Origin of the sequence: Gordonia araii NBRC 100433, assembly GCF_000241265.1 — a bacterium.
GTDB lineage: Bacteria > Actinomycetota > Actinomycetes > Mycobacteriales > Mycobacteriaceae > Gordonia > Gordonia araii.
Window position 1 is genome coordinate 1 of sequence record NZ_BAEE01000089.1, and the last position, 52,215, is coordinate 52,215.

Here is a 52,215-nt window from a genome sequence, read left to right on the forward strand (position 1 = left end):
CGACGAGCGGCTCGTCGACGGCAACGGAGTCGCCGACCTGCTTGAGCCAGTTGGTGACGGTGCCCTCGGTCACTGACTCGCCCAGTGCGGGCATGACCACGTCGGTGCCGCTCGCCGCTCCGCTCGGCGCAACAGCGGGCTCAGGCGCGGCAGCGGGTTCTGGCGCGGCTGCGGGCTCCGGCTCGGGCGCAGCGGCGGCCGCGGGCTCCGGAGTCGGTTCGGGTGCGGGAGCAGCGGGTTCGGCTGCGGGCGCGGGCGCCTCGGGAGCCGATTCGCCTGCCTCGCCGATGACCGCGAGTTCGCCGCCGACTTCGACGACATCGTCCTCGGCCGCCACGATCTTGACCAGTACTCCGGCGGCCGGTGAGGGGATCTCGGTGTCGACCTTGTCGGTGGAGACTTCCAGCAGAGGTTCGTCGACTTCGACGGTGTCCCCCTCCGCCTTCAGCCACCGGGTAACGGTTCCCTCGGTGACGCTCTCACCCAACGCGGGCATCTGGACGGAGAAGGCCATTGCTGTTGACTCCTCGATAGTCGGTTGTGGCAGGTCTGGCGCGATTGTGGGCGCCGGTCGGCCTGGTGCGGACGGGGATGGTCGCCGCTTCGCTCCAACCCTACAGGCGAAGCCTCAGCCGTTCGCGGCGATGTCCTGTATCACTCGGACCAACGTCCGCACCGGCGTGCCAGTGCCGCCCTTGGGCTGGTATCCCCAGGGGCTGCCGGAGTTGAAGGCGGGGCCGGCGATATCGATGTGCGCCCAGGCCTGGTCGGCCGGGACGAACTCTTTGAGGTAGGCCGCGGCGGCCAGCATGCCGCCGTTGCGGTGCGGAGTCACGTTGGCCATGTCGGCCACGCGCGAGTTCAGATCGGCCCGCAGCTCGGCCGGGATCGGCATGGCCCAGGCGTTCTCGCCGACTTGCCGCGACAGCGCCGCCACGCGGTCGCGGAAGTCGCGTGTCCCCATCACCCCCGGGGTGCGGGTACCGAGCGCGACCATCTGCGCGCCCGTCAGGGTCGCGGTGTCGATGAGGTAGTCCGGCCCGTCCTCCAGGGCGCGCACGATGGCGTCGGCCAGGATCAGCCGCCCCTCCGCGTCGGTGTTGAGAACCTCGATGGTCGTGCCGCCGTACTGGGTCAGGACGTCGCCCGGCCGCTGTGCCGTGCTCGACGGCATGTTCTCGGCCATCGGCACGGTGGCGGTGACCGAGGCGTCGACGTCGAGCCGGGCCGCGGCGATGACCGCGGCGATGACGGCCGCTGCGCCGCCCATGTCCATGGTCATCAAGTCCATGCCGGCCGCAGGCTTGATGGAGATGCCGCCGGTGTCGAACGTGATGCCCTTGCCGACGAGCGCGACCGATTTCGCGTCCTTGCGTCCGGTGTGGGTCAGGCGCACCAGGCGGGGTTTACGCGAACTGCCCTTGCCGACACCGATGATGCCGCCATAGCCCTGCTTCTCCAGCGCGGCGTCATCGAGAACCTCGACGGTCAGCCCGAACTTCTTGCCCAGCGCGGCGGCGCGGGCGGCGAACTCTTCGGGGTACAGATGGCTGGGCGGGGTGTTGACGAAGTCGCGGGCGATCGCGACCGAGTCGGCGACCGCCACCGCCTGGGCGAGTTCTGCCTTCGCCTCGGAGTTCTTCGCCTCGACCAGCACGTGGATCTTGGCCGGAACCGCCGGCTCGTCGGACTTCTTCTTGTCGTCCTTCTTGGGTTTGTCGGGAGTGGAGCGGAACAGTTCGAATCGGTATGCGCCGAGAAACAGGCCTTCGACGACCGGACCGATGCCGAGTGATCCGAGTGTGGTGGCGACCGTCGCGTGGCCGCTCAGTTCGCGCGCTGCGATGCCCGCCGCCTGTCGCAGCGATTCGTCGGCGGCGCTGGCCGGGTCCGTCTCGCCGGCCTCGTCCTCGTCGTCGAGGTTGCCCAGGCCGACGGCGACCACGACGTCGACGTCGAGTCCGGCCGGCGCGGGAACCCTGGTGATCTCCCCGTGCTTGCCGGTGGCGCCGAGTGCGACGAACGCGGACTCCAGGGTCTCGGCGACGGCGTCGTCGACGATCCCGTCGCCCACGATAAGGTTCGGCGCATCGCCGTCTGACTGGCTGAGACCGATCAGCAGCGCACTGTCGGCGCGGGCGATCGCGGTAGCGAGGTCGAATTCCGGGCCGCGGACCCGGTCGGCGGTGTCAGAGTTCTTCACGCCCACCAACTCTGCCACAGATCCGCGCGGCGCTCGGGCTACGCTTTGCCCATGTCCGCGACCAATGACCTCCTCCAAGGACCCCTCACCGAACAGCATCGAGAACTGGGTGCGACCTTCGCCGAGTTCGGCGGCTGGAACATGCCCGTGTCCTACTCCGGCACGGTTGCCGAACACGCCGCCGTGCGCCAAGCGGTGGGGCTGTTCGACGTCAGCCACCTGGGTAAGGCGCTCGTACGAGGCCCCGGCGCGGCCGATTTCTGCAACGCCACGCTGACCAACGATCTGCGCAAGATCGCCCCGGGCAAAGCGCAGTACACGATGTGCTGCAACGACTCCGGCGGGGTGGTGGACGACCTCATCGCCTATCTCGTATCCGACGAGGAGGTCTTCCTGGTACCCAACGCGGCGAACACGGCAGCGGTCGTCGCCGCGTTGTCGGCGGTCGCGCCCGACGAGGTCCACATCACCGATCAGCACCGCGACTACGGCGTTCTCGCCGTGCAGGGTCCGCGGTCGGCCGAGGTGCTCGCCGCCCTCGGCCTGCCCACCGACATGGAGTACATGGCGTTCGTCGATGCGGTCGCCACCATCGACGGGGCGCCCTGCCCGCTGCGCGTGTGCCGGACCGGCTACACCGGGGAGCACGGCTACGAGGTGCTGCCCGCATGGGCGGAGACCCCGGCGGTCTTCGCGGCGCTGCTGCGGGAGGTGACCGCGCGCGAGGGGCTACCCGCCGGGCTCGGCGCCCGCGACACGTTGCGCACCGAGATGGGTTACGCGCTGCACGGACACGAGCTGAGTCCCGAGATCACCCCCAACCAGGCGCGGACCGGCTGGGCCGTCGGGTGGGAGAAGCCGGCGTTCTTCGGGCGCGACGCGCTGACCGCCGAGAAGGAGCAGGGACCCGCCCGCCGGCTCTACGGCCTGCGCGCCACCGGACGCGGCATCCCGCGCGCCGATTGCGCGGTGCTCAGCGGTCCCGACGGGGAGGCGATCGGCATCTGCACATCCGGGACCTTCTCGCCGACCGCTCAGGTGGGGATCGCCCTGGCGCTCCTCGACACCGCGTCCGGGGTGAAGAAGGGGGACACGGTCGTCGTCGATGTCCGCGGGCGCGGGTTGCCCTGCGAGGTGGTCCTGCCGCCATTCGTCGAGTCGCACGTCTGAGCGGTCGAAAACCTCTTGGTCCTGACCGGTAGGATTGACGCTATGACCTTGGACTTCACCCGCACGCTGCATCCGCATGCCGTGCCGGAGTCCCGTCGTGCCGAGATCCACGAGGCACCGGGCTTTGGCAAGTACTTCACCGACCACATGGTGGTCGTGGACTACGACGCGGAGCGGGGCTGGCACAACGCCGCGGTGAAGCCGTACGGGCCCATCGCACTGGATCCGTCCGCGATGGTCCTGCACTACGGGCAGGAGATCTTCGAAGGGCTCAAGGCCTACCGCCAGCCCGACGGTTCGATCGCGGCTTTCCGGCCCACCGCCAACGCGGAACGACTCCAGCGCTCGGCCGCGCGGCTGGCGATGCCCCCGCTGCCCACCGAGGACTTCATCAACTCGCTGCGCGAGCTTCTCGCCGTCGACCACGCCTGGGTTCCCGCCGCGGGCGGGGAGGCCTCGCTCTACATCCGCCCGTTCATGTTCGCCTCGCAGGCCGGTCTCGGCGTCAACTCGCCGTCGAGCGAGTACCGCTACGCGGTGATCGCGTCGCCGGCCGGGCCGTACTTCTCCGGCGGCATCAAGCCGGTCAGCGTGTGGTTGTCCCGCGAGTACGTGCGGGCCGCACCGGGCGGAACAGGCTTCGCCAAGTGCGGCGGCAACTACGCGGCCGCGTTCGTCGCGCAGCAGCAGGCGACCGAGAACGGCTGCGATCAGGTCGTCTGGCTCGATGCCGTGGAGCGCCGCTACATCGAGGAAATGGGCGGGATGAACCTGTTCTTCGTTTTCGGATCGGGTGCTGATGCGCGGCTGGTGACACCCGAACTCACCGGGTCGCTGCTCCCTGGCATCACCCGTGACGCCCTCCTGCAGCTGGCCACCGATGCCGGATTCGCCGTGGACGAACGGCGCATCTCCATCGAAGAACTCGAAACCGGCGTCGAGGACGGCGCGATCACCGAGGTCTTCGCCTGCGGCACGGCGGCCGTCATCACCCCGGTCGGACGCGTGCGCGGGGAGAACGAGGACTACCAGATCGCCGACGGCGAACCGGGCGACGTCACCATGGCGTTGCGCGACACGCTGACCGGAATCCAGCGCGGAACGTTCGCCGACACCCACGGGTGGATGACCGAGCTGTATCCCGCCCCGGTGGCGACCCTCGCCTGACGCTACGGAACCGTCACCAAAGCGAGCAGCGCGACGGCAGCCGACAATTCGATCGCGGCGCCGAGGATGTCGCCGGTGATTCCCGCCGCGCGGCGCGCGCAGTGAGCGGTGAACGCCCACGAGACGATCACCACCAGGGCGACGGCGACGAATCCACGCGTTCCGAGCGGAATCGCCGCAAGCGCCGCGACTCCGACCCAGACGACAATCCACCACTTCTGCGTCCCGGCCACCAACGCGCCGAAGCCGCTCACGGCGGCTGCGCCCAACCGCCAGCGGCAGCCGACGACGGCGGCCACCCGGCTGACCCCGACGGCGAAGGCGATGTCGTACCAGTGCGCGTCGGCGGCGAGGGTCCCGATACAGACGGTGCCGATGCTGCAAACCGCGAGCAGGGCCAACACCCCGAAGGGGCCGACACCGCCGTCGCGCATCACTTCGCGGACGCGTTCGGGCGGCCCGTAGCAACCGAGGCCGTCGGCGGTATCGGCGAGGCCGTCGAGGTGCATGCCGCGCGTGAGCAATGCCAGCATCGCGACGACGAGAACGCCAACCAGCAGTTCGGGGGCGCGCGTCTGCGACAGGCCGAGGGCCAGTGCGGCGGCGAGCGCGCCGAGTGCCGCCCCGATCACCGGAGTGGCGCGCAACACCGCTGCGCCCGCGCGACGGTCCATCGTGGTGTTCGGCGTCCCGACCGGGGCGACGGTGAGCCAGGACGCCGCCAGACGCAGTGCGCCCAGCGGCCCGATCCGGCTCTCAGCCGTCACTGACACCGGCCTCGTCGAACGTCGCCATCGTCCCGAGAAGATCGGTCGCGGCGGTGACGAGCGGCAGTGCGGCCAGCGCGCCGCTGGCCTCGCCCAGGCGCATGTCCAGGTCGAGCAGCGGGGTGAGGCCGAGGCGGCGCAGCGCGAGCTTGTGCGCGGGCTCGGCCGAGACGTGTCCGGCCACCCACCACTCGCTCGCCCCGGGCGCGAGTTCGTCGGCGACGAGCGCGGCGGCCGTGATGACGACACCGTCGAGGATCACCGGGGTGCGCCGCACCGCGGCTTGCGCGAGGAAACCGGCCATGGCGGCGAAGTCGGCGCCGCCGACGGCAGCCACCAGCGACAGCGGGTCGTCGATGACCTTGCGCCCGCGCCACATGCCGTCGCGGATCGCGGCCGTCTTGCGAATCCATCCGGCGTCGTCGATCCCGGTGCCGCGGCCGACGACGACGACCGGTTCCTCGTGCGTGAACAGCCCGACCACGATGGACGCGGGTGTGGTGTTCCCGATTCCCATGTCCCCGGCGATCAGCAGGTCGACGCCGGAATCGACCAGCTCGTCGACCACCGCGCGTCCCGCGGCGACGCCCTGGCGGGCCTGGGCGAGGGTGATCGCGTCGGTCACGCGCAAATCGTTGCTGCCCCGGCAGACCTTGTGGCGCGAGACTTCCGGCGCGGTGTCGGCGGCGACGGAGATGTCCTCGACGCGCACCGACGCTCCGGCCCGGCGGGCGAGCACGTTGACCGCTGCCCCGCCGGCCAGGAAGTTCGCGACCATCTGCGCGGTGACCGCCTGCGGGAAGGCGGAGACGCTTCCGCCGTCGGAGTCGGGTGCCGCGACCCCGTGGTCGCCGGCGAAGACGACGACGGTGGGACTGGCGATCGGACGCGGCGGACTGGTGCCCTGGCAGGCGGCGACCCAGATGCCGACCTCCTCGAGGCGGCCGAGCGATCCCGGCGGCTTCGTCAACCGCAGCTGGCGGTCGCGCGCGGCCGCCGCGGCAGCGGGATCGGGCGGGGTGACCGCGGGGAACAGCTCCGCGTCGGTCGGATCGATCGCGGCGCCGGCGTCTGTTTCGGTCGAGGCCGGTCCGACCGCGGCGAGCGGGGCGACGGGTGCGGCGCGGTGGCTCCCGGCGTCCGCCGTCCGGTTCTCGAGGTCAAGGGCGCGGCCCGCGACCGTGAGCACTACGCGGTCGGCGACTGTTGCGACCGTGCTGTTCGCGCGGCCCATCAGATCCTGGAAACGGCGGCCCGCCGTCGTGGCCGGAACCACCGACATGCCGACCTCGGGCGACACGACGACCACGTCGGCCCGGTGCTCGGCGATCGCGGCGCACAGCTCGGCGAGCGCCCCGTCGAGACGGCGGGCCTGCTGCTCGGGATCGGCGTCGTCATCCCAGTCGAGCTGAGCCGCCACCCAGTTGCCGAGGTCGTCGACGAGGACGGGTACCTCCGGCTGTTGACGCAGCGCGGCGGTCACGTCGGGCGATTCGACCGTCTCGTATCGCTCTTGGCGACGCTCCCGGTGTGCGGCGATCCGCGCGGTCCACTCGGCGTCGGTTGAGAGCGTCGGCCCGGTAGCCAGGTACCGCACCGAGGGAAACCCCGCCACGAGTTGTTCCGCGTACTCCGACTTGCCCGACCGGACGCCGCCGAGGACCAGGGTGCGCATATGCGGTCAGACCGCTTCGCCGCGCTCGACCTGCGGTTTCGGAACCCGTAGCCGGCGCATCTGCAGGGCGCGCGATCCGGCGTACCAGCCGAGCTTGAAACCGCCGTCGGTGGACTCGGGGTATCGCTCCGCGACGCGTTTGTTGACCATTTTCGCCACGTACACGGTGTCGGTGACCACCAGGATCACGAAGATCAGCAGCGCGATGGTGACGAGCCCGCCGTACTGGGGGAGCGCATAGACAGCCACGATGATCACCAGTGCCATCGGCGTGAACACTCCGGCGAAGTTGCGGCGCGAGTCCACCAGGTTGCGGGCGTACCGTCGCACCGGGCCCTGGTCGCGCGGAAGCAGGTAGTCCTCGTCGCCGGCCAGCCGTCGTTCACGCACCTCGTTGCGCAGTTCGCGCTGCTTGGCGCGGGCCTCCGACCGCTCCTCCTTGGACATCGTCGCGCGCATGTCTTTGCGACGCGCTCGCGCTTCAGCCCGGGTCATCGGCGGCGGGGGAACCGGGCCGCGCTTCTTCGCCGCGTCCCGGCGTTTCGGCGTCGGGCGTCCCTTGCCTTCGGTTCTCGCCGCTTTACCGGTGTCCTCGGGAGTCGTTGTCGTCGGGGTGTCGTCGACGGCGGTCTCGGATTCGGCGTCCTCATCGGCGCTGCGCTGCCACGGCATTCTCACCCTTGCGAGCCTAGGCGATCACCGCGGCGGCGAAGGTCCGGCCCTGCCTATACTGCGCGAATCCGCGTCGAGAACGGCAGAATCGGGAGAGTCATGACAGTGCGCGTCGTCGTCGCCCCGGACGGGATCGGATCGACGCTGGCCGCCGCCGAGGCGGCCCGGGCGATCGCGCGCGGGTGGCTGTCGGCGAGGCCCTCCGACGATGTCGTCGTGAAACCCCAATCCGACGGCGGCCCCGGATTCATCGAATGCCTCGACGGGGTGGGGCAGGTGCGCACTGCCGCCGTCGACGGTCCGTTGCCGTCCGCGGCCCCGGTGACGGCGCGGTGGCGATTCGACGACGGCACCGCGTACCTCGAAACGGCGCAGGCGTGCGGCCTGCACCTGGTCGCCGACCCGAGTCCGCGCACCGCGCTGGACGCGAGTACGGCAGGGGTCGGCCAGCTGATCGCGGCGGTGCTGGCCGACGGCGACGTGACGCGGCTCGTCGTCGGGCTGGGCGGATCGTCGACCACCGACGGCGGGGAGGGGATGCTGGCGGTGTTGGGCGGGCCGGCCGCGGCCGCCGAGATGCTGCGCGGCGTGCGGATCGTCGTGGCGACGGACGTGGACAACCCGCTCGTCGGGCCGCGGGGTGCCGCCGAGGTGTTCGCCCCGCAAAAGGGTGCCGACCGGCCGACCGTCGACGTGCTCGCGACACGCTTGACCGACGTCGCCACCAGGCTCGACGCGTTCGCCGGACTCCCGGTCAGCAGCCAACCCGGCGCAGGCGCGGCCGGGGGACTGGGCGCGGCACTGATCGCCCTCGGCGGGCTCCGCGAATCCGGCGCCGACCTGGTTGCCGAGGCCACCGGACTGTCCGTCGCGACGCGGGGAGCGGCGGTGGTGATCACCGGGGAAGGGCGCCTCGACGCCCAGACCGCCGCCGGGAAAGTGGTGGCGCGCGTCGCCGCGGCCGCCGATCCGGGCAGCACGGTGATCGCGCTGGTCGGGGAGTGCGCACTGGTCACTCCCGGGGCGGTCGACGATCTCGGCATCGACCGCGTGCACAGCCTGGTCGACCACGCCGGCGACCGTGCGCGTGCGCTGACGCAAGCCGAGCCGCTGCTGGTATCTCTCGCCGCGCGGGTGGCCGAACGGTATTCGGCGGAGGAACACGAGACCCGGGAATAGACCGGGATGGAGTACCGTTGGTTAGAGCGACCCGACCCCAAGGGAGTTACCCATGACCGTTTCGCATGACAGCGACACCACAACCGCGACCGGCGTCGTCCTGACGGATTCGGCCGCGGCCAAGGCCAAGGCCCTGCTCGACCAGGAGGGCCGTGACGACCTCGCGCTGCGCATCGCCGTGCAGCCCGGCGGCTGTGCCGGTCTGCGCTACCAGCTCTTCTTCGACGACCGTTCCCTCGACGGTGACGTCATCTCCGACTTCGGCGGCGTCAAGCTGGCTGTTGACCGGATGAGCGCGCCGTACGTACAGGGCGCCACCATCGACTTCGTCGACTCGATCGAGAAGCAGGGTTTCACCATCGATAACCCGAACGCCACGGGCAGCTGTGCCTGCGGCGACTCGTTCAACTAAACAGCGACCTACCGGCTCGACGGGCGGTGAACGGCTAATCGCCGTTCACCGCCCGTTTCGGCTTGCGTTGGTGATTGGGTAGCGTTGCCGACGTGTCTATTGCAGTGTGCGGGTCGCTGGCGACCGATCATCTGATGAAATTCCCCGGCAAGTTCGCCGACCAATTGCTCGCCGATCAGCTCGAGCATCTGTCGCTGAGCTTCCTCGTCGAAGACTTGGTGGTGCGCCGCGGAGGCGTCGGGGGCAACATCGCCTACGCGATCGGCGAGCTGGGCGGCGCGCCGAAGCTGGTGGCGGCCGCCGGATCGGACTTCGACGAATACCGCCGCTGGCTCACCGACCACGGCGTCGACTGCGCGGGCGTGCGCGTCTTCGACACGGCCCACACCGCCCGATTCATGTGCACCACCGACGAGACGATGGCCCAGCTCGCCAGCTTCTATGCCGGTGCCATGACACGGGCTCGCGAGATCGACCTGATCGCGGTCCTCGACGAGATCGGTCGGCCCGATCTCGTCCTGATCGGGGCCGACGATCCCGAGGCCATGATCAATCACACCCGGGCCTGCCGCGACGCGGGCATCGACTTCGCCGCCGACCCGTCGCAGCAGCTGGCCCGCCTCGACGGCGAAACGGCGCGCGGACTCATCGTCGGCGCCAAATACCTGTTCACCAACGAGTACGAGTGGGGCCTGCTCAAGCAGAAGACCGGGCTGTCGGAGGCCGAGATCGCCAACCTCGCCGGCGTGCGCATCACCACGCTGGGGGCCGGCGGCAGCCAGATCGTCGTCGACGGTGAGACCATCACGGTGCCGGTCGTGCCCGTGGTGAACGCGGTCGACCCGACCGGCGTCGGCGACGGGTTCCGGGCCGGCTTCCTCACCGGGCTTGCCGGTGGACTCTCGTACGAGCGCTCGGCGCAGCTCGGCTCGATGGTGGCCGTGCTGGTGCTTGAGTGCGACTCCACCCAGGGCTGGTCCTGGGACGCGGCGCAGGCCGCCAAGCGCCTCGACGACGCCTACGGCAGCGAAGCCGCCGCCGAGATCGTCGCCGTCTTCGCCTAATCGCCGACCGTGCCCAGATTCGCGCCGAGCGTGCCCGGATTCGCGCCGAGCGTGCCCGGATTCGCGCCGAGCGTGCCCTAGAGGCGTACCGGATACGTGTGGTCCTCGATGACCGGCACGATGGTCTTCTCGACGAAGATCCCGTGCCAGACCATGAAGATCAGCACGTTCCACAGGCGGCGGCTGTTGTCGACGGCGCCCTCGCGGTGCTCGTTGAGCATGTGCAGCACGAATTCTTTGTTGACCAGGTGGTCGGTCTGCGAGTCGGCGATGATCTGATGCGCCCAGTCGTACATCTCGGTGCCGGCCAGCCAGTGGCGGATGGGCACCGGGAAGCCGAGCTTCTTCCGGTGCAGCACATGCGGCGGGATGATCTCCTCGATCGCCTTGCGCAGTGCGTACTTGGTGGTGCCGTGGGCGATCTTCTCGTCGACCGGCAGCGCCGACGCCACTCGCCACACCTCGTTGTCGAGGAAGGGCACGCGCAGTTCCAGCGAGTTGGCCATCGTCATCTTGTCGGCCTTGACGAGGATGTCGCCGCGCAGCCAGGTGAACAGGTCGAGGTGCTGCATCCGGGCCACCGGGTCCCAGCCGACCGACTCGGCATAGATCGGGGCCGTGACATCGGTGTGGGTCCACTCGGGCCGGTAGTCGCGCAGCACCTGCCGCAGTCGCGCGTCGTCGAAGCTCCGGGCGTTGCCGTAGTAGCGGTCCTCCAGCGACATCGAGCCGCGGTGCAGCAGGCTCTTGCCGCGCGTGCCCTCGGGGATCCGGTCGCTGATGCGGCCGGCCGCCCGTCGGGCGAAACCGGGAAGCTTGTTGAAGCCGCGCAGCGAGAGCGGTTCCTTGTAGATCGTGTAGCCGCCGAACAGCTCGTCGGCGCCCTCCCCGGACAGGACGACCTTGACGTGCTTGCGGGCTTCCTTCGCCAGGAAGTAAAGGGGGACCAGTGCGGGGTCGGCGACCGGGTCATCGAGATACCAGACGATCTCCGGGATGGCGTCGACGAATTCTTGCGGGCTCACCACCTTGATCTCGTGGCGCACACCGATCGCCTCGGCGGTCTCGGCGGCGACGTCGATCTCCGAGTAGCCGTCGCGTTCGAAGCCGGTGGTGATGGTGATGAGGTCGGGGTTGTGCTGGCGGGCCAGGGCCGCGACGAGCGTCGAGTCGATACCACCCGACAGGAAGGACCCGACGGTGACGTCGGCGCGCATGTGCTTGGCGACCGAGTCGCGCAGGACGTCGGTGATCTCGCCGTAGCGCGTCGTCGCGGTGAACGGCCGCACGTCGAAGCGCGGGTTGAAGTAGCGGGTGACCGCCGGGGCCTGGCCGGGGGACAGGGTGGCGTAGCAGCCGGATTCGAGGCGGCCGACGTTCGTGTGCAGCGTCTCCGGCTCGGGCACGTACTGCAGCTCGATGTAGTGCTCAAGGGCGCGGTGGTCGAGCTCGGCGTCGAGATCGAGACGGTCGAGGAGTTCTAGGACGCTCTTCTTCTCGCTGCCGAAAGCCGTCCCGCGCGGGCCGGTCGCGAGGAACAGCGGCTTGATTCCGAACGGGTCGCGGGCCAGGAACAGCGATCGCAGCTCGGTGTCCCAGATGGCGAACGCAAACATGCCACGTAGCCGCTGGACGGCCTCGGGTCCCCAGTAGTGGAATGCCGCGACGATGGTCTCGGAGTCGCCCTCGGTGTGCATGGGGGCGTCGAACTCCTCGCGGAGCTGTTCGCGCAACTCGAGGTAGTTGTAGATCTCGCCGTTGAACACCAGTGCGTAACGCTCCGGGTTCTCCGACGTGCCCCAGCGCAGCGGTTGGTGCGAGTGCTCGATGTCGATGATCGACAGCCGGTTGAACCCGAAAACCAAATCGTCGTCGTGCCAGGTCCCCGCCTCGTCGGGGCCGCGGTGCCGCATGCAGTGCGATGCGTTGGCCACCAGGTCTACGGCGTCGTCCGCCGTCGCGTCGGAGGTCAGCAGACCCAGCAATCCACACACGGTGTTCTCGCCCCACTTTCTCCAGCGGGCCCAAGCTCCCGCCAATCAAACGTCTCGTCGAGTATGCCGTAGCGATGGGCCGGTCTCCGACTCGCCCAGATCACTGGCCCCAATCGAAACTGTTTGGGCGGGTTGGTCTACGCTGCGTAGTACTAGATGCAAGAATTGTCTTGCAGTCATGTTGCGTGGAATTTGGGCGCACGCGGGCCTCGTGTCCGCGCCACGTCCGGGTGAGCAGGAAGGCATGAAATTGACACACGGTGAACGGTCTGCGGCGGGTGCCGCCTCGGCCGCATCGCGCAAGGTCAAGCGGGTCGCCCTGGTGGTTGCGCTGGGCCTCGCCACGCTGGTCATGACCGGCTGTGGGCCGCGCGAAACCCTGCGTTTCGGCTGGCCCACCGGCGTCACCCCGGAAGCCAAGGCCATGGGAACCCTGTGGACTTGGTCGGTGATCGCGTCGCTGATCGTCGGCTTCCTGGTCTGGATGGCCATTTTCTGGGTCATCACGTTCCACCGGCACCGTGCTGGCGAGGATTCCTTCCCGCGTCAGACCGCCTACAACATGCCCGTCGAGCTCACGCTCATCACACTGCCGTTCCTGGCCATCGCGGTGCTGTTCTACTTCACCGTCGTCGTCGAGAACAAGGTCGAGTCCAAGGCCGACAATCCCGATGTCGTCGTCGACGTCACCGGCTACCAGTGGAACTGGAAGTTCGGCTACGACCGGATCAAGCAGAACGACGGCTCGTACAAGACCTACGCGATCGAGAAGGGTCCGTTCGAACTGCAGAAAGAGCGGGAGCAGGTGCACGGCCACGAGAAGCTCCTGCCGGCCGGCGGTCGTGACGACAACATCCGCGATTACCTGCGTTACTCGAGCATCGAGACGCTCGGCACGCCGAACGAGATCCCGATCCTCGTGCTCCCGGTGGGCAAGCGCATCGAATTCAACCTGGCGGCCGCTGACGTCATCCACTCCTTCTGGGTGCCGGAGTTCCTGTACAAGCGCGACGTCCTGCCGTTCCCGAAGCAGAACCACAGCGATCCCCGTTTCCAGATCGAGAAGATCGAGCGCCCGGGTGCGTTCGTCGGGCGCTGCGCCGAGATGTGCGGCACCTATCACGCGATGATGAACTTCGAGATCCGCGCTGTGAGCGCGCAGGACTTCAGCCGCTACATCGCCCTGCGTGAGAATGAGAAGCTGAGCACGGCAGAGGCCCTCGCCGCCATTTGCGAGGTGCCGACGTCGGTGACCACGGTGCCCTTCGAGACGCGTCGCAAGACTGGTGGCGACACCCCGAAGGACATCGGTAACCCCTTCAACACCAAACTGCCCAACTGCACGACCCGAGCGATGGGGGCTTCCTAAATGAAGGTCGAAGCGCGACTCTTTGAACTGCTGACCGCGTTCTTCTTCCTCGGGGCGATCGTCTACACGGTCTTCACCGGACTGTCCTCCAAGGGCGTCGAGTGGGCCGGTGCGACGGCGTTCTTCTTCTCCGGTGGCCTGACGCTCATCGTCGGTACCTACTTCCGATTCGTCGCCCGCCGCGTCGAGATCCGCCCGGAGGACTACGAGGAGGCCGAAATCGAGGACGGCGCTGGCGAACTGGGCTTCTTCAGCCCGCACAGCTGGTGGCCGATTCTGATCTCGGCCGGCGCCGCGCTGTTCGCCGTCGGGTTCGCGACGCGGAACTTCTGGTTCTCGATTTTCGCTGCCGTCATGATCACCATTACGGCCGCCGGGCTGGTCTTCGAGTACCACTGGGGTCCCGAGAAGCACTAGATCGCGAGGAGCAAAGCGGGAGTACTGATTCTCCGGGGCGCCAGTACGAAAGCTCGCTAGGGACGAAAGCTCGCTAGGGCCGCCGCATCCGACAGGATGAGGCGGCCCTTTCGCATTCGCCGACCGTGCCCACATTCCCGCCGACCGTGCCCAGCCTCGCGCCGATCGTGCCCATATCTGGCTGAAATTCTGTGGTGTCGCCCTCGGGCGCGAGGGTACCTTCGTCGAATGCCGCACGCACTGATAGAGGTCCGACGCAACTGGTCGGTCGACGAGGAGATCGCCATCATCGACGCCGTTCACGAGGCACTCGTGACAGCGTTTCGAATCCCGGAGGGGGACAAACACATTCGTTTGATCGCTCACGAGCCGCACCGATTTGCACATCCGCCCAAACTCCCCGATCCGGAGTACCTGACGATGGTGCACATCGACTGCTTCGAAGGCAGGTCCGTTGACGCTAAACGTTTGCTCTACCGCGAAATCGTTGAACGCCTGGCCCCGCTGGGCATCCCGGGGAGCCATGTGTCGATCACAGTTCGCGACATCCCGACGTCGAATTGGGGCATCAGGGGCGGAGTAGCGGCATGTGATGTCGACCTGGGGTTCGACGTGACAGTGTGACGGAGCCCCGGCCACGGTCGGCCAGGAAACCTGGGCACGGTCGACGGAAAGCCGGGCACGGTCGACGGAAAGCCGGGCACGGTCGACGGAAAGCCGGGCACGGTCGACGGAAAGCCGGGCACGGTCGACGGAAAGCCGGGCACGGTCGACGGAAAGCCGGGCACGGTCGGCGGGAAGCTGGGCACGGTCGGCGGAAATGTGGGCACGGTCGGCGGAAATGTGGGCACGGTCGGCGAGACATGAGAAAGGCCGCCAGGATCGCTCCTGGCGGCCTTTCTCATGTCTTCTTACGGGGAGGGCGCCCACGCGCAGCGGAGGTGGCATCCCCGGGTAGGTCCGAAACGTCGGACGCCCGGTCCCGGCGGGGGCTACTCCAACGGGTTGCCGTTCTGAGCCTGCAGCTCGCGCAGCGCCTTGTGCTCGGCGACGTGCTGCTTGTGCTCGAGGTCGGCGTTGAGTTCCTGCTCCTCGGGCGGGTCGGCGAACAACAGTCCACCGGTTCCCGGGGAGCCCGCGGCACCGAGTTTGTTCATCTTCTTCGGAATCGCGGCGCCCTGGTAGGGGAGCGGGATCGGGTGACCATGGTCGTCGACCGGGCCGAGCGGCTGGTGCACCTCGATGTACTCGCCCTGCGGGAGGCGCTTGATGATGCCGGTCTCGATGCCGTGCTCGAGCACCGCTCGGTCGCTGCGCTGCAGCGAGAGCGCCCAGCGGTAGGCGATGAAGTAGGCCAGCGGCGGTACGACGAGCAGACCGATGCGTCCCATCCACGTCGTCGCGTTCAGCGAGATGTGGAACTTCAGCGCGATGATGTCGTTCATACAGGACAACGTCATGATCACGTAGAAGGAGACGGCCATGGCGCCGATGCCGGTGCGGACCGGCACGTCGCGGGGGCGCTGCAGCAGATTGTGGTGCGCGTCGTCGCCGGTGAGGCGCTTCTCGATCCACGGATAGGCGAACATGCCGGTGAACATGACGCCGATCAGGACGACGACCCAGAAGATCGCCGGGATCGTGTAGTTGCCCAGATAGAGCTCCCACGGCGGCATCAGACGCGCCAAACCGTCGGTCCACTGCATATAGATGTCCGGCTGCGAGCCCGCCGACACTTGCGCCGGGTTGTAGGGGCCGATCGTCCACACCGGGTTGATCTGGAACGCGCCGGCCATCACCGACAGCAGGCCGAAGACGATCGCGAAGAAAGCGCCGGCCTTCGCGGCGAACACCGGGAGGATCCGCACACCCACGACGTTGCGTTCGGTCCGGCCGGGGCCGGGGAACTGCGTGTGCTTCTGGTACCAGACCAGCGCCAGGTGTGCGCCGATCAGCGCCAGGATGATCGCCGGGAACAGCAGGATGTGCAGCACGTACAGGCGCGGGATGATGATGTCGCCGGGGAAATCGCCACCGAACAGCGCCCAGTGAATCCAGGTGCCGACCAGCGGGATGCCCAGGACGATGCCGCTCATCGCGGCGCGGACGCCGGTGCCCGAGAGCAGGTCGTCGGGGAGCGAGTAGCCGAAGAAGCCCTCGAACATGGCCAGCAGCAGCAGGAAGCAGCCGATGATCCAGTTGGCCTCGCGCGGCCGGCGGAACGCGCCGGTGAAGAAGATCCGCAGCATGTGGATGATGATCGATGCGGCGAACAGCAGTGCGGCCCAGTGGTGGATCTGGCGGACGAAGAGGCCACCGCGCACCTCGAAGGAGATGTCGAGCGTCGTCTCGTACGCGCGGCTCATCATGACGCCGTTCAGCGGCTGGTAATCGCCGTGATAGGTGACGTGGGCCATCGACGGGTCGAAGAAGAGCGTCAGGTACACGCCGGACAGCAGCAGGATGATGAAGGAGTAGAGCGCGACCTCACCCAGCAGGAAGGACCAGTGGGTGGGGAACACCTTGTTGATCTGCCGGCGCAGGCCCGCAGCAAGGTGGTAGCGCGAATCGACTTCCTCTGCCTGGTTTCCTAGACGTTCGCCGATGGTTGTCATGATTTCCGCTCCCAGAAGGCCGGTCCGACGGGCTCGATGAAGTCACCCGCAGCGACCATGTAACCCTGATTGTTCACCGTCAGTGGCAGCTGCGCCAGTGCGCGGGCGGCCGGTCCGAAGATCGGCTTGGCGTACTCCAGCGCGTCGAACTGCGACTGGTGGCACGGGCACAGGATTCGGTTGGTCTGCTGTTCGTACAGCGAGGTCGGGCAGCCGAGGTGGCTGCAGACCTTGGTGTACGCGTAGTAGTCGCCGTAGTTGAAGCTTTCCTGGCCCTTGCGCTTGACGACCTTCGCGGCGTCTTCGGGGCGCAGGCGGATGAGCATCACCGGGTTGCGCACCGCGCGCAGCCCCTGCAGCAGCTTGTGGCGCGATTCTTCGGTCTCGCCGTGGCCGTCCGACGGGCGCCACGGGAAGACGGTCTCCATGCCGCCGGCGTCGAGATCCTCCGGACGCACCAGCGCGACCTGGTAGGGGTTGCCGGTGTCGCGGCGGAGGAAGATCGTCTCGTTCGGGTTCTCCGGCTGGTTGTAGATCGGCGACCAGCCGCTGTGCCACAGCGGCGCTTTCTCACGCAGCGCCCACGGGTTCTTGACGAACCCGCCGAGCGCGGCGACGAGACCGGTCAGCGCGAAGGCGCCGAGACCGAAGGCGGCCGACCCGACGATCATCTTGCGCCGCGGGATGGTGGAGGTCTCCAGCGCGTCGCCCAGCAGGGCGGCGGTGGTCTTCTTGTCCACTTCGGTCGAACCGCCGTCGTGGCGGTCCTGGACGGCGATCTCGGCGGGAATGAACCGCTTGGTGATCTGCACGACGCCGATGCCGATCGACAGGATCGAGAGTCCGAAGGTGATACCGAGCAGCGGGGTGTTGAACGAGTACAGCCAGTAGTTCGGCTGGCCGGGCATCACGAACTGCCAGTGGTTCAGCAGGAAGACGATCAGACATGCGATTGCCGAGAGGCCGGCGAGCGTGAACCAGAACGCCACGGCTCGGGCCGCGCGCTTCTCGGCGCGGGTCCCGGGGACCGGGAATCGCGGCTCGCGGTGCAGAATCTCGACGCCGTCGAGATTCGTACCGAGCTTCACCAGCTCCTCGCGGTCCATCTCGGCGAGTTCCTCGTTGGAAGGAGTGTTACCCGTTGCGCTCATGACCGCGATCCCATCCACATTGCGAAGCCGACAACCATCCCGATGCCGACAACCCACATGACCATGCCCTCGCTGACGGGCCCGAAGCCGCCGAGGCCGAGGCCGCCGGGCTGGGTCGACTCCGATGAGTACTTGATGAACCCGATAATGTCTTTCTTCTCCTCGACGGAGAGCTGGCGGTTGCTGAACTTCGGCATGTTCTGCGGGCCGGTCAGCATCGCCGTGTAGATCTCCTGCTCGTTCGGCGGGTCGAGGTTCGGTGCGAACTTGCCGGAGGACAGCGCGCCGCCGCGACCGGTGAAGTTGTGACAGGACGCGCAGTTGAGGCGGAACAGCTCGCTGCCGCGGCCGAGGTTCTTTCCGCGCAGCGACTCCTGGGCGACGACGGGGATGCCCTTGTCATCGACCTTCACCGTGCCGTCCGCGTTGCGCTCGTAGTAGACCTGCGGGCCGCCGGAAACGGACTGGACGTACTTGCCCAGCTGGGTGATCTGAGCCTCGGTGAACTTGGCCGGCTTTCGGGCCGCCTGGGCTTCGTTGCGGGCCGCGGGCATACGCCCGGACGCGACCTGGAAGTAGACCGCCGCGTCGCCGACGCCGATGAGCGACGGACCGCGGTCGGCGACACCCTGCAGGTTGGCGCCGTGGCAGCTGATGCACGAGGTTGCGTAGAGCTGCTTGCCCGCATCGATCATCGCCTGCGACTGGGTGTTCGGGTCAGCGACGGCGACCTGCGCCTTCGGGGTGAGAAGCGCGGTGATCACGCCGGCGGAGAGGAGGCCGACCAGCAACAGGATCGTTCCCGAGGCACGCCGGCGAAGTTTGCGGCGGCCCTTGGCCGCGCGGGCCGAGGCGGCGGCGGTCGGGGCTGGATCGTCGTTGGTGAGATCCGACGGTCGCGGTGGAGATGTACTCATCTGTGACTCTCTACTAAGCGGACTGACCGGGCTGGAAGCTTGGTGGGCTAGCGGATGAAGTAGATCGTGACGAACAGGGCGATCCACACGATGTCGACGAAGTGCCAGTAGTAGGACACGACGATCGCCGCGGTGGCCTGTGCCGGGGTGAACTTGGACAGCCACGTTCGGACCAGCAGGAAGATGAAGGCGACGAGACCGCCGATGACGTGCAGGCCGTGGAATCCGGTGGCCATGTAGAAGACCGAGCCGTAGGCACTAGAGGAAAGTGTGGTTCCGTGGTTGACGAGGTGGATGTACTCGTAGGCCTGGCCGGCGACGAAGAAGGCGCCCATGAGGAACGTCACGATGTACCAGCGGCGAAGTCCGAAGACGTCGCCGCGCTCGGCGGCGAACACGCCCATCTGGCAGGTCACTGACGAGAGGATCAGGACGGTCGTCACCGGTACGGCGAGCCAGAGGTTGAGTTCGGTCGGCGGCGACGGCCACTGGCCGGGGGCCGCATTGGCCCGCGCGACGAAGTACATCGCGAACAAGCCGGCGAAGAACATGAGCTCACTGGAAAGCCATACGATCGTGCCGACGCTGACCATGTTGGGACGGTTCAGCGAGTGCACCCGAGCCGTGATGGCCGTTGACGGGGTACCTGCAGCGCTAGTCACATCAAGAAGTATGACGGTTCGTAGTAAAGCGTGACCACCGGGGTCGCCAAATTGGTCCAACTATTTGTGGCGGCGCAGGTAGATCGGTATCGGACCTGGACGGCTCGGCGTGTCACGGCGACCGATCGGCGCCGTGATCGGCTCCGCTTCACTCGTTTAGGGTGGACCCGTGAGCAGCAAGCAGCCGGAGATGAGTTGGCCACTGGTTCTGGGTCTGGTGACCGAGAACCGCGACCTCACCGCCGAGCAGGCGAGGTGGGCGATGAACGAGATCATGGCCGATGCCGCGACGAGCGCGCAGATCGCCGGTTTCGGTCTCGCGGTGAAGATGAAGGGCGCGGCCCCGCGGGAACTCGACGGGCTCGCCGACGCGATGCTTGAGCACGCGACGAGGGTCAGGATCGATCGCGATGCCGTCGACATCGTCGGTACCGGCGGTGATCGGTCGCACACCGTGAACATTTCGACGATGACCGCGATCGTGGTGGCGGCGGCCGGCGTCGCGGTCGTCAAGCACGGCAACCGGGCCGCGTCGTCGAAGAGCGGCGGCGCCGACGTCCTGGAGGCGCTGGGCGTTTCGATCAACCTGGGCGCCGCGGATGTCGCACGCTGCGTCGACGAAGTGGGCATCGGCTTCTGCTTCGCCCCCGTGTTTCACCCGGCGTTCCGTTTCACCGGTCCGCCGCGCAAGGAGTTGGGCGTCCCGACCGTGTTCAACGTCTTGGGGCCGCTGACCAATCCGGCCCAGCCGCGGGCCGGCCTGATCGGATGCGCCTTCGCCGACCTTGCACCGGTGCTCGCGCAAACGTTCGCCAACCGCGGATCCTCGGTGCTGGTGGTGCGCGGCGACGACGGTCTCGACGAATTGACGACGACGAGCACGTCCACGGTGTGGCAGGTCGCCGATTCCACGGTGGTCCAGCATCACATCGATCCGGAGTCCGATCTCGGGCTCGCCCGCGTCGAACTGTCGGCATTGCAGGGCGGCGATGCCGAGGACAACGCCGTGGTGGCGCGTGACCTGTTCGCCGGTGCGCGCGGACCGGTGCGCGACGCGGTGCTGCTGAACGTGGCGGCCGCGCTCGTCGCCGCTGAGCAGACGAGCCCGATGACGCGTGACGGACTCGTCACGGCCTTGGCGGCGGCGTTGACGCGCGCCGCCGAGGTCATCGACTCCGGTGCCGCCGCGGACCTGCTGGCGCGGTGGGCGCGGTTCAGCTCGGAACTGGCCGCGGAGAAGTAGCCGACAGACAGGTCGACGCCGCGTAACTACTCGCCGACGGAAAAGCCCGCCTCGGTCTCCTTGCTCGCATAGCTGCGGAAGGCGATGTGGGTCGTCGTGTGGGTGACGCCCTGCAGCCGATTGATCCGATTGGTCACGACCTCGGCGATCGCGTCGTGGTCGCGGACCCGGATCTTCGCGATGACGTCGACGTCGCCGGCGCACGAGTAGACCTCGGTGACCCCGTCGATGTCGGCCACCGCCTGCGCGGTCTCCGGAATCGAGTGGACGTCGGCGCTGATCAATACGAATGCGGTGAGCATGGCTCCAGCCTAGTGGCCCGCGCCGGCGTGCCGGGCCGACCGCGCAGTCGCGCGCCACCGTTCCCAACCGCATGCGCTGTGCCGTGGCAAGGCGAAACCTCCGGTCGTGTCGACGATGCGCGAATCCGGTGCGGTCACCCATCGGTAGACGAGGGACGCCTCCTCGGCGGGAGCGCCGCGCAGCGGGTCGTCGTCGGGGACGATCGTCTGCGCCGCGGCGACCACGGCGTCGACGACGGGCATCGGCGGCGTGCCGCGTACGGCGGTCCCGGCACCGGCGAGGCGACCGTGCCGCACGACCGAGAACCGCCAGCCCTCGGCCGAATCGGGTCGGGCGACGACGATCTGCTCGATCGCGCAGAGCGCGCGCAGACGCTGGGTCCGTTCGAGCGCCGACACCGTTTCGGCCAGTTGGTCACGACGACGCGCGGCCGTCTCGAAGTGTTCGGACGCGGCGGCCGAGGTCACCGCGTCGCACAGCTCGCGCAACGCGGCGTCGGAGCGACCGCTCAGAACGTCGAGTGCGGTCTGGACTCGCGGCAGGTAGGCAGACACCGACTCGGGTCGTTCGGTGGCCGCGGCGCAGTCGCCGACGGCGGCGCGCGGGGCGCACCAGTGGTAGTCGGCGCGACCGCCGAGTCGCGTGGTGCACGAGCGGAGTCCGGCGGCGCGGGTCAGCGCCTCGCTCACGAGTTGTGCGGTCGCGCGGCGTGGGATCGGGCCGATCGACGTCGGAGTGGCCGTGACATCGGCCGGTTCGGGTCGGGGGTGGCGGCGAACGACGAACCTGGGGAAACGCTCTTCGGTGAGGCATACCCACCAGCCGCGGCGGGGCTGGGTCGATCTCCGGTTGTAGGCGGGGTTGTGCGCCGCCAGCAGGCGCAGTTCGCGCACGCCGGCCTCAAGGTCGTGGGCGCACACGACATGGTCGACCCGGGTGGCGAGAGCGACCATCTCGGCGATGCGGGGTCGGGAGTCGCCGGCGAAGTAGGACCGCACGCGGCGCCGCAGGTCGACCGCGGTTCCGACGTACAGCACTTCGTCAGAGGGGCCCCGGAAGAGGTAGACCCCCGGGGCGCGGGGAAGGTCGCGCGCCAGTCCGCGTTTCGCGCGCTGGGCGGGAGTCGCGCGCGGCAGGAAGTCCAGCAGCTCGGCGAACGTTCCGACTCCCCGGTTGCCGATCCGTTCGAGCAGGCCGTGCAGCACGTCGACGGTCGCGCGGGCGTCGTCGAGGGCACGGTGCGTCGGCGTCGTCGACGCGCGGAACAGGATGGCGAGATCGGCGAGACGCACCGACGGCGCTTCCTCGCGCGTCAGGACCCGGCGGGCCAGTGCGACGGTGCACAGGGTCGCCGGGAAATGCCAGTCCAGGCCGAGACGTCGTGCGGCGGCCGAGAGGAACCCGAGATCGAAGCGCGAGTTGTGCGCGACCAAGACGCAGCCGCGTGCGAACTCGAGGAAAGACGCCAGCACCTCACCGATGCGCGGGGCGGTCGAGACCATCGTCTCGGTGATGCCGGTCAAGGCCACGATCTCGTCCGGAATGGCCCGGTCCGGGTCGACCAGAGTCGCGAACTCGCCCACCACCTCGCCCCCGCAGACCTTCACCGCGCCGATCTCGGTGATCGCGTCGCGCTCGGCGCTCCCTCCCGTCGTCTCCAGATCGAGGACGACGAAGGGCGTCGTCGCCAGCGATTGCTCGATCCCGCCACGCACCGTCGCGGCCATCTCCGCCAGATCGGCGGCGGCCGGAAGGCGGCGGTGCGAACCCGGACCGCGCGGGGCCGGATGAGCGCGCGGCATACCGACGTCGGGAAGCCCGGAGTCGGTCAGGTCGAGCTGCTCGGTTCCGGTGGGGTCGGCGGTGCGCATGTGCCGAACGCTAGTTCGATCCACTGACATCGGGGACGCCCCGATGCGTCTGCGGAGCCGTTGTCAGGGGTCGTCGTTAGCTTCGTTTGTGGGTTCGCGTTCGCCGCCGAACGGTGAACACGCCGAAAACACCGAGTGAACGATGAATGAGACGGAGATCACATGAGGATCGACTGCGAGAGCTGCCCCGGCCGGCCGGCCGCATGCGGCGACTGCATGATGAACGTGCTGATGGCAGACGTCGCACCCCCCGAGCAGCAGGGGTCCGAGCGTATGCCCACCATCGGGGAACAGCGCGCTGACCTGCTAGTTGCTATTTCAAACATGCGGGCAGCCGGACTGGTCACACAGGCTGAGGCCAGAGCGGCCGCAGGGCGGATAGCACCACGTCACGGTGAGGGGGGCAACCGATTTCTCTCTATCGTTCGGGCCGGGTAAAGTCTGTCGCTGGCTCGTAGCCTCGACGAGTTTTGCGAGAACGTTGGACATTCGCCCGGCGTTTTCGTAACCTTTTCGAGACATTGCGGAACGTCCCGCTTCAAGAGAAGTGGTCCGTGAGAGTCAACCGCTGAGTCACCCCGCAGGGGGTGAGCCGGGGACCCAACTGGGGCCGCAAGGCCTCGCCTGGGGTGAATCGCCGCGCCTGAAGCAGCTCGTCAGGCAACGCGTAGGGCATCTTCCAGCCCGAACCCGACAGCTAACCCGGTAAGCGCAGGGAGACAAAAGGAGAACTTTCTCGTGGCCAAACATCGTTTGGAACAGCCCAGCCGCGGCACCAAAGCGGCGAAGGGTGCGGTCATCACCGGCGCCATCGCAATGGGCTCGATCGCTGCAGGAAGCGCCGCCGCATCGCCGGTCGCCGTGCCGCACCTGGGCAATATCGAACTTGGAGCCCTCGGAGACCACCTCAACCAGCACCGGCATGAGGCGGCCCCCAAGGCCAAGAAGGGCACCCTGAAGGTCAAGAAGGCACACGCCCCCAGCAAGAACAAGCAGGCTGCCAAGCCGGCACCGGAGGCCAAGGTCCAGGTGCCCAACGTCGGCACCTTCGCCATCCCGGGCATCTCGCAGAACCAGATCCCCAAGGACTTCCAGCCGAACGGCAAGGCTGCTCCCGGCCCGGAGCGCCACTCGGTAGCCGACAAGGCCGTCGTCAATGCCAAGAGCAAGATCGGTTCGCCGTACTCCTACGGCTCGGCCGGCCCGAACGCCTTCGACTGCTCCGGCCTGGTCTACTGGTCCTACAAGAACGCCGGGAAGACCGTCCCGCGCGACAGCTACGGCCAGATGAGCGGCGGCAAGGCCGTTGCTTACAAGGACGCCAAGCCCGGCGACATCCTGATCTTCAACGGCGGCAGCCACTCGGGCATCTACGTCGGCAATGGCGAGTTCGTGCACTCCCAGACCTACGGCGTGCCCGTCAACAAGCAGAAGGTCAAGACCTGGGCGCTGACCAGCGTCCGCCGCTACTGAGGGCTCGGCCAGCTTTGAGGTGGGCGGATGTCTCGGGTGCCTCCGAGGCGTCCGCCCGCACTCGTCTCTTGGAGTCGGAAGAAGAATGAGAATCGTGAGATCCGCGAGTTCTGGCAGGCGACGCGCCGCAGCGGCCGCCATGTCCGTCACGATGGTGTCGGCGTTTGTGCTGGCCACCGTCCCGGCGACGAGTTCGGATGCCGCGCCGGCGCGCAACGCCCGGCAGTTGGTCGCCGACTACAAGAAGCTCAACGTGGAAGCCGAGCGCTCCGCCGAGGCGATGCACAACGCCACGATGGAGTACAACAAGCAGCGCGCGATCGTCGCCACCTCCCGCAAGCGGGCAGCCGTGGCTCAGAAGAAGCTCGATTCGACGGCGGCCGAGCAGCAGCGCCTGCAAGGGCGCGTCAACGGAGTGTTGCGGGCCAGCTACAAGGGCGCCCGCATCAACCGGCTGTATTCGCTGCTGGTCAGCGATTCGCCGCAACAGATGCTCGACCAGATGTCGGCCCTCGACATCGTCTCGCACGACGCCACGCGCAACCTGAACAACCTCGCCCGGGTGCGAGCGTCGGCGGTGAAGACCAAGGACGACTCGATCAAGGCCACCGCTGCGGCGAACGCAGCGATAGCCAAGGTGGAGAAGACGCGCGCCGATCTCCAGTCCAAGCGGGCGAATCTGGCGCTGCAGGCGGTCCAGATCCGTGCCGTGTACCAGTCGATGACCGGTCAGCAACTCGCCGAGCTGCGCGGACCGAAGTTCGATTTCGATCCCAACCTGGTGCCCAAGGGCACGTCGGCCGCGTTGGTCGCGGTGCAGGCGGCACTGTCGCGAGTCGGGGACCCCTACGTGTGGGGAGCCACCGGGCCGAACCAGTTCGATTGCTCCGGCCTGATGGTGTGGGCGTACCGGCAGGCGGGCAAGGGGTTGCCGCGGTCGAGCCAGGCGCAGATGGGCGCCGGGGTACCGGTCAGCCGTGATCAGCTGCAGCCCGGCGACCTGATCATCTACTACGCGGACGCGCATCACGTCGGTATGTACGTCGGCGACGGCTACGTGATCCACGCGTCGACATTCGGCATCCCGGTCAAGGTCGTCCCGGTCGACGGTGCTGGCCCGTACCTGGCTGCGCGCCGAGTTTAGCCCTGAGTGGCTGTGGCATCGCGATGGCGGTACGGGGTTGCCGTGCTGCTCAGCACCGCTCTCCTCGCCGCATGCGGTGATTCCACGCCGTCGGGCACCGGGGTCAGCGAAGCCGCCAGCACCACCGCCGACGTGTTCGAACAGCAGCGGACCGACGGTGTGACGAGGCTCCTCGACCGACTCGACAAGGCATTGCTGCACGGTCGTCCGGCGGACCTCGACGCGTTGCTCGACGATGCCGCACCGAGAGACTTCCGCCGCGGGCTGCGGGTGATGCAAGCCAATCTCAGCGCAGCTGCCCCGTCCGACGCATCGACGCCGGACAGACGAAAGCAGTTGCGGTACAAGACTTTCGAGCATTACATCGGCGCGGCGGAGGCTGAGGAGCTGGTTCCCGACGCCGTGGCGGACCGGTTGGCGGAGCAGGGCAGCAGCGACAATTGGGTCTCGCCGGTGCGGCTGCGTTTCGCGCTGGGTGGTGCCACGTTGCCCGGTTTGGACGAGCCCGAGGTCGAGATCGACGCCCCGCTGGTCGTCGCGCGGTACGACGACGAATGGAAGCTCGTCGGGGACATGCGTCTGCTTCGCCGCCCCGCCAGTGGTGTCGGGTTGTGGAGTTTCCCCGACGCCCGCGCGGTGGCCGCGCCAACCGCAGGGGGAGAGTCGGTCGTCGCTTCCTATCCCGGGGTCGATGACCTCGCTAGTCGGGTGGCGGCGCTGCTGCCCAACGCGGTGCGGGCGGTGACGGCGTTCTGGGGCGACCGGTGGCCCCAGCGCGCCCTCGTGGTGGCCACCGCGACCGGGCAGCAGTTCGCCGCCTTGGCGGCGAGCCCCGGGGCCGACGTCTCGGCCGCGGCCGGCGCGACCGTCTACACCACTCTTGACGTGCCGAACCGCACGGTGACCGGACAGCGGATCGTGCTCACCCCCAAGGCCGCCGCGCTGTCGACGCCGCTTCTCGACGTCGTCCTGCGCCACGAACTGAGCCACGTCGCCGTGCGCCTGGCCACCGCTGCCGACGTCCCGCAGTGGCTCGCCGAAGGCGTCGCCGAGTACGTCGGACGCAAAGGCACCTCCACCCGCTTCGCCGATGCCGCCCCCGACCTGGCGGTGTCGGTGCGCACCGGGAACGGACCGGTCTGGCCCGCCGACGAGGAATTCCGCGTCGACTCGGAGCGGGCCGCGCTGGCCTACCAGGCCGCGTGGTCGATCGCGGCCTTCGTCGCCGATCGCTTCTCCGACGACATCCTGCGCAAGCTGTACCTCGGTGTGGCGGGCGCCGCCGACGAGTCCGCGGCGTCCACGGCCTTTCGCGACACCATCGGCATGCCACAGCCCGAGCTGGAACGCCAGTGGCGGGCCTGGGTCCAGAAGCAGTCCGGCGGATGACCAGTGCCGCGCCGATCGGGCGCACCCTGCTCATCACCAACGACTTCCCCCCGCGCCCGGGGGGTATCCAGTCCTATCTGCAGAACCTCGTCGATCGGCTGCCGCCGGAACAGGTGGTCGTCTACGCGCCGCGCTGGCGCGGGCGCTCGCACATCGAGTTCGACGAGCGGGTTCCCTACACCGTGGTCCGGCATCCGACGACGCTGATGCTGCCGACGCCGCTGGTCGCCCGCCGCGCCGCGAAGCTGGTGCGCGAACACGATATCGAGAACGTCTGGTTCGGGGCGGCCGCCCCGCTGGCCTTGCTGGCCCCGGTGGTGCGGCGGGCCGGGGCGCGCCGGATCCTCGCTTCCACCCACGGGCACGAGGTGGGGTGGTCGATGCTTCCCGGCGCTCGTCGGGTGCTGCGGGTGATCGGCGAGGAGACCGACACCGTGACTTTCGTGAGCAAGTACACGCGTGGTCGGTTCGCGTCGGCATTCGGACCGAACGCGGCACTGGAATACCTCCCGTGCGGGGTCGACGTCGAACGCTTCGCGCCCGACGCCGCGGCACGGGCCGTCATCCGGGAGCGCCACGGGCTCGGTGAGCGACCCGTCGTCGTCTGCCTGTCGCGCCTGGTCCCGCGCAAGGGGCAGGACATGCTGATCCGCGCCCTGCCGACGATCCGGGAAGCGGTGCCCGGCGCGGCGCTGCTGATCGTCGGGGGCGGACCCTACGCCAAGACCCTGCAGGAACTGGCGGCCGCGACCCCCGACGGGGAACACGTGATCTTCACCGGTTCGGTGCCCGCGGAGGAGATCCCGGCCTATCACAACGCCGCCGACGTTTTCGCGATGCCGTCACGGACCCGAGGCGGAGGGCTCGACGTCGAAGGGCTGGGGATCGTCTACCTCGAGGCGTCCGCGTGCGGTGTCCCTGTCGTCGCCGGCGACTCCGGCGGAGCGCCTGAGACGGTGATCGCCGCGCGCACCGGCCTCGTCGTCAGCGGACGGTCGGTGCCGCAGGTCGCCGAGGCCGTTGTGACGATTCTGTCGGATCCGGCGCGGGCCCGCCGGATGGGCGCCGCCGGTCGTGAGTTCGTCGAACAGCAGTGGCAGTGGCCGCAGATCGCGGCTCGGCTGGTGCGCCTGCTCACGTCCTGACCCGGCGCCGCGGGTCAGCGGAACAAGCCGGGCTCAGCCGGCGTAGATCGCCGCGATGTCGTCGGCGAACTTCTCGGTCACCACGTTGCGTTTGACCTTGAGAGTCGGGGTCATCTCACCCGTTTCCTCGGTGAAGTCGACGGGAAGGATCCGGAACTTCTTGATCGCCTCGGCGTGCGAGACGGTGGTGTTCGCCTGATCGATCGCCGACTGGATCTCCGCCCGCAGGTCCGCATTGTCGACCAGGTCGGCGAGGGGGACATCGGCCGCGATCGAGTTGCGGGACTTCCAGCCGTCGACGGCATCGGCGTCGAGTGTGACCAGCGCGCCGATGAAGGGTTGCTTGTCACCGACGACGAGCGCTTGCGACACGAGCGGGTGGGAACGGATGGCGTCCTCTAGACCGGCCGGCGACACGTTCTTGCCGCCCGCGGTCACCAGGATCTCCTTCTTGCGCCCGGTGATCGAGAGGAAGCCGTCGCGGTCGACCTTCCCGATGTCGCCGGTGTGGAACCATCCGTCGGTGATCGCCTCGTCCGTGGCCTCGGGGTTCTTCCAGTAGCCGGTGAACACGACGCCGCCGGAGAGGAGGATCTCGCCGTCGTCGGCGATCCGCACGGCGTTACCGGCCAGCGGCCGCCCGACGGTACCGACCTTGACCGCACCCGGGGTGTTGACGGCGAAGGCGGCGGTCGTCTCGGTGAGGCCGTAGCCCTCGTAGACGGGGATTCCGACGCCGGAGAAGAAGTGACCGAGGCGCGCGCCCAGGGGAGCACCGCCGGAGATGGCCAGCTCGCAGTCGCCGCCGAGGGCGGCGCGCAACTTCGAATAGACCAGCTTGTCGAAGACGGTGTGGCGCAGGCGCAGCGCCAATCCGACCGAACCCTGCTCCTTCGCCGCGTTGTAGTCGATGGCGGTCGAGGCGGCGGCGTCGAAGATCTTTCCCTTGCCGTCGTCGTGAGCGTTCTGGCGGGCCGTGTTGTAGACCTTCTCGAAGACGCGCGGTACCGAGAGAATCAGGCTGGGCCGGAACACGGCGAACTCGGGCACCAGGTTGGGGATGTCGTTGAAGAATCCGACGGCAACGCCGCCCCGGATCGCGATCAGGGTGATCGCGTGGGCGAACACGTGCGCCATCGGCAAGAACATCAGGAGCCGGCGCCCCGGTCGGAGGAACTGCTTCAGACCGCCCGAGAGCACTGCCTCGACCTCGCTGAGGAGGTTTGAATGGGTGAGCATGCACCCCTTCGGGCGTCCCGTGGTGCCCGACGTGTAGATCAGCACGGCCGGATCGTCGGCCCGGAGCGCCTGCCGGCGTGCGGTCACCTCGTCGTCGGAGATCTTCGCGCCCGCCGCGACGAGCTCGTCGATCACTCCGGGGGCTCCGTCCCCGGGAGCGATGAGCCAGCGGTGCGCAAGACGTCCGGCCGCGTCGGTTCCGTCGATGGTGGCGGCGTGCGCCGGAGTTTCGGCGATGATGCCGACGGGCTCGGAGTCGCTGCAGATCCAGTCGATCTGCGGTCCGGACGAGGTCTCGTAGATGGGGACGGTGACCGCCCCCGCGGCCCAGATCGCGAAGTCCAGCAGAATCCACTCGGTGCGCGTCGCGCTCAGCAGCGCGACCCGGTCGCCGGGCTTGATGCCCTGCGCGATGAACCCTTTCGCGATGGCCGTGACCCGCTCGGCCACCTCGCGCGCGGTGACGGGCTGCCACTGCCCGTCCAGTTTGTCCAGGATCACCGGTTGGTCTGGTGCGCGGGCTGCGAGGTCGAAGACGATGTCGGTGCAGTTCGCGGAGTCGGCAATGGTGAACGGCGCCGGAACGGAGTACTCGGAGGGCAAGGGGCGACCTTTCGCGCGTCGGGAGCAGCGCCCTTCATCGTATCGAGGCGGGTCATCGCTCCCGGCGTCCGGGCATATGTGAAGCTATGTGGGTGACGAGCATTCAGGTGGCCGATGAGACCTTTGTCGCCGCCGCGCCGGACTTGGCGCGCGAGGCGCTCGGCGATCGAGCCAGGTGGGCGCGGTGGTGGCCGGACTTGTCACTCGCCGTCGTCGAAGACCGAGGCGCCCAGGGATTGCGGTGGACGGTGTCGGGACCGGTCGACGGCACGATGGAAGTGTGGTGCGAGCCGGTGATGGACGGGTTCGTCCTGCACTACTTCTTGCACGGCGAGCCGACGGGACGGCTGCCGCGACGGCCCCGCGCCCTCTACGATGAACTGGCCGAGATGAATCGGCGCCGTCGCGTGGCAGGCAAGGTCATGGCCTTCGAGATCAAGTGGCGGTTGGAGCAACACCGGCAACCGGGTGATCCGGCGGCTCCGGCGGAGACGGCGACAGGAGGATTGCGTGGCTGACCACACTGCGCAATCCATCGTGGTCAACGCCGAGCCGGAAGCGGTCATGGCCGTGATCGCCGATTTCGACCACTACCCCCAGTGGGTGTCGGCGGCGCGCGAGGTGCGCGTCGTCGAGACGGGTCCCGACGGCAAACCGAGCCGCGTTCGCTTCGAGCTCGACGCCGGGGTTCTCAAGGACACCTACGTCCTCGACTACGACTGGGCCGACGACGGGCTGTCGGTGAGCTGGGAGCTGGTCAGCAGCGACCTGCAGCGCGCCCAGCGCGGTCGTTACAGCGTGGTCGGGCAGGCAGCGGGATCGACCAAGGTCTCCTACGAGTTGATGGTCGACCTCAAGGTCCCGATCATCGGCCAGCTCAAACGTCGTGCGGAGAAGGCGATCATCACCTCGGCGCTGCACGAACTCAAGAAGCGGGTCGAAGACTGATCGACCTGACCCCCATTCAGCTCGTCCTCGGTCCGGGCGGGACCGGGGTATCCGTCGTTGCCGCAGCCGGCGCGGTCGACAAGCGTCGCCGTGACCCGCGCTCGGCCGGGCTGCTCGACGCCGGTCCGCGCGGGACGCTCCTGATCACGCTCGACCGCAACTCGCCGACTCCGGAGATGGTGGGCGTCTACCCATCGCCGGGACAAGCGGTGCCGATCAGCGCCGACGCCAGTCTGCTGGCACTGGACCCGTTGGGAGTCCTGGAACCGGCGTGGGCGCAGTTCGCCGCTGCGGTGAGCGGACTCGGCTCCGGCCCGACCCTCCCGGTGCTGTCGGTGCTCGGCTCGGTGGCGCCGGGAGAACTGACGTCGTTGCCAGGCTTCGAGGAGTTGCTCCTCTGGCGGCGCATCCGCGACGAGGCGACGAGCGGGCAGTGGAGCGCGGTGGTGGTCGACTGCTCCGGGCTCGGCGATCCGTTCCGGCTGCTTCGCGCGCCGGCCGCGCTGAGCCAATCGTTGAACCGGTTGTGGCCGCGCCACCGCCGTCTCGCCGCCGCCGCCGAGCGGCCGATGCTGGCGCGGGTCAGTGCCGCGGTCGATGAGATGGACCGCGATTGCCGCGATGTGCTGGACCTGCTCAGCGATCCGCATACGACGGCCGCGCACGTCGTCGTCGACTCGGGTTTGCGAGGCGAACGGCTGCTGCCGCGATTCGCCGAGCTGGCCGCGTTGACGGCACTCCCGTTACGTTCGATCATCGCCAACGACGGCGCCACGCAGCATCCGCGGGAATCGTTCTCCGCGGTCGCCTCGGCCGTGGCGGAAAGGCTCGGCGTCGATACCCTCACGGTGGCCGCGGCCGATGAGCCCATCGACCGCGTCGTCCGTCTGCGCCGCCTCGGGGTGACGTTCGACTCGCCCAACGGCGCGCCGTCGGGGACGGGGGCGGCCCGCGTGGAACGGGTGTCGGGCTCCGGCGTCGACGCCGTGTACGAGATGCGCTGGAACCAGCCGCTCGCCGATCCGTCGCGGTTGGGACTCGGTCGAGCCGGTGACGATTTGCTGGTCACGATCGGCGGGTTCCGCTATCCGGTGCGGCTGCCGTCGGTGCTGCGCCGTTGCTCGGTGATCGGTGCGGATTGGGACGACGACGAACTGTGCATCAGATTCACCCCCGATCCCGCCGTGTGGCCGACGCGCCCGACGGCTTAGGCCGACGCATCCGACGGCCATTCACGCGAGTGGGCACCTCACCTACGCCGAGTGGGCAGCTGACCTACGCCGAGTGGGCACCTGACTTGCGCCGAGTGGGCACCTCGCGCTCTTCGCATGAGCCGGCGGCGGTTCTGGTCAATAGCCCACTTACGACAGGACGCGCCCAGTCGGCGGGGTCGAGGTGCCCAGTCGGCGGGGGTGAGGTGCCCACTCGGCGGGGGTGAGGTGCCCACTGGGCGTAGGTGAGGTGCCCACTGGGCGGGGGTGAGGTGCCCACTCGGCGGGGTTGTTCGCGCACACGGGATCTCGTCGTCGCGGGAGGGGTTTCTTCGGTTCGTCTTCGGTTTGTCGAGTCGCCCACGCTCTCGCACTCGCGGCGCCGCCGTCGGGTAGCGTTTTACCCCATGGAAGCGCCAGATGGTGCCGGCCCGACCGGCAGCGGTGAGGGTTCGGCGGATGCCGTGATGGACGCGGTGCGCGAATTGGTGGCGGGGCTGACCACGCAGATCGACAGCCTTGCGAGTCTCTTCGCACCGGGCGGGCCGTCTGGCGGTCTCGCGGAAGGCCTCGCCGCAGAGGTATCCGGCGACCTGTCGACGCTGTTCGCCGAGGCAGGGGAGTTGCTGGCACGCCTGCTGGCGACGCTGATCGCGATCCTGGAGGCGATCGTCAAGGCGCTGCGCTCCACCTCCTCGGATGCCGCGCCATCTGCCCCTGCGGCCTATCAGGAGATCGCGGTGGCCATCGGCCAGGCCCGGCAGTGATGAGCGCGGCGCGCGAATGAGCGAGCTCACGATCGGCATCGACATCGGCGGCACCAGCGTTCGGGCCGCAGTGGTCGACGACCGCGGTCAGATGCTCGACACCCTGCGCGCCGTCACCCCGGCGACGGTCGAGGCGCTCGAACACTGCCTCGACCGTCTCGTCGGCGAGTTGAGCGCACGCTGGTCCATATCGGCGGTCGGCTTGGCGATCGCCGGGTTCTTGACCCGCGACCGCTCGACCGTCCGTTTCGCGCCGCACCTTCCGTGGCGCGAGGCGCGCGTCGCCGAGGAGATGTCACGACGGATCGGAATACCGGTCTTCGCCGAACACGACGCGAACGCGGCAGCGGTGGCCGAGTGGCGCTTCGGCGCGGCCGGCCACGGCCACAACTCGTTCGTGCTGGCCATCGGAACCGGAATCGGTGCCGGGCTGGTCCTCGACGGGCGCCTGTATCGAGGCAGCCACGGCGTCGCGCCGGAACTGGGCCACCTGGTCATCGTGCCGGACGGCCGACCCTGTCCGTGCGGCAAACGCGGTTGCTGGGAGCGGTACTGCAGCGGCACCGCACTGGTCGACACCGTCGTCGAACTGCTGGCCAACGGCGAGTGGCGGCGTTCGCCCCTGGCCGAAGAACTCGCCGCGGACCCCGGCTCGGTCACCGGTCGCCGCATCGCGGCCGCGGCCAACGAGGGCGATCCGCTCGCCCTCTCGGCATTCGCCTCCTTCGCGACCTCGCTGGGCCAGGGCTTGGCGATGATCGCCGACGTCTTCGATCCCGACCTCATCGTCATCGCCGGCGGCGTCGGCCGCGCATCGGGCCTGTATCTCGACGACGCGCGCGAGCAGTACGCATCGCTGCTCACCGGAGCCGGACACCGCACCCTGGCCCGGATCAGAGGCACCCAGCTGGGCGAATCGGCCGGCATGATCGGCGCCGCCGAGGTCGCGCGCACCGAACTGGCACAGCGCGACGACGGCCGGTTGGCCCGGGCGACCTTGGGCGACTGACGTCGTTGCCCGCGACGGTTCGCACAGGGGTACTCTCAGCGCATGTGGTTTTGGCTCTTCAAGTACATCCTGATGGGTCCGTTCCTGCGCATGATCGGCCGGCCGAAGGTCACCGGGCTGGAGAATCTTCCCGCCGACGGCCCGGCCATTCTCGCGAGCAATCACCTCGCCGTCGTCGACAGTTTCTACCTGCCGCTGGTGATCCCGCGGCGGATGTACTTCCTCGCCAAGGCGGAGTACTTCACCGGCACCGGGTTCAAGGGCGCTTTCCAGCGGTGGTTCTTCGGCTCGACCGGCCAGATTCCGATCGACCGTTCCGGCGCCGACGCGGCGGCCGGGGCGCTGGTGGCGGCGACGCGCCAGTTGGACAAGGGCGATCTGATGGGGATGTACCCGGAGGGCACCCGATCACCCGACGGGCGGCTGTACAAGGGAAAGACGGGCCTGGCCCGCCTCGCGCTGGAGACCGGTGTCCCGGTGATCCCGGTGGCCATGGTCGGCACCGACAAACTCAACCCGCCCGGAACGATCCTGCCTCGGCCGGCACATATCGAGGTGCACATCGGGAAGCCGTTGGATTTCGCGCGGTTCGAGGGCATGGGCGGCAACCGCTTCATCGAGCGCGCGGTGACCGACGAGATCATGTACGAGCTGATGCAGCTGTCCGGTCAGCAGTACGTCGACCTGTACGCCGCGGACCTCAAGGACAGTGGCGCGACGCCGGAGGACCTGCTGCGCGACTCGGCCGGTGACTCGGCCAGCGGCACGTCCGCGGCGTAGCCGGTAGCGCGCGGCCGAGTCGCCGCCAGCCAGACCATGGTGACCAGCGCCAGCGCGGGCCACACCGCGCCGCCGACGGCCGTCACCGCGGGGGCCACGCTCACCTCGAACTGATCGGCCAGGCGAAGCAGCCAGGGAACGCCGATGGCTCCGACAGCGATCCATCCCGCCAGAACGGCGCGTGACCAGCGACGTTCGGTTCCCGGTCCGTGCGCCAGCCAGATGGCCAGCGGCACCAGCCAGACCCAGTGATGGACCCACGAGATGGGTGACACGAGCAGTCCGAGCAGCTGGACGACCAGCAGCACCGCCAGCCAATCGCCGTCGACCGAGCGCCAGGCAACGACGGCGAGCACCAGCGCGACCGCGACGGCCGCCAGCCACACCCAACCGCTTCCGACGTCGTGTCCGGTCATACGCGACAGCGCACCGCGCAGACTCTGATTCATCACGAGCTCCGGTTCGCCGATCCGGTCGGCGTCGCCGAGCAGGTCGTCGAAGTAGGTGCGCGTGACGCCGGGGAAGAAGATCAGGCAGCCGGCCACGGTGGCCGCGAAACCGGCGGCGGCGGCGACCGCCCCGAGGGGACGGCGAACGGCGAGATACCAGAGCCCGCTGATCGCCGGCGTGAGCTTGATCCCGGCCATGAGGCCGATCAGCGCGCCGCCGGCGACCAACCCCATGCGCGTTCGTGCGATCGTCACCGCGAACAGGGCGCCGAGCATCAGAAAGACGTTGATCTGCCCGTAGTCGAGAGTGACGCGGACCGGCTCGCACCATAGACCGGCGGCTGTCCAGGTCGCGGCGAGGGGATAGCAGGAACCGGTGCGGCCGCACAGCCGCAACGTCAGGACGACGCTCGCGTACAGCGCGGCGATCGTGGCGAATTGCCAGCCGATCGCGACCACGTCCCACGGCAACAGGGACAGGGGGTAGAACACGACGGCGGCGAACGGCGGATAGGTGAACGGCAGGGGTGTCGCGGTGGGGCCGTCGTACGCGTAGGAGTAGAGCGAACCGTCCGCGATCCCGGCGGCACCGTCGCGGTAGACGTGCAGGTCGACGAAGTTGGCGCCGTTGGTGCTCAGCAGGACCCACAGGAGCCGTCCGACAATCGACGCCGTCAGGAACACGGTCGCCCACATAGACCTGGAGCGCACGGCTTCAAAGCGTACACCGCCGTCAGCGCGGACCGGGGTGTGGCGAATACTGATCGGCATGCGGTTCTTCTACGACACCGAATTCATCGAGGACGGGCGCACCATCGACCTGGTGTCGATCGGCGTGGCCGCCGCCGACGGCCGCGAGTACTACGCCGTGTCCACCGAGTTCGACCCGGAACGCGCCGGTGACTGGGTCCGCGCCAACGTCCTGCCCAAGCTTCCGTCGCCGGCGTCGAAGGCGTGGCGTTCCCGGCGCCAGATCCGCGACGAGCTGCTGGAGTTCCTCACCGCGGGGGGAGAGCCGGTCGAACTGTGGGCGTGGACCGGCGCCTACGACCACGTGGCGCTCTGCCAACTGTGGGGGCCGATGACGGCGCTGCCGCGGGAGATCCCGCGCTTCACCAGGGAACTGAGGCAGGTGTGGGAGGACGCCGGCCGGCCGTCGCTGCCCAGCCTGCCCGACGACGCCCACGACGCACTCGCCGACGCGCGTCACAACCTCGCCAAGTGGAACCGGATCGTCGGCGCACCGGACGCGGATCCCGGGGCTCGCGGCGGTCCACTACGCTGATGGCGTGGTGAACTGGACTGTCGACGTGCCGATCGACGAACTGCCCGAACTGCCCCCGCTCCCCGGGGACCTGCAGCGACGATTCGAGGAAGCGATCTCGCGGCCCGCGCTTCAGCAACCGAGCTGGCCGGCCGACGAGGCCGCCCGGATGCGCACGGTCCTCGAAAGCGTGCCGCCGATCTGCATGCCCGCCGAGGTCGAGACGCTGTCGGACCGCCTCGCGAAGGTCGCGCTCGGCGAAGCCTTCCTGCTCCAGGGCGGCGACTGCGCGGAGACTTTCGCCGACAACACCGAACCGCACATCAAGGGCAACATCCGCACATTGCTGCAGATGGCCGTCGTATTGACCTACGGCGCCAGCATGCCGGTCGTGAAGGTCGCCAGGATCGCCGGGCAGTACGCGAAGCCGCGCTCGTCGGACACCGACGCGCTCGGACTGCTCTCGTACCGCGGCGACATGGTCAACGGCTTCCCGCCCGACGCCGCCGGACGCGCACACGACCCCTCGCGCCTCGTGCGCGCCTACGCCAACGCCGCGGCGGCGATGAACCTGGTGCGGGCGCTGACCGGTTCCGAGGCCCGCCTGCACAAGGTGCACGACTGGAATCGGGAGTTCGTGCGGACGTCGCCCGCCGGTGCCCGTTACGAGGCGCTGGCGTCCGAGATCGATCGCGGCCTGAACTTCATGGACGCGTGCGGCGTACACGATTCCAGTTTGGAGTCCGCCGAGATCTTCGCCTCCCACGAGGCACTGGTCCTCGATTACGAACGGGCGATGCTCCGCCTGGCGCAGGCCCCCGACTCCGAGACCGAACAGGTGCTCTACGACCTGTCCGCGCATTTCCTGTGGATCGGGGAGCGTACCCGCCAGCTCGACGGCGCCCACATCGCCTTCGCCGAGCTGATCAACAACCCGATCGGTGTGAAGATCGGCCCGACGACGACCCCGGAACAGGCCGTCGAGTACGTCGAACGACTCGATCCGCATCGCAAGCCGGGACGCCTGACACTCGTCGCGCGGATGGGCAACGCCAAGGTCAGAGAAGTGCTCCCGGCGATCGTCTCGGCCGTCGAGGCCACCGATCACAAGGTGATCTGGCAGTGCGACCCGATGCACGGCAACACCCACGAGGCGTCCACCGGGTACAAGACGCGGCACTTCGACCGGATCGTCGACGAGGTGCAGGGCTTCTTCGAGGTTCACCGCGCGTTGGGCAGTCACCCGGGTGGTGTGCACATCGAGCTCACCGGCGAGGACGTCACCGAGTGTCTCGGCGGTGCCCAGGAGATCTCCGACGACGATCTCGCGGGCCGATACGAAACGGCCTGCGACCCGCGCCTCAACACCCAGCAGTCGTTGGAGTTGGCCTTCCTCGTCGCGGAGATGCTGCGGGGCTGAGCCGACGGGCTATCCGCCCTAGATGCCCATCAGCAGGTTGGCGCCGATCCACCAGCCGCCGACCCCCAGCACGGCGATGACCACGGCATACAGCGCGAGCCACACGGCGGCGGCCGTCCGCGATCGCGGTTCGGCCCCGGTCTGGAAAGGCCCGTCGTCGAATTCGTCCTCGTCGACGTCCCACTCGTCCTGACGGTCGGCGCTGTGAAGAGCGCGGGCCCCGCCGGGTTTGCCGAACAGGTCGTCGAGATCGTCTCCCGGTTCGTCGAACAGGGGATCGGCGAGCATCGCGGTTCCGTCGGGTCCGACCGGACCGGGCGCGGCGTGCTCGCGGCGCAGGCGCGCCTCGGTGGCGCGCTCGGCCGAGCGGACGGGAGCCGGGACGGTGAACGCGGGGAGGTCCAGTTCGCGCGCCGCGTCGGCGAGAGCGGTCGCCATCTCGAAGCCGTTCGCGTAGCGGTCGCCCGGATCGCGTTCGGTGGCGCGCAGCACGATGTCGTCGAGCTGTGCGGGCACCCCGTCGACGACGTCGCCGGGAGCCGGAACGTCGTACGTCAGGCGGGCATAGGCGAGGCCGAGGGGGGTGTCGCCGTGAAACGGGGTGCGTCCGGTGAGCAGTTCGAACATCACCACCCCCGCCGAATAGACGTCGGAACGAGCGTCGGCCCGGGTGGATTCGACCTGCTCGGGGGAGAGGTAGGCGGCGGTGCCCAGAATCACGCTGGCCGAGGTGATTCCGGCCTCGGCGACCGCGCGCACCAAACCGAAGTCGGCGATCTTCACGTCGCCGTCGTCGGAGATCAAGATGTTCTCGGGCTTCACATCGCGGTGCACGAGCCCCGCCGAGTGGGCGGTGCCGAGCCCGCCGAGGACCGGGTGCAGGACCGCCGACACCGCGTGCGGGGGCATCGGACCGCGTTCGCGCAGCAGCTCGCGCAGGCTGCCTCCTTCGACGAGCTCCATCACGAGGAACACCACGGGGTCGTCGATGCCCTGGTCGTACACGGAGACCAGGCCGGGATGCTTGAGGCCGGCGACCGCGCGTGCTTCGAACTCGAACCGCGACAGGAACACCGGATCGTCGCGGTAGGCGGCGTCCATCACTTTCACCGCGACCCGGCGGTGCAGCCGCTCGTCGCGCCCGAGGTAGACCGCACTCATGCCTCCGCGCGCGATGAGTGCGTCGATGCGGTAGCGCCGGTCGACGAGCGAGCCGATGAGCGGGTCGCGCGACGTCGACGCCGGGGGCGGTGAGCCGGGTTTCACCTTTGCGAATCTACCGGGCTGACCGTCGTGCACCGCGGAGGCGGAGCCGATCCGGTCTGGGTACGCTTAGACGCGTGAGTTCGTTGCCGTTGTCTGACGATTGTCTGCCCGCCGACGCCGAGGCGTTGCCCCTGAGTGAGGTCGCCGGCCGGCTCGGGGTTTCGGCGAACAGGGTCAGGACCCTCATCCGTGACCATCACCTCCTCGCGGTGAGCCGCGGGGGTGAGCCGCTGGTTCCAGCGCTGTTCCTCGACGATCACGGAATCGCGAAGCATTTCACCGGTCTCGTCGAAGTGCTCTTCGACGGCGGGTTCACCCGCGACGAGGCGATGCGCTGGCTGTTCACCGAGATCGACGACCTCGGGATGTACCCGGCGGCAGCCCTGCACACACATTCGGCGCGCGAGGTGATCCGCCGGGCCCAGGCCGCGGCGTTCTAGTGTCGGCCGGCTGCTCCGCTCACGCCGGAGCCGGCGTCATCCGCGGCTCGTCGAAACCGAAGCCTTTGGTCGACTCGTCGTGGTGGGTGTAGGCCATGGCGATGTCGTGGTAGCGCTTGGCGAACGCCGACACGGCGTCGATGACCTGGTCGATGCCGGGCGGGCCGTTGCGGTACACGACGCGCCGCACCATCCGCGTCCCCGGAACACGGTCGCGGAGTCCGGCCGCGCGGGCGTTCAGCATCGCCATCCGCTCGAAGAGTTCGCCGTGAATCCGGTAGGGCACGTCGAATTCCGGTGCCCCTTCGACGAAGTCGCGGACCTCGTCGAGGCCGAATACCGGGACGAGCGGGGCGATCGCGCCGCTCGCGAACACCTTGCAACCGGCCGTCACGAGCAGTGACCGCGCGATCCCCGGCCACCAGGACAGGTAGGTGTCGGCGAGGGCGTCGACCGGCTGCCGAACGGTGTGCATCAACTCCTCCCGCCACCCGGACGGATCGCCGCCGCGGGAGAAGATGTAGTCGAGCGAACGGATCATCTCCTCCCCGTCGCGCGCGCGGAGGCGCTCCGGCGCCCCGATGAGGTGGCCCAGCCATCCCGCGTACATCGCGATGTCGTCGAGATCGCGCGCGGAGAGCTTGCGGCCGAGTCGGTGGTCGACGAGACGGGTGAGCAGGGGTCCGTTGCCGAAGGCGAGCAACGACGTCGCCGCGATCGGCTCGCCGTAGCGGAGATAGTGGTCGTCGCCCCAGGCGCGGCGCAGCCCCCGGCTGGCCAGGGCGTGCATGAGGCGCACCCGGATGATGGTCCGGAAGACCTCCGAGCCCGGATCGTAGATGTCGGGCTTGGTGGCCAACGCGAACATTCGGAAGGTTTCGGCGTAGCGCCGCACCGAGTCCCGCTTGAATCGCCCGGTCGCCCCGGTGGCGGCGGAGATGTCACTGGTCATCGCCGTTTCGAACAACGCCCATCCGACGACGAGGCGTTGCGCCGAGAGTGAGGCGGTGGAGATGAGGATCCGCCCCCGGTCGGCGGACTTCTGGTCGAACCACGCCGGTCGGTCGGTGATGCGGCCGAAGAACTCGACCAGCTCGGCCCGTGGATCGTCGACGGTGTCGATGCCGTGGGCGAGGGCTTGTTCGAACAGCGGTCGCATCGTCTTGGAGCCTTCGCGGTCGAACAGGTCGACGACCGGGATCGAATGCTCGTCCGCCTGCCAGAACATGTCGTCGCGGACTCGCGTGAAGTCGGATTCCTCGATCGTCGGCTCGATGTCGCGCCACGGGCCGAAGAGGTATTCGCGGCTGGGCAGCCATCGGCGTGCGAACTGGTCGCGTCCCGGCGGGATCGGCCGAAGCGGCCTGTCCTCGTGGTCGCGGCGGTTGAAGTCGAAGTCGGCGAGTGTCGGCACTGCCTCATGAAGTGTGGCCATAGTCACATCTTGCACAAATGCAACGAATAGCGCAAGATTGTTGCAATCATGCAAACGGCGACGATCCTTCCCTTCCCGCAACTCATCGAGCGGCTTCCCGCGCTGCCGCCGCCGCGGCTCGATCCGCTGCTCGATGCGACGGTCGTCTGCCTGGCCCGTCATGGCCTGTCGAAGACGTCGGTGAGCGATATCGCGCGCGAGATGGGGGTCGCGCCGAGCACCGTCTACCGCAATGTCGGTTCCGTCGACAACGCGGTGTTGCTGGTCATCGCCCGGGACGGTCACCGATTGATCCAGCGCATACCCGAGGTCATCGCCGACGTCGAAGGGCCCCGGGTGATCACGGTCTTTCTCGCCGAGGCGATCCGCCGATGCCGCGACCACCCGGTCGTCGGCAAGATCCTGCGCGACGAGGCGGAGTGGGTTGGCAAGCTGGCGACCCGCAGGCTCGACAGCCTGTTGCAGGAGTCGGCCGACGTCGCCGCGCCCCTGCTGGCCGCGGCCATGGCCGCCGGCGTCGTTCGCGAGCAGGATCCCATGACGCTGGCGCACTGGATCGTGCGCATCTGGTCCACCTGCATCTTCTCGCCGCCGCCTGGCGATCTGACCGAGGCACTGGACTTCCTGCTGCTTCCCGTGCTGCAGCCGTAGTCCGAGCGACGGCCGGATCTTGTTCGGCGAGACTCAGAACAAGGCCGCGGCCGCGTGCCGGAGGCGCGTGCGGACCCCGACGACCGCCCGGTCGGAGAACACCTCGTAGTGATTCTCGGCGAGAACGCGCAGGATGTCGGCATAGGAGCGGGCGGCCGCCCGAATCGCCGGCCTGGTGCGCCCGGGCAGTGCGTCGATCGCCGGCGAGGCTCGGTGATACCAATCCCGGTTCACCGCCGCCAGGTGGGCCAGCGCTCGGCGCAGTTGGGGAGTCGTCTCGCCGCGCGCCCGACAGGCGCGCAGGTGCGCCTCGTCGACGCCGAACGCGGCCAAGTCGTCGGCGGGCAGATAGATCCGGTCGCGGTCGAGATCCTCGGCGACGTCGCGCAGGAAATTGGTCAGCTGGAACGCCTCGCCGAGCATGGCCGCGCCCGTCGCCGTGACGGGATCGTCGGGATCGGCGCCGAGCACCCGCACCAGCATCAGGCCGATGACGGCCGCCGAACCGCGGGTGTACTCGCGCAGATGCGCCATGTCGAGGTACCGCGGGGTGAACTCCGGCGCCGACGGGAGGTCCATGCGCATGGACCGTTCGAAGTCGGTGAAGTAGGCCGGGTCGATGTCGAAGATGGCGACCGAATCGGCAACCGCCGCAAGGAGATCCGTGGTCTCGGCGCTCGAATGGACGGGCATCCCGCGCAGGGCTGCGTCCAGCCCGGCGAACAGTTCGTCGAGACGGGCGACGGGACTGCTCTCGCCGACTTGCCGCACGTCCACGATGTCGTCGGCGACGCGGGCGAAACCGTAGAGCGCGTGTACCGCCCGGCGATTGCGGCGGGGGAGCAGGGTGGCGGCGAGATGATAGGTGCGGCCGTGCCGCGCGGACAGTCGCGCCGCGATCCGGTAGCCGCGCTCGGGATCGGCGCTCATCGCACCGGCGGGTCGGGAATGCCCGCCAGGCGGCGCAGGCGCAGCGGGTCGGGGCGCAGGAGCGCGATCGCGGCCAACGCCCCGAGCGCGAACGCCAGCAGCAGCTCGAGCGGTTTGTACAACAGGATCGAGTCGTCGGGCTGGAACACGATCAGCTGCACCGTCGAGGCGAACACGACGACGGCGCGCACCCAGCCGGGCAGGGTGAACGCAACCGCCAGGCACAGCACCCACGTGTAGTACCAGGGCAGCGTCGACGGCTCCAGCAGGAGCACGGCGAGCATCGCCAACACCATCCCGGCCATCGCACTCCGCTCCGACTGGCGGAAGCGGATCCACATCGCGACGAGCAGGACCGCGAGGACGACGGCGCCGACCGCGCGCGTGTAGACCAGTACGGCCTGCAGGTTCCAGGCCTGCCACGGTGCCGCGATCCACGTCACGAGATGGCCGACCAGGGTCGGGATCGACAGCCAGTTGATGATGCGGCCGGCCCAGGTCAGGCCGGTCAGCCAGCCGATGCCGAGCCCGCTGCAGGCGGAGATCAGCGCGAAGACCGCCAGCGGGATCGTCGCCGTGGCGGCGAACACCGCGGCCACCCTGCCCCTCGTCAACGGCTGCCCGGGATCCGTCTCATCGGCTCGGTCGCGCAGGTGCGCCAGCCATATCCAGAAGACGAAGGGAATCGCGATCGCCGCCGTGATCTTGATCGTCGCCGCCAGGCCGAGCACGGCGAGCCCGGTCACGTGCCACCACGAACATCCCCCTCGCTTCGCTCGACCGGTCACCGCGAGCGCGACGCCGGCGACCAGCACCCCCATCATCAGCAGTTCGACGTGGGCGCCCGCCACGAGGTGGATCAGAATCATCGGATTCAGCACCGCCAGCCACAGCCCCTGCTGCGGCGAGGCGCCGAAATGCCGCGCCAGCCGGGGGATCGCCCACAGGCTGAGCAGCAGGCCGGGAATCAGGACCGCCCGCATGAGCTGAACGCCGAGGATGACATTGCCGTCGGCAAGAGCGACGACCCCTCGGCCGAGCCACATGAAAGTGGGTCCGTAGGGGGCGGTCGTCGCCGCCCAGACCTGGGCCATCGAGTCGAGCATCGGACCCGGCTGGTGCACCGGGCCGTCGGAGTACGGGTTGAAGCCCGCGCGGAACACCTCCGCCTGCGCGAGGTAGGCGTAGACATCGCGGCTGTAGACCGGCACGGTCATCGTCAGCGGTGCCGCCCAGGCGAGCACCGCCGCCCGCATCTGCCGCACTCCGATGCCGTCACCGGCGGCAACGATACGGCCGATCCTCACCCAGCAGAACACGAGCAGCGCGACGCCGGTCCAGAACAGCACCGCGGCAAGCGTCTTGCCGTGTCCGTAGGTGATCCACGCCCACCCGGCATCCTGTGCCGCCGTGTTGACCCGCGGGATATCGGCGACGCCGAACGCGCCGAGGGCCACCAGGACGGACCCGAGCATGCCGACGGGGAACTCCCACCGCCGCCACCACGAGAGAACCCTTTCGCGGCGCCCGACCGTCGCAAGATCGCCTTCGCCGCGCTCGACCGTCACGGTGCGATCGTAGTCGGCGCGGGTCACCACGACCCGCGACCGGGCATCGGGGCGATCCGGTCGGCGGCCAGGCGACCGGAGACGAGGACCGGCGGGATGCCCACCCCGGGAACGGTGTCGGCGCCGGCCAAGACCAGGTTCGGTCTGCGCCGGTCCAGGTTCGGTGTGCGCAGCGGTCCCGTTTGAGCGACCGTGTGCGCGGCGGCGAACGGTGTGCCGGCCGCATACCCCCGCTGCGCCCACGTGGCCGGGGTGTCGACGCGTAGCACTTCGGCGGTGTCGACGCCGGGGTAGCCGCGCTCGGCCAGCACCCTGAGCTCCCGGCCGACGTAGTCGGCGGCGAGTTCGGCCCAGGGCAGATCGGCGGATTCGGTGTTGGGGCAGGGCCACAGCACCGACACCGATTCGCGGCCACCGGAGCGGAAACCCTCGGGGGAGGTGATGGCCGGGCGGGTGATGAGGACGGAAGGGTCGCTCATCAGGCGCCCGCCCCCTCGTCGGCGCGGCGCGATCTCGGCGAAGGTCGTCTCCCACGCCTCCCCGAAGTCGATGGTGTGGTGGTGTCCGGGCCACCGCGCCGTCGCCGCTTCGTCGACGACGAGATGGGCGACGACCGCACTCGGGGAGTAGCGGATCCGGCGCGATGACCGGCCGCGCGATCCGTCGCCGCCTAGCAGCCGGCGCACCGTCGCCGCACCGCAGGCCGCGACCACGGCGTCGGCGGGCAACACGTCGGTTCCGCCGTCGGCGTCGGCGATGCGGACCCCGGTGATCCGCCGGCCGGTCCGTTCGAAGCCGGTCGCCCTGGTGGCCATCCGCAGATCACCGCCGGATTCGGCGAAAGCCTCGGCAAGGACCTGCGGCAGCCGGCCCATGCCCGGCGCCGGATAGGAGACGCCGCGGCCGATGTCCATGTGAGCGATGACGGCGTAGATCGCTGCTGCCCGGGCGGGTGGCACCCCGGCATAGAGCGCCTGGAACGAGTAGACCCGTTGCAGCCGTTCGTCTTTCACGAAGCGGTCGATGGCTCCGGTCAGGCCGCGGACGGCACCGTGACGGATGAGCCCGCCGGTGGCCGCGCGCATGTCGCCGCGCAGATAGTCGGCGACGCGATCGTGATTGCGGTCGATGAAGTGCGGAAACTCGATGTCGTAGAGGCCTTCCAGCCAGCCGCTGAGTCGTTCGACACCGTCGGCGGCCTCGGTACCGAAGGCGTCGGCCACCGCGGCGATCCGCGCATCGCGATCGCGGGCGACGCCGAGCACGGTGCCGTCGGCGAACCGCGCGGCGTAGGCCGGGTCCACCGGGCGCAGCGACAGCCGGGCCGCCGCCTCGTCTCGGTCGACGCCGACCGCGCGAAGCGCGTCGAAGGCCAGCTCGGGCATGGTGAGGATCGTGGCGCCGGTGTCGAATCGATGGGTGCTGCCGTCCTGCGCGTGTAGCGTCTCGGTGCGGACGAGGCCGCCGGGCCGTTGCCCGGCTTCGACGACCGTGACCGTGCGCCCGGTGCCGCGCAGATGCAGCGCGGCCGACAATCCGGCCAGTCCGGCACCGATGACGACGACCCGGTCCGTCGGACCGGTGACGCGTCGCGACTCGCCCACGGCGCTACGCTGCCCGGTGCGTGATGCGGTGGGCCAGGTCGGCGAGCGATTCCCGCGCCTGCGGAGACGTCGGCAACGACTCGATCCCCGCGAGCGCGTGCGACAGCGCGCTGTCGATGCGGTTCTCCACAGCCGCCTGCGCGCCGGACTCGGTGAGGATCGCCCTCGCCCGGGCGAGGGACGCGTCGTCGAGGTCGGTGCCGAGCGACGCGCGCAGCGCCGCCGCCTGCTCGTCGGTGACCCTGGCGAACCCCTCGGCGACCAGTACGGTGCGCTTTCCGGTGATCAGATCGTCACCGGACGGCTTGCCGGTGACCGCCGGGTCGCCGTAGACGCCGAGGAGGTCGTCGCGCAGCTGGAACGCCAAGCCGAGATTGAGCCCGATGGCGCGCAGCTCACCGACGAGGTCGTCGCCTGCGCCGCCCAGCACCGCGCCCAGCTGCAGGGGGCGAGCGACCGTGTATCCGGCGGTTTTGTACGCGATCACCCGCTCGGCGGCCGCGAGGGATTCGTCGCGGGACGCCTCGTTGGCGATGTCGAGCAGCTGGCCCGAGAGCACTTCGGTGCGCATGGTCGACCAGACCGGTGCGACGCGTGCGGGCAGCGGCGCCGCGAGATCGTCGGCCCAGGCCAGCGCCAGATCGCCGATGAGGATCGCCATCGACTCGCCGAACCGGCCGGCGTCGCCGAGCCAGCGCCCCTCCCGGTGGCGGTCGGCGAAGACCCGGTGCACCGTCGGGTTGCCGCGCCGGGTGGCCGAAGCGTCGATGATGTCGTCGTGGACCAGGGCACAGGCCTGGACGAGTTCGAGTGCGGCGCCGAGATCGATCATCGCCTCGTCGGTGTCGTCGGCCGGGTGATCCCCGGCTCCCGACGTCGCGTGCGCCACCTCCCGGCCGGCGTGGGCGAACAGCGGTCGCACCCGCTTACCGCCGCCGAGGACGAAGGCGGCGAGCGCATCGGTCGCTTCGACGACGGCCGGTCCGATCGGCTCAGCATCGGAGCGGGCTGTCTCGAACAGCTCGGCCAGGCGAGCCTCGACGGCGGTGGCCAGGGCCGCGGGTGATCCGCTCACTTGGCCGGGGCGCCGGGACGCGGCGTCGTATCGGCACGATGCTCGCGACGGGCGTACCAGACCACGAGGCCGACGGCCAGCAGACAGCAAACAGCGACGAACAACGACCAGCTCGGCAGCGCCGCGCTGGCGGGGTCCGGGTAGCGGGCGTCGGCGCTGAGATCGCTGGTCTTTCCGGCCGGAACCACCCAGGAGACCGAGTCATCGCTGGTCTGGGTGCCATTGGTGCCGCCGACCTCGCCGGCGAAGGTGACGGAGAAGAAGACCGTGTCGCGGCCCTCGACCAAGTCGGTGAGGTCGGCGGTACCGGTCAAACGGACCGCGTCTCCGGTCCGTTTGGTGGAGATGTCCATGGCGGCGTTGGCCCCGGTGAACGATGCCGCGACGATGTCACCCAGCTGGCTGAACTGTCCGGCGGTCAGCGAGGTGTACACCGCTCGGGTGCCGACCTTGGTCGGGCCGCGCTGCGGGGCGGGCTGGGCGTCGGGGGCATCCTCGCGCTGCATGGTCACGGTGCCGTCGTTCGAGATCGTGCCCGTGAAGTCGGAGATCGAGATGTGAGCGCTCATCGATTGCGGAATGTCCAGGCGCGGAGGCCCGGTGGGGTTCTCCGGCGTGGTCGCGACGATGATCTCGCCGGAAAAACGGTCGCCGACCGTCACCGACCGGGTCAGACACCCGGACAGCAGCGGGATCAGCACGAGAGCGGCGCCCACCAGTGCGATGAGCCGTGGAGCGGCTCGCCGCGGCGGTGGCACGGTCAGCGGGGAGTTCGACACGCGATCAATCGTGCCAGATCGCCGCGCCGGTAGCGGCCGACCCCGCCCGGCGCGTCCGGCCTCAAGACCCGGCTTGGGGTTTGGCGGCGTCGGCGGCCAGGGCCGCCGACTCGGTGACGGAGACGAAGTGCAGCTCGCCGGCATCGGTGAACTCGGCGCTGATCTCGCCGGCGAGACCGCCTTCGAGCGCCTTGTCGCCGACCAGGTCGGCCTTGAGCTGGCCCGAGCCCTCCGCGAAGTCGAGGTCGGCGAGGTCGACCCAGACGATGTTGGGGCGGGTGGTCGACTCGAAGACATAGCGGCGGTTCGTCAGGTCGGTGACCGTCTGCCACAGCGTCTGCGAGGCGTCCGGCTTGCCCGGTTCCGGGTTGCGGAAGGGCTGGGCGGCGTTGCGCATGATGCTGAGCATTGCGGCGATGGCCTGAACCTGCGTGGTCGGCTGCGGCTGGTGGTGGACGTAGTACGACGCGCGGGCGAACCGGTCCCGAGCGTCGCAGGTGCCGGGCAGGGGAGCGTCGCCGCCGAGGCCCTCGAAACGCTTCACCAGCTCGAGCTGCTGATCGTAGGAGGGCGAATTGGTCATCACCCAGTAGTCCTTGCCGTGGTGAATCTCGAGCGCGCCGTCGATGTACTCGAGAATCACCGAATCGCCCTCCGCGTCGTCGAGGGCGAGGTGGATCGCCGGCTGGCTGCCGCCGGTCGGGTCGGCCATCGGGACGACCTGCGGGTTGTGCTGGCGCGTCCACTCGACGGCTTCGGCGACGGTGGCGAAATTGTCCAGGTAGTACTGCATCCACACCGACATCGCCAGTTGCGGCCGGGCCGGATCCGGCTCGCCGTACACGGACTCGGCCAGCCAGAGCACGTGCCCGGCGAGCCCCTTCTCGTTGACGCCGTCCGCGGTGAGCAGGTCGTACACACCGGCCACGACACTGCCGTACTTCGCGGTCCAGGTGAGCTTGCCGTCCACGCAGTCGTTGCGCGCGACGCCTCGGGGCAGCTTCCAGAGATTGGTGTCCAGCTCCTGATGGAAGTCCATGTTCCGTCCGACGACGACGGCGCCGTTCGCGTCGGGCCACATCACTCGTGTACACATTTCGGGGCGTCCTCGATCCGTTGCGGGGGTGTCTTGATCTGTTTAGCTCATCGAGCGCTTCGGGGACCGCAGAATGCGGCGCGCGGCCAGCCTGCCGCTCGTTCCGGTCACCCCGCCACCGGGATGGGTCGACGCGCCCGCGAGGACGAGCCCCGGGGCGCCGGGGACCGTGCGCCCCGCGAAGTCGGGATGCGGGCGCCAGCCGAACATCTGGTCGATGGTCATCTCGACATGCATGATGTTCCCGGCGCGCAGGCCGAGTTCCTCCTCCAGATCGGCCGGTGTCTGGATGTGGCAGTGCTCGATGGACGAACTGAAACCCGGTGCGAACCGGTCGATCTCGGCGACGACCGCGTCGGCGGCGCGTTGCGCGCTGGTCGCCCACGACCGGCCGCCCGACAGCCGGTACGGGTGCCACTGCGCCCAGACGTTGACCAGGTGGCGGTCGTCCGGCGCGATCGTCGGATCCAGCGCGGAGAACCCCATCGGCAGCACGACGGGCCGCTGCGGCAGTTCGCCGACGAGGCTGGCAGCGTGGGCGCGACGCAGATGCGCGCGATCGGCGGTCAGCAGACCCAGGCCGCTGTGCACCCCGTGGGCCGGCAGGTCCGCGGGCAGGTTGCGGTATCGCGGGAGTCCGGTCGTGCCCAGCCGGACTGCCATCCCGATGCCGTTGCCGACCACGATGGCCCGTCGCCACCGATCGAGGTCGGCCGTCGGATAGCCGCCCGCGGCGAGAAGATCCAAGGTCGTGGAGATGTGGCAGGCCGCGATGACGTGACGGCAGCGGCGGCTGTGCCCGTCGGCGCCGACGACCTCCCAGCCGGAACCGGTGCGCCGCAGCGCGGCGACCGGGGCTCCGGTGGCGATCTGCGCGCCGTCGGCGGTCAGCCGCGCGACAAGAGCAGTGGTCAGTGCGCCGCTGCCGCCGATCGCGCGACCGGGTGGGATGTCGTGCATCAGGGCGGCGAAGCCCACCATCGGCGCGGTGCCGGGCAGGTCGGTCGGAGGTCCCGATTGGGCGCCGAACCAGGAGAGCGCGGATTTGAGTCGCTCGGAGCCGAACCACCGGTCGAGCAGCGCGTCGCCGGAGTTCAGCATCTCCTGCGACATCGACGAGAACGCGCCGATGCGCCGCCCGACCAACGATCGTCTCGCACTGCGCGTGCGCCAGCCGCTGCCCGCGAACGCCGCGGCGAAGCGCGTCGGAGTCGGTTCCGAGCCGAAGGCCGCCATCGTGGCGCGTGCCCGCGGTTGCCAGTCGGCGACGAAGGACGCGTACGCGTCGGCATCGGCTTTCCCGCAGACGCGCTCGATCGATGCGCAGGTCGCGGCCAGATCGTGGTGGAAGACGATCGGTTCGTCGTCGTCGTTCTCGGCCGGCGCGAAGGCCCACGGATCGCACTCGGCGTAGCGCAGCCCGTAGCGGTGGAGGTCGAGTTCGGCGAGGATCGGCGTGTGGCGGATCATCAGATGCGCCGATGATCCTCGGTCCACCGCGTAGCCGGGAAAGCGTTCCACGGTCGAGACCGCACCCCCCAGGACGGTGTCGCGTTCGATCACGCAGACCGAGCGGCCGGCGGCGGCCAGGTAGGCGGCGGCGATGAGCCCGTTGTGGCCGGCGCCGACGACGGCAACGTCGACGATGCCGCTCACCTGCTGCCGATCGGCGGGGTCGAGTCGTGCCGGGGCTGCTGGTGCACGCTCAGCGGCAATTCGCGTCCGAGGAAGGCGAACGGGCGCGGATCGCCGGCGAAGGTGAAGTTGCGCAGGACGTCGGAGAAACCGAATCGCCGGTACAGCGACCAGGCGCGATTCTCCTCACCGGGTACCTCCGGAGTGGACAGCAGGACCCGGGCCTCCGGACGATCGGCCAGCAGGTTGGTCAACAACAACTGCCCGACACCGTGGCCCTGGGCGTCGGGGTGGACGTGCAGCTCGGTGAGTTCGAAGTAGTCGGTGAGGAGTGCGGCGGAGGCCTCCGGCGGGTATCCGACCTGTCGAAGACCGGTCCGCAACTGCTGATTCCACCACTGGTCCGGTGCACCGCGGTATCCGTAGGCGATGCCGATCAGGGCCTCGTGGGGACCGGCGTCCCGGTCGGGCAGCAGGCCGCGTCCGAGGCGGCGCTGGGGGGTGGCGTGCGCGCTGCGACGCAGCCGGGCGCCGCCGAATCGGCCGGGGGCCACGTGAGCGACCGCGCCGTAGGCGCTCCATCCCGGTCGGGAGATGTGTTCGCGCCACAATGTGCGCCGCTGTCCTTCGATTCCCCGCGGATAACCCATCGCGGTGACGTAGACGTGCAGGGCCGGGTCGAGCCACAGGTGTGAATCGCCCCCGGCCAAGCGGACCACGCGCACGTCAACCGGTGTTCCGGTCGGCTCGTGCGCCATGGTCGCTCCCTGTGTCGTTCGCAGCGGTTGAGCCCGCCGCAGCATCACGCTAGCATTGCTTTTATCGAATAAACGTTCGACTCGCTTTCGATGTCGGCGATCATTCGGTAGCAGGGCGGCCCGCGTCGTGGAGGGAAGCCATGGCGTCGGGCCGCCCAGTCCGGAATGTCGGACCCCGGAAGTAGGTTTTTCTCAACGACGAAGGATGTGGAAGGAGGCGACACATGACGACTGGAAACGCCATCGAGACGAAGGTCGTCGTCGATGCGCACCGTCTTCTCGATCAGGCGATTCGGATAGCCGACGACGGCGACCTCGTCGCCGACCGCGCCGAGCGCTACCGCCTCTACTACCTGGCCGCCTTGCGGACCGCCGGTGCCGCCCTGGCGGTACTCGAGTCGCGGCGCCGCGCACCGCGCGGTCAGCGCAACGCCTGGGTCAGGCTCGGCGCCCAGGGGAGTACCGCACCCGAGAGCGGGGTGGAACGGTTCGCCGACTTCTTCGCCGCGCATTCGGTGGTGCGTCAGCGGATCGAGACCGGCCTCGTCCACGACGTGGAGCAGGCGGCGGTGGCGCGCTTGCGGGTCGGTCTGACCGATTTCATCGCCACGACCGAGTCGATCCTCGCCGACTACGAGCAGGGCAAGGCCTCGTCGGAGTCGCGGACCGCGTAGATTTCCGCTGGGAGTGTGCCGACGCGGCCGAATCGGGCGAGGTCGAATTGTGGTAGTCCGGCGGTTCACCTCGTATCATTGGTTGTCTAGGAGCACGATTGACGGAGAAGGAGGGGCGGTGCCACTTTCCGAACATGAGCAGCGCATGCTCGACCAGATCGAGAATGCGCTGTACGCGGACGACCCCAAGTTCGCCTCCACCGTGCAGAAGAGCACCCTCGGGCCCGGTCGCCGCAGGCTGCAAGCCATCGCGCTCTTCATCCTCGGCCTCGCACTCCTCGTTGGCGGCATCGTCGCCGGCGTGCACGTCGGAGGGTTTCCCGTCCTCAGTCTGGTCGGATTCCTGGTGATGTTCGGCGCCGGGCTCCTCGCGCTGCGCGGGGGGTCGGGCAAGGCAACGCTGAAGTCCGTCGACGGCGGTGCGGACGCGAATCGTGCCGCCGCGCCCGCGCGCAGCTTCTCCGAACGGATGGAAGACCGGTTCAACCGACGGTTCACCGAGGAGTAACACCCGAACCGTTCCGCCTCATCGGCCGCGCATCGATCACGATGCGCGGCCTTTCGTTTGTCCGCTTCGGCGATTCCCCACGATGCCCCACCGGGCCGGCTAGC

Annotated in this window: 49 protein-coding genes and 1 riboswitch; of the genes, 25 read left to right on the forward strand and 24 right to left on the reverse strand. The window is 69.0% G+C overall.

Annotated elements, in window-relative coordinates; all coding sequences use genetic code 11:
* The coding region (locus GOARA_RS18160) for a biotin/lipoyl-containing protein (protein WP_007323893.1) at nucleotides 1-514 on the reverse strand (514 nt) is incomplete at its 3' end.
* A gap of 114 nt (nucleotides 515-628) precedes the next feature.
* A complete protein-coding gene (locus tag GOARA_RS18165; RefSeq protein ID WP_040523929.1) occupies nucleotides 629-2,203 on the reverse strand; it encodes a leucyl aminopeptidase in 1,575 nt (524 codons plus the stop codon).
* Nucleotides 2,204-2,254: 51 nt separating this feature from the next.
* Here GOARA_RS18165 and gcvT point away from each other — a divergent pair, with 51 nt between their 5' ends.
* Both gcvT and GOARA_RS18175 read left to right on the forward strand, forming a co-directional pair.
* Entirely contained in the window at nucleotides 2,255-3,373 is a 1,119-nt protein-coding gene (gene gcvT / locus GOARA_RS18170) for a glycine cleavage system aminomethyltransferase GcvT (RefSeq protein ID WP_007323895.1), read from the forward strand.
* A gap of 42 nt (nucleotides 3,374-3,415) precedes the next feature.
* Nucleotides 3,416-4,540 carry a branched-chain amino acid aminotransferase gene (locus tag GOARA_RS18175; protein ID WP_007323896.1) on the forward strand — a complete coding sequence of 375 codons (1,125 nt, stop codon included), beginning with the start codon at nucleotides 3,416-3,418 and terminating at the stop codon, nucleotides 4,538-4,540.
* Between the two features lie 2 nt (nucleotides 4,541-4,542).
* Here the strand turns inward: GOARA_RS18175 and GOARA_RS18180 are convergent, their stop codons facing one another.
* The 3 genes from GOARA_RS18180 to GOARA_RS18190 are packed head-to-tail and all read right to left on the reverse strand — an operon-like array spanning nucleotide 4,543 to nucleotide 7,654.
* Entirely contained in the window at nucleotides 4,543-5,307 is a 765-nt protein-coding gene (locus tag GOARA_RS18180; protein WP_007323897.1) for an adenosylcobinamide-GDP ribazoletransferase, read from the reverse strand.
* A complete protein-coding gene (gene cobT / locus GOARA_RS18185; RefSeq protein ID WP_007323898.1) occupies nucleotides 5,297-6,982 on the reverse strand; it encodes a nicotinate-nucleotide--dimethylbenzimidazole phosphoribosyltransferase in 1,686 nt (561 codons plus the stop codon). Before cobT ends, GOARA_RS18180 begins: the two co-directional genes overlap by 11 nt.
* Before the next feature lie 6 nt (nucleotides 6,983-6,988).
* Nucleotides 6,989-7,654 carry a DUF3043 domain-containing protein gene (locus tag GOARA_RS18190; RefSeq protein ID WP_007323899.1) on the reverse strand — a complete coding sequence of 222 codons (666 nt, stop codon included), beginning with the start codon at nucleotides 7,652-7,654 and terminating at the stop codon, nucleotides 6,989-6,991.
* A gap of 99 nt (nucleotides 7,655-7,753) precedes the next feature.
* Between GOARA_RS18190 and GOARA_RS18195 the strand changes: the two genes are divergently transcribed.
* The 3 genes from GOARA_RS18195 (at nucleotide 7,754) to GOARA_RS18205 (ending at nucleotide 10,309) form a co-directional block, all read left to right on the forward strand.
* On the forward strand, nucleotides 7,754-8,833 hold the full coding sequence (locus GOARA_RS18195; RefSeq protein WP_007323900.1) for a glycerate kinase: 1,080 nt from the start codon (nucleotides 7,754-7,756) through the stop codon (nucleotides 8,831-8,833).
* A gap of 52 nt (nucleotides 8,834-8,885) precedes the next feature.
* A complete protein-coding gene (locus tag GOARA_RS18200; RefSeq protein ID WP_007323901.1) occupies nucleotides 8,886-9,245 on the forward strand; it encodes a HesB/IscA family protein in 360 nt (119 codons plus the stop codon).
* Nucleotides 9,246-9,337: 92 nt separating this feature from the next.
* Nucleotides 9,338-10,309, forward strand: coding sequence for a carbohydrate kinase family protein (locus GOARA_RS18205; RefSeq protein WP_040523931.1), 972 nt, complete (start codon nucleotides 9,338-9,340; stop codon nucleotides 10,307-10,309).
* A 77-nt stretch (nucleotides 10,310-10,386) separates the two neighbouring features.
* Here GOARA_RS18205 and asnB read toward each other — a convergent pair whose 3' ends face one another.
* Nucleotides 10,387-12,303, reverse strand: a complete 1,917-nt coding sequence (gene asnB / locus GOARA_RS18210; RefSeq protein ID WP_040523932.1) for an asparagine synthase (glutamine-hydrolyzing) — start codon at nucleotides 12,301-12,303, stop codon at nucleotides 10,387-10,389.
* Between the two features lie 244 nt (nucleotides 12,304-12,547).
* Here asnB and ctaC point away from each other — a divergent pair, with 244 nt between their 5' ends.
* The 3 genes from ctaC to GOARA_RS18225 all read left to right on the forward strand — a co-directional run bounded on the left by ctaC (nucleotide 12,548) and on the right by GOARA_RS18225 (nucleotide 14,713).
* On the forward strand, nucleotides 12,548-13,672 hold the full coding sequence (gene ctaC, locus GOARA_RS18215) for an aa3-type cytochrome oxidase subunit II (RefSeq protein WP_007323904.1): 1,125 nt from the start codon (nucleotides 12,548-12,550) through the stop codon (nucleotides 13,670-13,672).
* Nucleotides 13,673-14,089, forward strand: a complete 417-nt coding sequence (locus GOARA_RS18220) for a cytochrome c oxidase subunit 4 (RefSeq protein WP_007323905.1) — start codon at nucleotides 13,673-13,675, stop codon at nucleotides 14,087-14,089. It abuts the gene before it with no gap.
* A 228-nt stretch (nucleotides 14,090-14,317) separates the two neighbouring features.
* Entirely contained in the window at nucleotides 14,318-14,713 is a 396-nt protein-coding gene (locus tag GOARA_RS18225) for a tautomerase family protein (protein ID WP_007323906.1), read from the forward strand.
* A 368-nt stretch (nucleotides 14,714-15,081) separates the two neighbouring features.
* On the opposite strand, the gene qcrB is transcribed toward GOARA_RS18225, so the two are convergent.
* From qcrB to ctaE, 4 genes are read right to left on the reverse strand one after another with little or no spacing between them, the layout of a single operon-like run.
* Nucleotides 15,082-16,704: a cytochrome bc1 complex cytochrome b subunit gene (gene qcrB / locus GOARA_RS18230; protein WP_007323907.1), complete on the reverse strand. Its 1,623-nt coding sequence runs from the start codon at nucleotides 16,702-16,704 to the stop codon at nucleotides 15,082-15,084.
* Nucleotides 16,701-17,855, reverse strand: a complete 1,155-nt coding sequence (gene qcrA / locus GOARA_RS18235; RefSeq protein ID WP_007323908.1) for a cytochrome bc1 complex Rieske iron-sulfur subunit — start codon at nucleotides 17,853-17,855, stop codon at nucleotides 16,701-16,703. The genes qcrB and qcrA overlap by 4 nt, the downstream gene beginning before the upstream one ends.
* Nucleotides 17,852-18,772: a cytochrome bc1 complex diheme cytochrome c subunit gene (gene qcrC, locus GOARA_RS18240; RefSeq protein WP_007323909.1), complete on the reverse strand. Its 921-nt coding sequence runs from the start codon at nucleotides 18,770-18,772 to the stop codon at nucleotides 17,852-17,854. Before qcrC ends, qcrA begins: the two co-directional genes overlap by 4 nt.
* A gap of 47 nt (nucleotides 18,773-18,819) precedes the next feature.
* Complete coding sequence (gene ctaE / locus GOARA_RS18245) at nucleotides 18,820-19,434, reverse strand: aa3-type cytochrome oxidase subunit III (RefSeq protein WP_138947772.1); 615 nt, start codon at nucleotides 19,432-19,434, stop codon at nucleotides 18,820-18,822.
* Between the two features lie 190 nt (nucleotides 19,435-19,624).
* On the opposite strand from ctaE, the gene trpD reads away from it, so the two are divergent.
* Nucleotides 19,625-20,677, forward strand: a complete 1,053-nt coding sequence (trpD, locus tag GOARA_RS18250) for an anthranilate phosphoribosyltransferase (RefSeq protein ID WP_007323911.1) — start codon at nucleotides 19,625-19,627, stop codon at nucleotides 20,675-20,677.
* 26 nt (nucleotides 20,678-20,703) lie between these two features.
* Here trpD and GOARA_RS18255 read toward each other — a convergent pair whose 3' ends face one another.
* A complete protein-coding gene (locus GOARA_RS18255) occupies nucleotides 20,704-20,979 on the reverse strand; it encodes an Lrp/AsnC family transcriptional regulator (protein ID WP_007323912.1) in 276 nt (91 codons plus the stop codon).
* A 9-nt stretch (nucleotides 20,980-20,988) separates the two neighbouring features.
* Nucleotides 20,989-22,851, reverse strand: a complete 1,863-nt coding sequence (locus tag GOARA_RS18260; RefSeq protein ID WP_007323913.1) for a DEDD exonuclease domain-containing protein — start codon at nucleotides 22,849-22,851, stop codon at nucleotides 20,989-20,991.
* Nucleotides 22,852-23,407: 556 nt separating this feature from the next.
* A riboswitch (cyclic di-AMP (ydaO/yuaA leader) is annotated at nucleotides 23,408-23,577 on the forward strand.
* Nucleotides 23,578-23,589: 12 nt separating this feature from the next.
* Here GOARA_RS18260 and GOARA_RS18265 point away from each other — a divergent pair.
* From GOARA_RS18265 to GOARA_RS18280, 4 genes are all read left to right on the forward strand, one after another.
* Nucleotides 23,590-24,324: a C40 family peptidase gene (locus GOARA_RS18265; protein ID WP_007323915.1), complete on the forward strand. Its 735-nt coding sequence runs from the start codon at nucleotides 23,590-23,592 to the stop codon at nucleotides 24,322-24,324.
* 139 nt (nucleotides 24,325-24,463) lie between these two features.
* Nucleotides 24,464-25,468: a C40 family peptidase gene (locus GOARA_RS18270; RefSeq protein ID WP_007323916.1), complete on the forward strand. Its 1,005-nt coding sequence runs from the start codon at nucleotides 24,464-24,466 to the stop codon at nucleotides 25,466-25,468.
* A 6-nt stretch (nucleotides 25,469-25,474) separates the two neighbouring features.
* Nucleotides 25,475-26,857, forward strand: coding sequence for a peptidase MA family metallohydrolase (locus tag GOARA_RS18275; RefSeq protein WP_138947773.1), 1,383 nt, complete (start codon nucleotides 25,475-25,477; stop codon nucleotides 26,855-26,857).
* Nucleotides 26,858-26,871: 14 nt separating this feature from the next.
* Nucleotides 26,872-28,002: a glycosyltransferase family 4 protein gene (locus GOARA_RS18280; protein WP_040523940.1), complete on the forward strand. Its 1,131-nt coding sequence runs from the start codon at nucleotides 26,872-26,874 to the stop codon at nucleotides 28,000-28,002.
* Between the two features lie 33 nt (nucleotides 28,003-28,035).
* Here the strand turns inward: GOARA_RS18280 and GOARA_RS18285 are convergent, their stop codons facing one another.
* Nucleotides 28,036-29,844 carry an AMP-dependent synthetase/ligase gene (locus GOARA_RS18285; protein ID WP_007323919.1) on the reverse strand — a complete coding sequence of 603 codons (1,809 nt, stop codon included), beginning with the start codon at nucleotides 29,842-29,844 and terminating at the stop codon, nucleotides 28,036-28,038.
* A gap of 86 nt (nucleotides 29,845-29,930) precedes the next feature.
* On the opposite strand from GOARA_RS18285, the gene GOARA_RS18290 reads away from it, so the two are divergent.
* The 6 genes from GOARA_RS18290 (at nucleotide 29,931) to GOARA_RS18315 (ending at nucleotide 34,559) form a co-directional block, all read left to right on the forward strand.
* Complete coding sequence (locus GOARA_RS18290; protein WP_007323920.1) at nucleotides 29,931-30,362, forward strand: hypothetical protein; 432 nt, start codon at nucleotides 29,931-29,933, stop codon at nucleotides 30,360-30,362.
* Entirely contained in the window at nucleotides 30,355-30,792 is a 438-nt protein-coding gene (locus tag GOARA_RS18295; RefSeq protein WP_007323921.1) for an SRPBCC family protein, read from the forward strand. Before GOARA_RS18290 ends, GOARA_RS18295 begins: the two co-directional genes overlap by 8 nt.
* Nucleotides 30,793-30,968: 176 nt before the next feature.
* The gene (locus GOARA_RS18300) at nucleotides 30,969-32,003 is read left to right on the forward strand and encodes an ArsA family ATPase (RefSeq protein WP_007323922.1); all 1,035 of its coding nucleotides are present in this window, start codon (nucleotides 30,969-30,971) and stop codon (nucleotides 32,001-32,003) included.
* Between the two features lie 407 nt (nucleotides 32,004-32,410).
* Nucleotides 32,411-32,770 (forward strand): hypothetical protein, encoded by a 360-nt coding sequence (locus GOARA_RS18305; RefSeq protein ID WP_007323923.1) that lies wholly within the window; start codon nucleotides 32,411-32,413, stop codon nucleotides 32,768-32,770.
* A 16-nt stretch (nucleotides 32,771-32,786) separates the two neighbouring features.
* Complete coding sequence (locus GOARA_RS18310; protein ID WP_007323924.1) at nucleotides 32,787-33,779, forward strand: ROK family protein; 993 nt, start codon at nucleotides 32,787-32,789, stop codon at nucleotides 33,777-33,779.
* A gap of 42 nt (nucleotides 33,780-33,821) precedes the next feature.
* Nucleotides 33,822-34,559, forward strand: a complete 738-nt coding sequence (locus GOARA_RS18315) for a lysophospholipid acyltransferase family protein (RefSeq protein ID WP_007323925.1) — start codon at nucleotides 33,822-33,824, stop codon at nucleotides 34,557-34,559.
* Here GOARA_RS18315 and GOARA_RS18320 read toward each other — a convergent pair.
* Nucleotides 34,448-35,719: a mannosyltransferase gene (locus tag GOARA_RS18320; RefSeq protein WP_245548464.1), complete on the reverse strand. Its 1,272-nt coding sequence runs from the start codon at nucleotides 35,717-35,719 to the stop codon at nucleotides 34,448-34,450. The two genes, GOARA_RS18315 and GOARA_RS18320, sit on opposite strands and share 112 nt — an antisense overlap.
* Before the next feature lie 58 nt (nucleotides 35,720-35,777).
* On the opposite strand from GOARA_RS18320, the gene GOARA_RS18325 reads away from it, so the two are divergent.
* Nucleotides 35,778-36,293 (forward strand): polyadenylate-specific 3'-exoribonuclease AS, encoded by a 516-nt coding sequence (locus tag GOARA_RS18325; RefSeq protein ID WP_007323927.1) that lies wholly within the window; start codon nucleotides 35,778-35,780, stop codon nucleotides 36,291-36,293.
* A gap of 4 nt (nucleotides 36,294-36,297) precedes the next feature.
* The gene (locus GOARA_RS18330; RefSeq protein WP_007323928.1) at nucleotides 36,298-37,692 is read left to right on the forward strand and encodes a class II 3-deoxy-7-phosphoheptulonate synthase; all 1,395 of its coding nucleotides are present in this window, start codon (nucleotides 36,298-36,300) and stop codon (nucleotides 37,690-37,692) included.
* Nucleotides 37,693-37,710: 18 nt separating this feature from the next.
* Here the strand turns inward: GOARA_RS18330 and GOARA_RS18335 are convergent, their stop codons facing one another.
* Nucleotides 37,711-38,958 (reverse strand): protein kinase domain-containing protein, encoded by a 1,248-nt coding sequence (locus GOARA_RS18335; RefSeq protein ID WP_007323929.1) that lies wholly within the window; start codon nucleotides 38,956-38,958, stop codon nucleotides 37,711-37,713.
* Between the two features lie 74 nt (nucleotides 38,959-39,032).
* Here GOARA_RS18335 and GOARA_RS18340 point away from each other — a divergent pair, with 74 nt between their 5' ends.
* Nucleotides 39,033-39,398, forward strand: a complete 366-nt coding sequence (locus GOARA_RS18340; RefSeq protein ID WP_040523936.1) for an Rv2175c family DNA-binding protein — start codon at nucleotides 39,033-39,035, stop codon at nucleotides 39,396-39,398.
* 19 nt (nucleotides 39,399-39,417) lie between these two features.
* On the opposite strand, the gene GOARA_RS18345 is transcribed toward GOARA_RS18340, so the two are convergent.
* Nucleotides 39,418-40,833 carry an oxygenase MpaB family protein gene (locus tag GOARA_RS18345; protein WP_040523937.1) on the reverse strand — a complete coding sequence of 472 codons (1,416 nt, stop codon included), beginning with the start codon at nucleotides 40,831-40,833 and terminating at the stop codon, nucleotides 39,418-39,420.
* A 48-nt stretch (nucleotides 40,834-40,881) separates the two neighbouring features.
* Between GOARA_RS18345 and GOARA_RS18350 the strand changes: the two genes are divergently transcribed.
* The gene (locus GOARA_RS18350; RefSeq protein ID WP_007323932.1) at nucleotides 40,882-41,484 is read left to right on the forward strand and encodes a TetR/AcrR family transcriptional regulator; all 603 of its coding nucleotides are present in this window, start codon (nucleotides 40,882-40,884) and stop codon (nucleotides 41,482-41,484) included.
* Between the two features lie 33 nt (nucleotides 41,485-41,517).
* Here GOARA_RS18350 and GOARA_RS18355 read toward each other — a convergent pair whose 3' ends face one another.
* From GOARA_RS18355 to GOARA_RS18390, 8 genes are all read right to left on the reverse strand, one after another.
* A complete protein-coding gene (locus GOARA_RS18355) occupies nucleotides 41,518-42,414 on the reverse strand; it encodes a phytoene/squalene synthase family protein (protein ID WP_007323933.1) in 897 nt (298 codons plus the stop codon).
* Nucleotides 42,411-43,982: a polyprenol phosphomannose-dependent alpha 1,6 mannosyltransferase MptB gene (gene mptB, locus GOARA_RS18360; protein WP_280985255.1), complete on the reverse strand. Its 1,572-nt coding sequence runs from the start codon at nucleotides 43,980-43,982 to the stop codon at nucleotides 42,411-42,413. The genes GOARA_RS18355 and mptB overlap by 4 nt, the downstream gene beginning before the upstream one ends.
* 23 nt (nucleotides 43,983-44,005) lie before the next feature.
* Nucleotides 44,006-45,586: a phytoene desaturase family protein gene (gene crtI, locus GOARA_RS18365; RefSeq protein ID WP_007323935.1), complete on the reverse strand. Its 1,581-nt coding sequence runs from the start codon at nucleotides 45,584-45,586 to the stop codon at nucleotides 44,006-44,008.
* 4 nt (nucleotides 45,587-45,590) lie between these two features.
* Complete coding sequence (locus tag GOARA_RS18370) at nucleotides 45,591-46,661, reverse strand: polyprenyl synthetase family protein (RefSeq protein WP_007323936.1); 1,071 nt, start codon at nucleotides 46,659-46,661, stop codon at nucleotides 45,591-45,593.
* Nucleotides 46,658-47,440, reverse strand: coding sequence for an LppM family (lipo)protein (locus tag GOARA_RS18375; RefSeq protein WP_007323937.1), 783 nt, complete (start codon nucleotides 47,438-47,440; stop codon nucleotides 46,658-46,660). The genes GOARA_RS18370 and GOARA_RS18375 overlap by 4 nt, the downstream gene beginning before the upstream one ends.
* A 61-nt stretch (nucleotides 47,441-47,501) precedes the next feature.
* A complete protein-coding gene (locus GOARA_RS18380) occupies nucleotides 47,502-48,536 on the reverse strand; it encodes a linear amide C-N hydrolase (protein ID WP_050947358.1) in 1,035 nt (344 codons plus the stop codon).
* A 42-nt stretch (nucleotides 48,537-48,578) separates the two neighbouring features.
* On the reverse strand, nucleotides 48,579-50,192 hold the full coding sequence (locus tag GOARA_RS18385; RefSeq protein WP_007323939.1) for a phytoene desaturase family protein: 1,614 nt from the start codon (nucleotides 50,190-50,192) through the stop codon (nucleotides 48,579-48,581).
* Nucleotides 50,189-50,929, reverse strand: coding sequence for a GNAT family N-acetyltransferase (locus GOARA_RS18390; protein ID WP_040523944.1), 741 nt, complete (start codon nucleotides 50,927-50,929; stop codon nucleotides 50,189-50,191). Before GOARA_RS18390 ends, GOARA_RS18385 begins: the two co-directional genes overlap by 4 nt.
* Before the next feature lie 224 nt (nucleotides 50,930-51,153).
* Here GOARA_RS18390 and GOARA_RS18395 point away from each other — a divergent pair, with 224 nt between their 5' ends.
* Both GOARA_RS18395 and GOARA_RS18400 read left to right on the forward strand, forming a co-directional pair.
* Nucleotides 51,154-51,603 (forward strand): SAV_6107 family HEPN domain-containing protein, encoded by a 450-nt coding sequence (locus GOARA_RS18395; RefSeq protein WP_007323941.1) that lies wholly within the window; start codon nucleotides 51,154-51,156, stop codon nucleotides 51,601-51,603.
* 118 nt (nucleotides 51,604-51,721) lie between these two features.
* Complete coding sequence (locus GOARA_RS18400) at nucleotides 51,722-52,111, forward strand: SCO2097 family morphological protein (protein WP_007323942.1); 390 nt, start codon at nucleotides 51,722-51,724, stop codon at nucleotides 52,109-52,111.
* Nucleotides 52,112-52,215 lie beyond the last annotated feature (104 nt).

Coding starts and splice junctions, on each gene's coding strand:
- GOARA_RS18350 (WP_007323932.1), top strand. CDS start 40,882: ATGCAAACGGCGACGATCCTTCCCTTCCCGCAACTCATCGAGCGGCTT.
- ctaC (WP_007323904.1), top strand. CDS start 12,548: ATGAAATTGACACACGGTGAACGGTCTGCGGCGGGTGCCGCCTCGGCC.
- trpD (WP_007323911.1), top strand. CDS start 19,625: ATGAGTTGGCCACTGGTTCTGGGTCTGGTGACCGAGAACCGCGACCTC.
- GOARA_RS18225 (WP_007323906.1), top strand. CDS start 14,318: ATGCCGCACGCACTGATAGAGGTCCGACGCAACTGGTCGGTCGACGAG.
- GOARA_RS18305 (WP_007323923.1), top strand. CDS start 32,411: ATGGAAGCGCCAGATGGTGCCGGCCCGACCGGCAGCGGTGAGGGTTCG.
- GOARA_RS18355 (WP_007323933.1), bottom strand. CDS start 42,414: ATGAGCGCCGATCCCGAGCGCGGCTACCGGATCGCGGCGCGACTGTCC.
- GOARA_RS18190 (WP_007323899.1), bottom strand. CDS start 7,654: ATGCCGTGGCAGCGCAGCGCCGATGAGGACGCCGAATCCGAGACCGCC.
- GOARA_RS18200 (WP_007323901.1), top strand. CDS start 8,886: ATGACCGTTTCGCATGACAGCGACACCACAACCGCGACCGGCGTCGTC.
- cobT (WP_007323898.1), bottom strand. CDS start 6,982: ATGCGCACCCTGGTCCTCGGCGGCGTCCGGTCGGGCAAGTCGGAGTAC.
- GOARA_RS18315 (WP_007323925.1), top strand. CDS start 33,822: ATGTGGTTTTGGCTCTTCAAGTACATCCTGATGGGTCCGTTCCTGCGC.
- GOARA_RS18195 (WP_007323900.1), top strand. CDS start 7,754: ATGACAGTGCGCGTCGTCGTCGCCCCGGACGGGATCGGATCGACGCTG.
- GOARA_RS18310 (WP_007323924.1), top strand. CDS start 32,787: ATGAGCGAGCTCACGATCGGCATCGACATCGGCGGCACCAGCGTTCGG.
- qcrC (WP_007323909.1), bottom strand. CDS start 18,772: ATGAGTACATCTCCACCGCGACCGTCGGATCTCACCAACGACGATCCA.
- GOARA_RS18395 (WP_007323941.1), top strand. CDS start 51,154: ATGACGACTGGAAACGCCATCGAGACGAAGGTCGTCGTCGATGCGCAC.
- GOARA_RS18325 (WP_007323927.1), top strand. CDS start 35,778: ATGCGGTTCTTCTACGACACCGAATTCATCGAGGACGGGCGCACCATC.
- GOARA_RS18255 (WP_007323912.1), bottom strand. CDS start 20,979: ATGCTCACCGCATTCGTATTGATCAGCGCCGACGTCCACTCGATTCCG.
- GOARA_RS18300 (WP_007323922.1), top strand. CDS start 30,969: ATGGTGGGCGTCTACCCATCGCCGGGACAAGCGGTGCCGATCAGCGCC.
- GOARA_RS18345 (WP_040523937.1), bottom strand. CDS start 40,833: ATGGCCACACTTCATGAGGCAGTGCCGACACTCGCCGACTTCGACTTC.
- GOARA_RS18260 (WP_007323913.1), bottom strand. CDS start 22,851: ATGCGCACCGCCGACCCCACCGGAACCGAGCAGCTCGACCTGACCGAC.
- gcvT (WP_007323895.1), top strand. CDS start 2,255: ATGTCCGCGACCAATGACCTCCTCCAAGGACCCCTCACCGAACAGCAT.
- GOARA_RS18270 (WP_007323916.1), top strand. CDS start 24,464: ATGTCCGTCACGATGGTGTCGGCGTTTGTGCTGGCCACCGTCCCGGCG.
- GOARA_RS18380 (WP_050947358.1), bottom strand. CDS start 48,536: ATGTGTACACGAGTGATGTGGCCCGACGCGAACGGCGCCGTCGTCGTC.
- GOARA_RS18290 (WP_007323920.1), top strand. CDS start 29,931: ATGTGGGTGACGAGCATTCAGGTGGCCGATGAGACCTTTGTCGCCGCC.
- qcrA (WP_007323908.1), bottom strand. CDS start 17,855: ATGAGCGCAACGGGTAACACTCCTTCCAACGAGGAACTCGCCGAGATG.
- GOARA_RS18390 (WP_040523944.1), bottom strand. CDS start 50,929: ATGGCGCACGAGCCGACCGGAACACCGGTTGACGTGCGCGTGGTCCGC.
- GOARA_RS18175 (WP_007323896.1), top strand. CDS start 3,416: ATGACCTTGGACTTCACCCGCACGCTGCATCCGCATGCCGTGCCGGAG.
- GOARA_RS18220 (WP_007323905.1), top strand. CDS start 13,673: ATGAAGGTCGAAGCGCGACTCTTTGAACTGCTGACCGCGTTCTTCTTC.
- qcrB (WP_007323907.1), bottom strand. CDS start 16,704: ATGACAACCATCGGCGAACGTCTAGGAAACCAGGCAGAGGAAGTCGAT.